The 54593-nt window shown below is 73.0% G+C and carries 56 protein-coding genes and 1 tRNA gene (1 of these 57 cut by a window edge); 18 read left to right on the top strand and 39 right to left on the bottom strand.

Annotated elements, in window-relative coordinates; all coding sequences use genetic code 11:
- Window positions 1–83: 83 nt before the first annotated feature.
- Window positions 84–2561 (top strand): glycogen/starch/alpha-glucan phosphorylase, encoded by a 2478-nt coding sequence (locus tag ACFQQJ_RS09880; protein WP_377106080.1) that lies wholly within the window; start codon window positions 84–86, stop codon window positions 2559–2561.
- Window positions 2562–2569: 8 nt separating this feature from the next.
- Here the strand turns inward: ACFQQJ_RS09880 and ACFQQJ_RS09875 are convergent, their stop codons facing one another.
- The 4 genes from ACFQQJ_RS09875 to ACFQQJ_RS09860 all read right to left on the bottom strand — a co-directional run bounded on the left by ACFQQJ_RS09875 (window position 2570) and on the right by ACFQQJ_RS09860 (window position 6790).
- Window positions 2570–3634: a PQQ-dependent sugar dehydrogenase gene (locus ACFQQJ_RS09875; protein ID WP_377106078.1), complete on the bottom strand. Its 1065-nt coding sequence runs from the start codon at window positions 3632–3634 to the stop codon at window positions 2570–2572.
- A gap of 62 nt (window positions 3635–3696) precedes the next feature.
- Window positions 3697–5016, bottom strand: coding sequence for an MFS transporter (locus tag ACFQQJ_RS09870; RefSeq protein ID WP_377106077.1), 1320 nt, complete (start codon window positions 5014–5016; stop codon window positions 3697–3699).
- A 55-nt stretch (window positions 5017–5071) separates the two neighbouring features.
- On the bottom strand, window positions 5072–6241 hold the full coding sequence (locus ACFQQJ_RS09865; protein ID WP_377106076.1) for a M23 family metallopeptidase: 1170 nt from the start codon (window positions 6239–6241) through the stop codon (window positions 5072–5074).
- Between the two features lie 126 nt (window positions 6242–6367).
- On the bottom strand, window positions 6368–6790 hold the full coding sequence (locus ACFQQJ_RS09860) for an OsmC family peroxiredoxin (RefSeq protein ID WP_377106075.1): 423 nt from the start codon (window positions 6788–6790) through the stop codon (window positions 6368–6370).
- A 111-nt stretch (window positions 6791–6901) separates the two neighbouring features.
- On the opposite strand from ACFQQJ_RS09860, the gene ACFQQJ_RS09855 reads away from it, so the two are divergent.
- Together ACFQQJ_RS09855 and ACFQQJ_RS09850 are read left to right on the top strand one after the other, a co-directional pair.
- Window positions 6902–7678 carry a phosphatase PAP2 family protein gene (locus tag ACFQQJ_RS09855; RefSeq protein ID WP_377106073.1) on the top strand — a complete coding sequence of 259 codons (777 nt, stop codon included), beginning with the start codon at window positions 6902–6904 and terminating at the stop codon, window positions 7676–7678.
- Window positions 7679–7703: 25 nt separating this feature from the next.
- Window positions 7704–7779 (top strand) — tRNA-Ala (locus ACFQQJ_RS09850).
- Between the two features lie 86 nt (window positions 7780–7865).
- On the opposite strand, the gene ACFQQJ_RS09845 is transcribed toward ACFQQJ_RS09850, so the two are convergent.
- Window positions 7866–8579 carry a TetR/AcrR family transcriptional regulator gene (locus ACFQQJ_RS09845; RefSeq protein WP_377106072.1) on the bottom strand — a complete coding sequence of 238 codons (714 nt, stop codon included), beginning with the start codon at window positions 8577–8579 and terminating at the stop codon, window positions 7866–7868.
- A gap of 117 nt (window positions 8580–8696) precedes the next feature.
- On the opposite strand from ACFQQJ_RS09845, the gene ACFQQJ_RS09840 reads away from it, so the two are divergent.
- Window positions 8697–9446, top strand: a complete 750-nt coding sequence (locus ACFQQJ_RS09840) for a DUF4386 domain-containing protein (RefSeq protein ID WP_377106070.1) — start codon at window positions 8697–8699, stop codon at window positions 9444–9446.
- 1 nt (window position 9447) lies between these two features.
- Complete coding sequence (locus tag ACFQQJ_RS09835; protein ID WP_377106068.1) at window positions 9448–9873, top strand: hypothetical protein; 426 nt, start codon at window positions 9448–9450, stop codon at window positions 9871–9873.
- Between the two features lie 28 nt (window positions 9874–9901).
- Here ACFQQJ_RS09835 and ACFQQJ_RS09830 read toward each other — a convergent pair whose 3' ends face one another.
- Together ACFQQJ_RS09830 and ACFQQJ_RS09825 are read right to left on the bottom strand one after the other, a co-directional pair.
- Window positions 9902–10138 carry an HIT family protein gene (locus ACFQQJ_RS09830; protein WP_377106325.1) on the bottom strand — a complete coding sequence of 79 codons (237 nt, stop codon included), beginning with the start codon at window positions 10136–10138 and terminating at the stop codon, window positions 9902–9904.
- Window positions 10139–10216: 78 nt separating this feature from the next.
- Window positions 10217–10990 (bottom strand): hypothetical protein, encoded by a 774-nt coding sequence (locus tag ACFQQJ_RS09825; protein ID WP_377106067.1) that lies wholly within the window; start codon window positions 10988–10990, stop codon window positions 10217–10219.
- Window positions 10991–11084: 94 nt separating this feature from the next.
- Here ACFQQJ_RS09825 and ACFQQJ_RS09820 point away from each other — a divergent pair, with 94 nt between their 5' ends.
- The 3 genes from ACFQQJ_RS09820 to ACFQQJ_RS09810 all read left to right on the top strand — a co-directional run bounded on the left by ACFQQJ_RS09820 (window position 11085) and on the right by ACFQQJ_RS09810 (window position 13095).
- Window positions 11085–11642 (top strand): TetR/AcrR family transcriptional regulator, encoded by a 558-nt coding sequence (locus ACFQQJ_RS09820; protein ID WP_377106066.1) that lies wholly within the window; start codon window positions 11085–11087, stop codon window positions 11640–11642.
- Between the two features lie 153 nt (window positions 11643–11795).
- The gene (locus ACFQQJ_RS09815; RefSeq protein ID WP_377106063.1) at window positions 11796–12254 is read left to right on the top strand and encodes a toxin-antitoxin system HicB family antitoxin; all 459 of its coding nucleotides are present in this window, start codon (window positions 11796–11798) and stop codon (window positions 12252–12254) included.
- A gap of 10 nt (window positions 12255–12264) precedes the next feature.
- Window positions 12265–13095 carry a DUF4097 domain-containing protein gene (locus tag ACFQQJ_RS09810; protein WP_377106062.1) on the top strand — a complete coding sequence of 277 codons (831 nt, stop codon included), beginning with the start codon at window positions 12265–12267 and terminating at the stop codon, window positions 13093–13095.
- A gap of 137 nt (window positions 13096–13232) precedes the next feature.
- Here ACFQQJ_RS09810 and ACFQQJ_RS09805 read toward each other — a convergent pair whose 3' ends face one another.
- From ACFQQJ_RS09805 to ACFQQJ_RS09780, 6 genes are all read right to left on the bottom strand, one after another.
- Window positions 13233–13901 carry a class I SAM-dependent methyltransferase gene (locus ACFQQJ_RS09805; RefSeq protein ID WP_377106061.1) on the bottom strand — a complete coding sequence of 223 codons (669 nt, stop codon included), beginning with the start codon at window positions 13899–13901 and terminating at the stop codon, window positions 13233–13235.
- A gap of 49 nt (window positions 13902–13950) precedes the next feature.
- Window positions 13951–14091 carry a hypothetical protein gene (locus ACFQQJ_RS09800; RefSeq protein ID WP_377106059.1) on the bottom strand — a complete coding sequence of 47 codons (141 nt, stop codon included), beginning with the start codon at window positions 14089–14091 and terminating at the stop codon, window positions 13951–13953.
- Between the two features lie 122 nt (window positions 14092–14213).
- Window positions 14214–15257 (bottom strand): alpha/beta fold hydrolase, encoded by a 1044-nt coding sequence (locus tag ACFQQJ_RS09795; protein WP_377106058.1) that lies wholly within the window; start codon window positions 15255–15257, stop codon window positions 14214–14216.
- The gene (locus ACFQQJ_RS09790; protein WP_377106057.1) at window positions 15254–17635 is read right to left on the bottom strand and encodes a GMC oxidoreductase; all 2382 of its coding nucleotides are present in this window, start codon (window positions 17633–17635) and stop codon (window positions 15254–15256) included. The genes ACFQQJ_RS09795 and ACFQQJ_RS09790 overlap by 4 nt, the downstream gene beginning before the upstream one ends.
- Window positions 17636–17755: 120 nt before the next feature.
- Window positions 17756–18397 carry a hypothetical protein gene (locus ACFQQJ_RS09785; protein WP_377106056.1) on the bottom strand — a complete coding sequence of 214 codons (642 nt, stop codon included), beginning with the start codon at window positions 18395–18397 and terminating at the stop codon, window positions 17756–17758.
- 49 nt (window positions 18398–18446) lie between these two features.
- Window positions 18447–18713, bottom strand: a complete 267-nt coding sequence (locus ACFQQJ_RS09780; protein WP_377106055.1) for a hypothetical protein — start codon at window positions 18711–18713, stop codon at window positions 18447–18449.
- A gap of 177 nt (window positions 18714–18890) precedes the next feature.
- On the opposite strand from ACFQQJ_RS09780, the gene ACFQQJ_RS09775 reads away from it, so the two are divergent.
- The 3 genes from ACFQQJ_RS09775 (at window position 18891) to panB (ending at window position 21341) form a co-directional block, all read left to right on the top strand.
- Window positions 18891–19577 carry a DUF2520 domain-containing protein gene (locus ACFQQJ_RS09775; RefSeq protein WP_377106054.1) on the top strand — a complete coding sequence of 229 codons (687 nt, stop codon included), beginning with the start codon at window positions 18891–18893 and terminating at the stop codon, window positions 19575–19577.
- Entirely contained in the window at window positions 19574–20404 is an 831-nt protein-coding gene (gene panC / locus ACFQQJ_RS09770) for a pantoate--beta-alanine ligase (RefSeq protein ID WP_377106053.1), read from the top strand. The genes ACFQQJ_RS09775 and panC overlap by 4 nt, the downstream gene beginning before the upstream one ends.
- A 67-nt stretch (window positions 20405–20471) precedes the next feature.
- Complete coding sequence (gene panB, locus ACFQQJ_RS09765; RefSeq protein ID WP_377106052.1) at window positions 20472–21341, top strand: 3-methyl-2-oxobutanoate hydroxymethyltransferase; 870 nt, start codon at window positions 20472–20474, stop codon at window positions 21339–21341.
- On the opposite strand, the gene ACFQQJ_RS09760 is transcribed toward panB, so the two are convergent.
- The 8 genes from ACFQQJ_RS09760 to ACFQQJ_RS09725 are packed head-to-tail and all read right to left on the bottom strand — an operon-like array spanning window position 21342 to window position 28337.
- Window positions 21342–22865, bottom strand: coding sequence for an FAD-dependent oxidoreductase (locus tag ACFQQJ_RS09760; RefSeq protein ID WP_377106050.1), 1524 nt, complete (start codon window positions 22863–22865; stop codon window positions 21342–21344). It abuts the gene before it with no gap.
- Entirely contained in the window at window positions 22862–23176 is a 315-nt protein-coding gene (locus tag ACFQQJ_RS09755) for a lycopene cyclase domain-containing protein (protein ID WP_377106049.1), read from the bottom strand. Before ACFQQJ_RS09755 ends, ACFQQJ_RS09760 begins: the two co-directional genes overlap by 4 nt.
- Window positions 23177–23518 (bottom strand): lycopene cyclase domain-containing protein, encoded by a 342-nt coding sequence (locus ACFQQJ_RS09750; protein ID WP_377106047.1) that lies wholly within the window; start codon window positions 23516–23518, stop codon window positions 23177–23179.
- A 3-nt stretch (window positions 23519–23521) separates the two neighbouring features.
- On the bottom strand, window positions 23522–24394 hold the full coding sequence (locus ACFQQJ_RS09745) for a phytoene/squalene synthase family protein (protein WP_377106045.1): 873 nt from the start codon (window positions 24392–24394) through the stop codon (window positions 23522–23524).
- Window positions 24391–25866 carry a phytoene desaturase family protein gene (gene crtI, locus ACFQQJ_RS09740; protein WP_377106043.1) on the bottom strand — a complete coding sequence of 492 codons (1476 nt, stop codon included), beginning with the start codon at window positions 25864–25866 and terminating at the stop codon, window positions 24391–24393. The genes ACFQQJ_RS09745 and crtI overlap by 4 nt, the downstream gene beginning before the upstream one ends.
- Window positions 25863–26984, bottom strand: a complete 1122-nt coding sequence (locus ACFQQJ_RS09735) for a polyprenyl synthetase family protein (protein ID WP_377106042.1) — start codon at window positions 26982–26984, stop codon at window positions 25863–25865. Before ACFQQJ_RS09735 ends, crtI begins: the two co-directional genes overlap by 4 nt.
- Window positions 26981–27532, bottom strand: a complete 552-nt coding sequence (idi, locus tag ACFQQJ_RS09730; protein WP_377106040.1) for an isopentenyl-diphosphate Delta-isomerase — start codon at window positions 27530–27532, stop codon at window positions 26981–26983. Before idi ends, ACFQQJ_RS09735 begins: the two co-directional genes overlap by 4 nt.
- A gap of 10 nt (window positions 27533–27542) precedes the next feature.
- Window positions 27543–28337: a tryptophan-rich sensory protein gene (locus ACFQQJ_RS09725; protein WP_377106038.1), complete on the bottom strand. Its 795-nt coding sequence runs from the start codon at window positions 28335–28337 to the stop codon at window positions 27543–27545.
- A 152-nt stretch (window positions 28338–28489) separates the two neighbouring features.
- Here ACFQQJ_RS09725 and ACFQQJ_RS09720 point away from each other — a divergent pair, with 152 nt between their 5' ends.
- Window positions 28490–29323 (top strand): MerR family transcriptional regulator, encoded by an 834-nt coding sequence (locus ACFQQJ_RS09720; RefSeq protein ID WP_377106037.1) that lies wholly within the window; start codon window positions 28490–28492, stop codon window positions 29321–29323.
- Between the two features lie 5 nt (window positions 29324–29328).
- Here ACFQQJ_RS09720 and ACFQQJ_RS09715 read toward each other — a convergent pair whose 3' ends face one another.
- Entirely contained in the window at window positions 29329–30738 is a 1410-nt protein-coding gene (locus ACFQQJ_RS09715) for a tryptophan-rich sensory protein (RefSeq protein ID WP_377106034.1), read from the bottom strand.
- A 1-nt stretch (window position 30739) separates the two neighbouring features.
- Window positions 30740–31465: a CPBP family intramembrane glutamic endopeptidase gene (locus tag ACFQQJ_RS09710; RefSeq protein WP_377106033.1), complete on the bottom strand. Its 726-nt coding sequence runs from the start codon at window positions 31463–31465 to the stop codon at window positions 30740–30742.
- A 228-nt stretch (window positions 31466–31693) separates the two neighbouring features.
- Here ACFQQJ_RS09710 and ACFQQJ_RS09705 point away from each other — a divergent pair, with 228 nt between their 5' ends.
- Both ACFQQJ_RS09705 and ACFQQJ_RS09700 read left to right on the top strand, forming a co-directional pair.
- Entirely contained in the window at window positions 31694–32746 is a 1053-nt protein-coding gene (locus ACFQQJ_RS09705) for a DNA topoisomerase IB (RefSeq protein WP_377106032.1), read from the top strand.
- Entirely contained in the window at window positions 32743–33642 is a 900-nt protein-coding gene (locus ACFQQJ_RS09700; RefSeq protein ID WP_377106031.1) for an SDR family oxidoreductase, read from the top strand. Before ACFQQJ_RS09705 ends, ACFQQJ_RS09700 begins: the two co-directional genes overlap by 4 nt.
- A gap of 40 nt (window positions 33643–33682) precedes the next feature.
- Here ACFQQJ_RS09700 and ACFQQJ_RS09695 read toward each other — a convergent pair whose 3' ends face one another.
- Window positions 33683–34258, bottom strand: a complete 576-nt coding sequence (locus ACFQQJ_RS09695; protein ID WP_377106030.1) for an NADPH-dependent FMN reductase — start codon at window positions 34256–34258, stop codon at window positions 33683–33685.
- Window positions 34259–34288: 30 nt separating this feature from the next.
- A complete protein-coding gene (locus tag ACFQQJ_RS09690; protein ID WP_377106029.1) occupies window positions 34289–35782 on the bottom strand; it encodes an FAD-dependent oxidoreductase in 1494 nt (497 codons plus the stop codon).
- 165 nt (window positions 35783–35947) lie between these two features.
- On the opposite strand from ACFQQJ_RS09690, the gene ACFQQJ_RS09685 reads away from it, so the two are divergent.
- Window positions 35948–39103, top strand: a complete 3156-nt coding sequence (locus tag ACFQQJ_RS09685) for an ATP-binding protein (protein ID WP_377106027.1) — start codon at window positions 35948–35950, stop codon at window positions 39101–39103.
- Window positions 39104–39132: 29 nt separating this feature from the next.
- Here ACFQQJ_RS09685 and ACFQQJ_RS09680 read toward each other — a convergent pair whose 3' ends face one another.
- On the bottom strand, window positions 39133–39294 hold the full coding sequence (locus ACFQQJ_RS09680; protein ID WP_377106025.1) for a YHS domain-containing protein: 162 nt from the start codon (window positions 39292–39294) through the stop codon (window positions 39133–39135).
- A gap of 328 nt (window positions 39295–39622) precedes the next feature.
- On the bottom strand, window positions 39623–40114 hold the full coding sequence (locus ACFQQJ_RS09675) for a bifunctional nuclease family protein (protein WP_377106023.1): 492 nt from the start codon (window positions 40112–40114) through the stop codon (window positions 39623–39625).
- Window positions 40115–40259: 145 nt separating this feature from the next.
- Here ACFQQJ_RS09675 and ACFQQJ_RS09670 point away from each other — a divergent pair, with 145 nt between their 5' ends.
- Both ACFQQJ_RS09670 and ACFQQJ_RS09665 read left to right on the top strand, forming a co-directional pair.
- Window positions 40260–41894 carry a DUF1800 family protein gene (locus ACFQQJ_RS09670; RefSeq protein WP_377106022.1) on the top strand — a complete coding sequence of 545 codons (1635 nt, stop codon included), beginning with the start codon at window positions 40260–40262 and terminating at the stop codon, window positions 41892–41894.
- An 11-nt stretch (window positions 41895–41905) separates the two neighbouring features.
- Window positions 41906–43342, top strand: coding sequence for a DUF1501 domain-containing protein (locus ACFQQJ_RS09665; protein WP_377106021.1), 1437 nt, complete (start codon window positions 41906–41908; stop codon window positions 43340–43342).
- Between the two features lie 12 nt (window positions 43343–43354).
- On the opposite strand, the gene ACFQQJ_RS09660 is transcribed toward ACFQQJ_RS09665, so the two are convergent.
- Window positions 43355–44428, bottom strand: a complete 1074-nt coding sequence (locus ACFQQJ_RS09660; RefSeq protein ID WP_377106020.1) for a DNA glycosylase AlkZ-like family protein — start codon at window positions 44426–44428, stop codon at window positions 43355–43357.
- A gap of 156 nt (window positions 44429–44584) precedes the next feature.
- Between ACFQQJ_RS09660 and ACFQQJ_RS09655 the strand changes: the two genes are divergently transcribed.
- Window positions 44585–45850, top strand: a complete 1266-nt coding sequence (locus ACFQQJ_RS09655) for a glycerophosphodiester phosphodiesterase (protein WP_377106018.1) — start codon at window positions 44585–44587, stop codon at window positions 45848–45850.
- A 2-nt stretch (window positions 45851–45852) separates the two neighbouring features.
- Here ACFQQJ_RS09655 and ACFQQJ_RS09650 read toward each other — a convergent pair whose 3' ends face one another.
- The 11 genes from ACFQQJ_RS09650 to ACFQQJ_RS09600 form a co-directional block, all read right to left on the bottom strand.
- Window positions 45853–46752, bottom strand: coding sequence for a hypothetical protein (locus ACFQQJ_RS09650; RefSeq protein ID WP_377106016.1), 900 nt, complete (start codon window positions 46750–46752; stop codon window positions 45853–45855).
- Window positions 46753–46807: 55 nt separating this feature from the next.
- Window positions 46808–47407, bottom strand: coding sequence for a DJ-1/PfpI family protein (locus ACFQQJ_RS09645; RefSeq protein ID WP_377106015.1), 600 nt, complete (start codon window positions 47405–47407; stop codon window positions 46808–46810).
- Window positions 47404–48018: a histidine phosphatase family protein gene (locus tag ACFQQJ_RS09640; RefSeq protein WP_377106014.1), complete on the bottom strand. Its 615-nt coding sequence runs from the start codon at window positions 48016–48018 to the stop codon at window positions 47404–47406. The genes ACFQQJ_RS09645 and ACFQQJ_RS09640 overlap by 4 nt, the downstream gene beginning before the upstream one ends.
- Window positions 48015–48395 (bottom strand): ribosome silencing factor, encoded by a 381-nt coding sequence (gene rsfS, locus ACFQQJ_RS09635; protein WP_377106013.1) that lies wholly within the window; start codon window positions 48393–48395, stop codon window positions 48015–48017. The genes ACFQQJ_RS09640 and rsfS overlap by 4 nt, the downstream gene beginning before the upstream one ends.
- Window positions 48392–49039, bottom strand: a complete 648-nt coding sequence (nadD, locus tag ACFQQJ_RS09630) for a nicotinate-nucleotide adenylyltransferase (RefSeq protein ID WP_377106012.1) — start codon at window positions 49037–49039, stop codon at window positions 48392–48394. Before nadD ends, rsfS begins: the two co-directional genes overlap by 4 nt.
- A complete protein-coding gene (locus ACFQQJ_RS09625; RefSeq protein ID WP_377106011.1) occupies window positions 49036–49167 on the bottom strand; it encodes a hypothetical protein in 132 nt (43 codons plus the stop codon). Before ACFQQJ_RS09625 ends, nadD begins: the two co-directional genes overlap by 4 nt.
- A gap of 61 nt (window positions 49168–49228) precedes the next feature.
- The gene (locus tag ACFQQJ_RS09620) at window positions 49229–50470 is read right to left on the bottom strand and encodes a glutamate-5-semialdehyde dehydrogenase (protein WP_377106010.1); all 1242 of its coding nucleotides are present in this window, start codon (window positions 50468–50470) and stop codon (window positions 49229–49231) included.
- A 5-nt stretch (window positions 50471–50475) separates the two neighbouring features.
- Complete coding sequence (locus tag ACFQQJ_RS09615) at window positions 50476–51156, bottom strand: SemiSWEET family sugar transporter (protein ID WP_377106009.1); 681 nt, start codon at window positions 51154–51156, stop codon at window positions 50476–50478.
- Window positions 51153–52301, bottom strand: a complete 1149-nt coding sequence (gene proB, locus ACFQQJ_RS09610) for a glutamate 5-kinase (protein ID WP_377106007.1) — start codon at window positions 52299–52301, stop codon at window positions 51153–51155. Before proB ends, ACFQQJ_RS09615 begins: the two co-directional genes overlap by 4 nt.
- Window positions 52294–53793: a GTPase ObgE gene (gene obgE, locus ACFQQJ_RS09605; RefSeq protein ID WP_377106324.1), complete on the bottom strand. Its 1500-nt coding sequence runs from the start codon at window positions 53791–53793 to the stop codon at window positions 52294–52296. Before obgE ends, proB begins: the two co-directional genes overlap by 8 nt.
- Before the next feature lie 103 nt (window positions 53794–53896).
- Window positions 53897–54593 carry the 3' portion of a hypothetical protein gene (locus ACFQQJ_RS09600; RefSeq protein WP_377106005.1) on the bottom strand. It continues 182 nt past the right edge of the window, so the window shows 697 of its 879 coding nt (coding positions 183–879); the start codon falls outside the window, past its right edge; its stop codon occupies window positions 53897–53899.

Genomic DNA, 54593 nt, shown 5'->3' with positions numbered 1-54593 from the left:
ACACCGCGCCGGTTTCCCCGGCCCCCGAGACGTCTGTCCCGACCGACGAAACGCCGACCACGGGTGTGCATCGCGTGGGGCCGGTGACGCCGCCGACCCACCCGCTGGCGCTGGCCCCGGTGAGCGCGCCGCCGCACTCGGTGGACGGCTTCGTCAAGGAGTTCCTCCGCGAACTGAACACCGGCCAGGGCGTCGCCCTGTCCCGCTCGACGGTCAACGACCAGTACCTCGCCCTCGCGCGCACCGTCCGCCACTACCTGATGGCGCGCTGGCTCGAGACGCTGCGCCACAACCGGCAGTCGAAGGCGAAGTACGTCGGCTACCTGTCCGCGGAGTACCTGCTCGGTCGCCAGCTCGGCAACGCCCTGATGGCCACCGACCTCAACGACGTCGCGGAGAAGGCGCTGGCCAGCTGCGGCCTCGACCTCGCCACCCTGCGCGCGCAGGAGGTCGAGCCGGGCCTCGGCAACGGCGGCCTGGGCCGCCTCGCCGCCTGCTTCATCGACTCGCTGGCGACGATGAGCGTCCCGTGCATCGGCTACGGCATCCGCTACGAGTACGGCATCTTCCGCCAGACCTTCGTCGACGGCCGGCAGGTGGAGCAGCCCGACACGTGGCTGGCCCTCGGCGCGCCGTGGGAGTTCCCGCACCCGGAGGCGGCCGTCGAGGTCGACTTCGGCGGCTACACCGAGACCTACGACGACAACGGCACGGAGCGCACCCGTTGGGTGCCGGCCTGGAACGTGCTGGGCATCCCCTACAACTACATGGTCCCCGGCTACCAGAACGGCCGGGTGAACACGCTGCGCCTGTGGAGCGCGCAGGCCACGAAGGCGTTCGACCTGTCGATATTCAACGCCGGCGACTACGCGGAGGCCGTCCGCGCACAGACCTTCGCCGAGAACATCACCAAGGTGCTCTACCCGGAGGACTCCACCCCGCAGGGCAAGGAGCTGCGGCTCCAGCAGCAGTACTTCTTCGTCGCCTGCTCGATCCGCGACTTCATCGAGCAGATGGTCGAGGAGGACTTCGACCTGCACAACCTGCCCGAGCGCATCCACTTCCAGCTGAACGACACCCACCCGGTGATCGCTGTGCCCGAGCTGATGCGCATCCTGGTGGACGAGAAGAAGTGGGAGTGGGACGAGGCCTGGGACGTCACCCGCCGCTGCTTCGCCTACACCTGCCACACCCTGCTGCCGGAGGCGCTGGAGACCTGGCCCACCGACCTGCTGGGACGCCTGCTGCCGCGGCACCTGGAGATCATCTTCCGGATCAACGACGAGTTCCTTGCCGAGGTCCGCGCGGCCTACCCGGAGGACGAGCTGCGCGCGCGCCGCATGTCGATCGTCGCCGACTACCCGGAGCGCTCGGTGCGGATGGCCTACCTCGCCACCGTCGCCGGCACCCGGGTCAACGGCGTGGCCGCGCTGCACTCCCAGCTGCTGGCCGAGAAGGTGCTGCCCGACTTCTCCAGCTTCTGGCCGGACAAGTTCACCAACGTCACCAACGGCGTGACGCCGCGGCGCTTCATCAAGATGGCCAACCCGTCGCTGTCGGAGCTGATCACCGACACCGTCGGCCCGGGCTGGGTGACCGACCTCGAGCGCCTCGCCGAGCTGGAGCCGTACGCAGAGGACGAGGACTTCCGCCGAGCGTTCCGCAGGACCAAGGACGTGAACAAGACCCGGCTGTACGCCCTGCTGCGCACCCGTGACGGCATCGACCTGCCCGAGGGCCACCTGCTGGACGTGATGGTGAAGCGGCTGCACGAGTACAAGCGCCAGACGCTGAAGCTCCTGCACGTGGTCACGCTGTACGACCGGATCATCTCCGGCCGGGTCGACCCCACCAGCGTCCTGCCGCGCACGGTCGTGTTCGGGGCGAAGGCCGCCCCGGGGTACCGGATGGCGAAGGAGATCATCTTCCTGGCCAACTCGGTGGCCGCCACGCTGAACGCCGACAAGCGCCTCAACGGCCGCCTCAGCGTCGCGTTCCCCGCGAACTACAACGTGACGCTGGCGGAGAAGCTGATCCCGGCCGCCGACCTGTCCGAGCAGATCTCGCTGGCCGGCATGGAGGCCTCCGGGACGGGCAACATGAAGTTCGCCCTCAACGGCGCCCTCACCGTCGGCACAGACGACGGCGCGAACGTCGAGATCCGCCAGCTGGTCGGCGACGAGAACTTCTTCCTGTTCGGCATGACCGAGCCGGAGGTGTCCGACCTGCAGGCCGCCGGCTACCACCCCACCGAGTACTACGAGTCGAACGCTGAGCTGAAGAGTGCCATCGACCTGATCTCCTCCGGCGCGTTCAGCGACGGCGACCGCAACGCCTTCGAGCAGGTCGTCTCGAACCTGCTCTACCAGGACCGGTTCATGGCGCTCGCGGACTACCAGAGCTACCTCGACGCCCAGGACCGCGTCGAGGCCGCATACGTGAACAAGGAGGCGTGGACGAAGTCGGCGATCCGCAACATCGCCCGCACCGGCTTCTTCTCCTCCGACCGGTCGATGCGCGACTACCTCAGCCGCATCTGGGGGGCGACGCCCGACCGCTGACCCCCGGGTCAGGGCAGCGGGACGGCGAGCAGCCGGTCGTCCCCGCTGCGCGGGTTGCCGCGCGCGGTGTTGTTGGTGAGCACGTACAGCTGCCCACCCACCACCTCGACCGCGCGGACGCGTCCCAGCCCGTCGAGCACCACCTGCGGCGTCGCCATGGCGTCGCCGTCGCGCTTGGTGCGCCACACGCGCTCGCCGCGCAGGGCTGCCAGGTAGACGGTGCCCTCCGGGGTCACCGCGATGCCGCTGGGCGAGGCCTCGGAGGTGCGCCAGACCAGAGCCGGGCTGACCAGCCCCTCCGCGGAGCTGCGGCCTTCCGCCTGCGGCCACCCGTAGTTGCCGCCGGGGCGGATCAGGTTCAGCTCGTCGAAGGTGTTCTGCCCGAACTCGCTGGCGTACAGGCGGCCCTCGGCGTCCCACCCGAGGCCCTGCACGTTGCGGTGCCCGTAGCTGTAGACGGCATTGCCGAACGGGTTGTCCGCCGGGATCGAGCCGTCCGCGCCGATCCGCAGGATCTTGCCCGCCAGCGACGATCGGTCCTGCGCGAGCCCGGGGCTGCCCGCGTCCCCGGTGCCCAGGTAGAGGGCGCCGTCCGGCCCGAACCGGAGGCGTCCGCCGTTGTGGTTGCCGGCCTTCGGGATGCCGGTGAGGATCGGGAGGGGCTCGAGCAGTTCGCCGCCGGTGTAGCGGAACCGGACCACCCGGTTGTCGTCTGCGGCGGTGAGGTAGAGGTAGAGCAGGCCGTCGTCGGCGAAGGACGGCGACAGCGCCAGTCCGAGCAGCCCGCCCTCGCCGCCGGGCACCACGCCCGGCACCTCCGTCCGCGCGCGGACGGCGCCGTCGGCGACACGGACCAGCGCAGCCTCGTCCCGCAGCGTCACCAGCACGCCGCCGTCGGGGAGCACGGCGACGTCCCACGGCACGTCGAGGTTCGTGGCGAGGACGGTCGGGCCGGTGGCCGGTGTCGACGCCGGCGGCACGCTCGTCGTGCCCGGTGCCGGCGATGGCGTTTCCGGCGCGGTGCACCCGGCGAGGACGGCGCAGGCGGCCAGGGCCGCGAGGGTTCGGCTCATCAACCGAGTCTAGGCAACCCGTCCGGGGGGCTCCCGGCGGGACGGGTGGCCGTGGGCCCGCCTCAGTCCAGCGAGAGGTTGCGGGCCTCGGGGAGCAGGAGCGCCGCCCCGGCCGCCAGCAGGAACGCGGTGCCGAACACGCCGAACACGAGCGCGAGACCGCCCCCGCCGAGCAGGAGCGGCACGCTGAGCGGCGCGATGATCGAGGCGATCCGGCCGAAGGCGGCCGCCGCGCCGGTGCCCGTCCCGCGGACGCCGGTGGGGTAGATCTCCGGCCCGATCGCGTACAGGGCACCCCAGGCGCCCAGGTTGAAGAACGACAGGGCGCAGCCGGCGACGATCACCCAGGTGGCGCTGTTCGCGAAGCCGAACGCCGCAGCCGAGACCGCCGAACCCGCCAGGAAGGCGGCCAGCGTCGGGCGCCGTCCCCACGCCTCGACGAGCCAGGCCGCGGCGGCGTAGCCGGGCAGCTGGGCCAGGGTGATGATCACCGTGTACTCGAACGACTTCACCAGGCCGAACCCCTGGCCGACGAGCAGGGTGGGCAGCCAGGTGAACGCGCCGTAGTAGGACAGGTTGATGAAGAACCACACGGCCCACAGGGCCGCCGTCCGCGAGCGCAGCGCGGGCGACCAGATCGACTGCCCGTCCGGCGTGGCCACCACGGCCACGTCGGGGCTCGCCACGGGCTCGACGCCCGCGGACCGCTCGAAACCGGCCACCGCGGCCTCGGCCTCGGCGAAGCGTCCCTTCCGTTCCAGGAAGCGGACGGACTCCGGCAGCCCCCAGCGGACGACGGCCGCGTAGGCGGTGGGGACGACGCCGATCGCCAGGGCCCACCGCCAGCCCTCGGGGACCTGCGGGATCACGAGATAGCCGATCAGTGCGGCCGCCAGCCAGCCGACCGCCCAGAACGCCTCGAGCCACACGACCATGCGGCCACGGATCGCCCGCGGCGCGAACTCGCTGACCAGGGTGGACGCGACCGGAAGCTCCGCACCCAGGCCGAGCCCGACCACGAAGCGCAGGGCGATGAGCACCCCGACGCTCGCAGCAAGGGCGGACGCGCCGGTGGCGACCCCGTACACCAGCAGCGTGAGGGCGAACACCTGGCGTCGTCCGAAGCGGTCGGCCAGCAGGCCGCCGAGGGTCGCGCCCAGCGCCATGCCGACGAAGCCGATCGAGGCGATCCACGACAGCGTCGTCCTGTCGAGGTTCCACTGCACGGCCAGCGCGGCCATCACGAACGAGATGAGTCCGACGTCCATGGCGTCCAGCGCCCACCCGACGCCGGATCCGACGAGGAGCTTCGCGTGCCGGCGGGTGAACGGCAGCCGGTCGAGCCGTTCCGCGCGGGTGGGTCGATCCGTCGTGTCCGTCACCGTTGCCCTCCTTCGGCCGTGCGCATCGTAGCGGCTCGGCCGGTGCCCGCCCTGCTCAGGGGGTCGGCGCGGGACCCGGGGTGCCGGTGCCGGAGGCGGTCACCGGGTCGCTGGCGACCATGGCCGGGGACGGCGACGGCGTCGGGCTGGTGTCGGTCGGCGAGGGCGTGGGCGTCGGATCCGGGGTGGTCGGGAGCGGCGAGGTGGGTGACGGCGTCGGAGTGAGGGGCGAAGGGCTCGGGCTGGTGGGCGTCGGGCTGACGGTGGTCGGGGTGGGCGTCGGCGTGGCCCGGCGGGTCGGCGTCGGGGTGGGGTCGATGGTCGGCCAGGCGGTCGTCGGCTCCGCGGTGTCCGGGGACGGGAGGCCGGACGGCATCGGGCTGCCGACGCGCCGGCTGAGACCCGCCTTGGACTGGTCGCCGGTGAGGAAGCGCATCGGGTCGACGTAGGCGCCGTCGAGGATCACCTCGAAGTGCAGGTGGCAGGCCGTGGAACGTCCGGTCGAGCCCACCCGGCCGACCGCCTGCCCCTGCTGCACGGCCTGGCCCGCCGTGACGTCGATGTGGCTGAGGTGGTTGTAGGTGGTCGAGAAGGTGTGCCCGCCACGGTCGGCGTGCCGCAGGATCACCCGGTTGCCGTAGCCGCCGGCCCAGCCGGCAGCGGCCACCGTGCCCGCCAGGGCGGCCTGGACCGTGTCACCGCAGGGCTGCCCGAGGTCGACGCCGTCGTGCCAGCGCTGCCGGTGGGTGAACGGGTCGGTGCGGTAGCCGAACCCGCTGGAGGGGGTGTGGTCGCTGACCGGCCAGCCGATCAGTCCACCGACCGTGGCGTCCGGGCTCGTCGAGGTGACGCCGCTCGGGTCGTCCAGCAGGTCGTCGCCCCGGATCAGGCCGCCCTGCAGCCCCGGCGTCCCCACGGGCACCGCGATCGACGGCGCCGCCACGAGCGGGGTGGACGGGAGGCCCGGCGCAGCGGCAGAGGGCACCGGGAGTACGACGTAGACCATGCCGCCCGCGACGACGGACAACACCGCGACCGCCAGCACCCGGAGGGCGGCCCGGAGCGCGAGCGAACTCGCGGCCGCGCGGCGTCCGGACGACGCCGGCAGCGACCGCCGCCCGGCGTGGTGGGTGGTGTGGCCCTGCCCGGTGCGAAGGGCATGCCGGGGAACGCTGCGGTAGGCACGTCTTGGCGGCACGAGCTTCCCCTCTCGCGACTTCTTCATGATCGCCCTGTCGTGCAGAGCTGGGAAGGGGCGCAGGAACACCTTGCGCAATTCTCAGATTCAGGCGGGCCCGGACAGTACTGACCGGTGGGACCTGTGCGGGTCCCACCGGTCAGGAGTGCGCGGTCAGACCAGGGCTGCGTCCAGCTCGATCGTCGTGCCGGTGAGCGCGGCGGAGACGGGGCAGCCGGTCTTGGCGCCCTGGGCGAAGGCGTCGAACTGCTCTGCGGTGAGCCCGGGAACCGAGGCACGGACGGTGAGGAGGATCCGGGTGATCCCCTCACCGGGAACGAAGGTCACGTCGGCGCGGGTGTCGACGGTGGCGGGCGGCGTGCCGTTGCCGGCCAGCGCGTGCGAGAGCGCCATCGAGTAGCAGGCCGAGTGCGCGGCGGCGATCAGCTCCTCCGGGCTCGTCCTGCCTTCGGTCTCGCCGGCGCGCGAGCGCCAGTCGACCTCGACGCTGCCGAGGGTCGAGTTGAGGAATTCGACCTCACCCTGCCCCTCCATGAGCGAGCCTTCCCAGTGTGCCTGCGCGGAGCGGACGGTCATCCTGCCTGCCTTTCGTCGAGTGGTCCCCGGAGTGGGTCTTCCCCAGCCCCAACGGAGCCCGGCCGGCGCCTATTCCTCAGCGGGTACCCACCGGTCACGTACGCTCGCAGGATGGGTGCGGGCGAGATCGAGAAACGCGGCGGCGGGGGCCCACCGGCGACGGAGGCCAGGTCGACGAGGGCGCTCGCCCTGACGGGCGTGGTCGGGGGCGGGGCCTTCGTCGCGCTGATGGTCGCCGCCGAACGCATCTACGACGCGGTGACCCAGGAGGACGGCGTTGCCGGGCTGGACCGGCCCGTGCTGGAGGCGGCCATCGCCCTGCGCACGCCGGTGTCGGAGGCGTGGGTGACCGCCTTCACGAACCTCGGCCGCACCGTGCCGATGGTGGTGATGGGCGTCGTCCTGACCACCGTCCTGTTCCTGCGCTACCGCCGCCGCACGATCTGGGTCCTGATGCTCGTGGCCTCCGCCGGCGGCGTCCTGTTCACACTGGTGGGAAAGACGCTGGTGGGACGCAACCGCCCCGACCCGGTGTTCGCCGTGCCGCCCTACGAGGACAGCTTCTCCTTCCCCTCCGGCCACACGCTCAACAGCACCGTGGTGGCCGGCATGCTCGCCTACCTGGTGGTGTGGCTCGCGGCGCGGACGTCGAGCCGCGTCCTCGCAGTGGCCGCGGCGACGGCCTGGGCCGTGGCAATGGGCCTGAGCCGGGTGTTCCTCGGCCACCACTGGCTCACCGACGTGATGTTCGCCTGGCTGCTCGGACTGGGCTGGCTGGCGTTGCTGATCACCGTCCACCGCGTGGTCCTCGACCGTCGGGGACGCGTCCGGCCCGCCCTGGACGCTCCCCCGGATGCCGATTTCCCTTCCCGCGCCGGTCTTGGCTAGAGTAGGGACCCGTCCGCAAGACGCTGGGGCTATGGCGCAGTTGGTAGCGCGCTTCCATGGCATGGAAGAGGCCACGGGTTCGAATCCCGTTAGCTCCACCACGTGTTTCTCTTGGCCAGAAGCACATTGCCCCTACCCCACCTGGCTCCGGGCCATGCAGCGCGGCAGATCCTGACCAGGCTTCGAGTCAGCTCAGGGTGCCTTGCTGCCGCGGCGTCCAGTGCTCGGCGTGGCGCGCGTCGATACCGTCCAGAAGGAGGTCGAGCGCGAACTCGAACTCGGCCTGGTCGTCACATCCGGGCGCCTGGCGCGAGTCGGGCTCCGGGTGCATCGCGGCTCGGGCGATCTCGGCGAGATTCGGAAAATGGGCGGGCAGTGCCGCGCGCTGGGCGTCGAACGTGGTGTCCGAGCGTGGCGTTGCGGCGAACAGCTCCTGGCTGAAGCCCCACATCCGGTTGCCGAGGGCGTGCATCACGTGATGGGTCAGGTCGACGGACAGCCCCCCTGCCAGGAACAGCCCGGTGAGGGCGTCGAGGTAACCGAGCATCGCCGGGGTCATCGCGCTCCGTGACTCCAGGGCGGCCCGCGACCAGGGATGCTGCAGAAGCGACGCCCGTGCGGCGAGGATGCGGCGCCGGACGTCCCGCTTCCATTCGCCGGTCTGGGGGGTCTGGGCGATCTCGCCGACGATGATCTCGACCATGCCGTCGAGCAGGTCGTCCTTGCTCGCCACGTGCTTGTACAACGCCATGGGCACGACGTCGAGCTCGTTCGCGAGGCCGCGCATGCTCAGGGACTCGATGCCGTTCACGTCTGCGTAGGAGATCGCCGACCGCAGCACCCGGTCCCGGCTCAGCGTTGCTCGACGCTTCCGGGTGGTGTGGTCGTCCAGGTTCTCCACGCCGCGCTCCCCACTCTCAAAGGTCCCGACCATTGACAGGTGTACAGAGTACACCTACGGTGGAGATGGAAGGTGTACGACGTACACCACAGATCGCTCGGACGGGAGAACCCGGCAATGTCGCTCGACAACTCACGCCTCGTCGCGCCGAAGGCGTTCGCAAGGATCACCGGCGCGCTCTACCTCGCCTTCATCGTGGCCTCGGTGGTGGCGGACGCACTGGGCCACATCGGCCTGGGTACCACCCAGCAGCTCGCCGACTCGCTCACGACGGCGCCCACGTCCTTCCGGCTGGGCCTGGTGGTCGCGTTCGCGTCCGCGCTGCTCTTCCTGCTGGCCGCCTGGGGCCTCTACGTCCTGCTGCGGCCGGTCAACAAGGACTTGGCGCTGCTCTTCCTCCTGCTCAACGCGGTGGGGGTCGCGCTCCAGTGCGCGAGCATGCTCGGCCTCGTCTGGGCGCTGCTCGCGAGCAACCCGGCCACCGCATCGACAGCGATCCCGCCCGCCCAGTCCCAGGCCCTCGTGCAGCTGGCCCTGGACCTGTACCGCACCGGCTTCGTCACCACCCAGCTGTTCTTCGGCGCCTGGCTGTTCCCGCTCGGCGTCCTCGTCATGAGGTCCCGAATCCTCCCCCGGATCCTCGGCGTGCTCCTCATCCTGGACGGAGTCGCCGAGTTCGTCTGGTTCCTCCAGGCCCTGCTCCTGCCGGCCTATCCGGCCATCAGGGTCCCCGGGACCGCGGTCAGTTTCGTCGCCGAAGTCGGCCTCGCGTCGTGGCTCCTCATCCGGGGAGTCGCCGTGGCCACACCCGCCGCAGAAACCCACCCCGAAGCGGTGGCCGCCGCCTCCGGCACGGGGGTGCGCTGACGTGAACACGACCCCGACCCCGCGGGTCGGCGTGCGGAGCACGATCCTGCTCGGCGCGGCCGGCGGCGCGGCGTTCTGGGTCGTGAACCTCGCGATCTCCCTGACCCCGCTCGGCGCCGAGTACCGGGCGGCCCTGTCTATCCCCTACCTCCCGATGCTGCTCGGGGCCCTCGCCGGCGGCCTCCTGATCGGCCTGCTCGTGGCCTACGCGCTGCAGCGCTTCTCCGATCGGATCCCGTCCGTGAGCCCGCTCCTGAAGGCCATCGCACTCAGCGGCGCCGCCGTCGTCGCGGCCGCCGTGCTCATGCCGGCCCCCGACCCACGCTCGGCACTCCTTGGCCTGCTGATCAACACCCTGCGCATCGTGGCGCTCGGCGCGACCATCGGCGTCCTGCATCCCCGACAGGCGGCACGCGGGCAGAACTGATCCGCCTGCCACCGCACGACGGTGGCGGTCAGCCGGCGGCGGCGAGGGCGTCCACGATCGCTTGGGCGTGGCGTTCGAGGAGGGCCGCGTCTGCCTGGGGTGGGTCAGGGGGAAGAGCCCACTCACCCGGGGTGTAGCGAGGGATCACGTGGAGGTGGAAGTGGAAGACCGTCTGCAGGGCGGCTTCACCGTCGCACACGAGGAGGTTGATTCCTTCGCGGCCCAGACGTGACCGGCGCAACGCGCGGGCCGGGGCACGACCCACCGACCACACGCGGGTGCCCACGACCCCACCGAGCCAGCAGGCGGACGAGCGCCAGGCACGCCACGCACGCGGCCACCATCAGGAGGTCTGCCGGACGGTTGTCGCGGCGAGGCGATGCCGGCAGCTGCGGCAGCGCGAGGCAGCGGAGCCCGCAGTGGTTGTTGAGCGTCCGCGGGCGAGGCGGACGGCCTGCGGTGCGAGCGCCACCAGGAGCGCGAGGGCGGCGGTCGCGTTGATGATCTCCATTCCGTCGGGCGCAGCGATCAGCAGAGAGCCTGCAAGCAGGGCGGCCCCCTGCCACGCCGGCCACTGTCGGGCCCGGATGAGACCGATCGCCTGCACGGCGACGCCCAGGGGCAGCAGCACCATTCCCCACACCAGGACCACCCAGCCCTGCTTGTCAAAGATGGCCGTGAGGCCGGGCATCATCGCGGCGAAGGTGGCGTCGTCGACGGCGTCCAGCGCGCTCATGGTGAGGCAGAGGGCGCCCTTGTCTGCGGCGAGCAGGCAGGCTCCGAGCACAGCCATCGCGCCTCCGACCAGGCCGGCCCACGCGCCGCGCCCGACCCGTAGCAGCGACCGCAGGTGCAGCGCGACGACAACGAGGAGGGCCGTGTTGAGGGTCACGAGGGCGTGTGCGAACTGCAGGACGGGGTTTCCGCGCGCCCGCAGGATCAGGTCGGCCGGCTCGAGCATCCGGATGCTGCCCAGCCCCGGGTGGGTCACGAACGCGAACAGGAAGATGCAGGGCATGGCGAGGAGCGCTGCGGCGGTGCCGAGCCGCCGGACCCGCTCGATAGGATCGGGATGGTTCAGTGTCCCTGGCATGGTGGGCAGGGCTGTGGCGGTCATGGTTCCTCCTGACGATGGGCTTGTGATTCCACGATCCGGCACCCTCGCCTCGTGCGCCACGACGAACCCGGTCAGTTCCGGACAGGAGCCGCGCATGTGTCCGACATCGGTGGATCCTCGGGCGATCCGCACCCGGTACCGGCTCCGGGGCGCCTTGCTGGACCTGCTCCGCACCCGCAGCTGGGACGAGGTGACGGTGTCGGAGGTCGTGGCTCACGCCCGCTGTTCACGCTCGACGTTCTACCTGCACTACGAGGACCTCGACGCCCTGCTGGCCGACGCCTTCCTGGGGGCTGCCGAGGTCGTACCGGCGACCGGGGAGGGCCACTGCCTCGGCTTCGTGCCCGGCCTGTTCGACCACCTCGCCCAGCATCGCGTCCTCGCAGAGCCGTATCTGCTCCTTGGTCGCGGCGGCCCCATGGTGGCGGCGTTCCGGCAGCAGATCGACACCCACATCCGGGGGCGACTGGAGGTGACTGCGCCCAACCTGACCGAACCGCACCGCGAGGAGCTCGCGGCCGCCCTGGGTGGCGCGGTGTGGGCCGCTCTGATGTGGTGGCTCGAGCACGGCCGGGACGTGCCGCCGGCCGACGCGGCCGCCACCCTCCTCGCGCTCCTCAGCCCCGGGCTCGGCCGGCTGACGCACGACTGACCACCCGCGGCGAGAGCCGTCCGAGCATGCGGGCGTCCCACCCCCGTGGGAGTTCGAGTCCCTCTCCATCACCGCCAACGGTCGCCACCTGCAGGTACCGGTCTGACGCCGCAAGACATTGCAATGACGTCAAAGTGATGTCATGCTGGAGTCATGCAACTCGCTCCCTACCTCGAAGCCGTCGCTCGCGACCTCGATCGCGCAACGGCACTCGCCGACCAGCAGACCCGGGAGTTGACCCAGCGCGTCGCTTCCGTGATCGAGCCCGGTCTTCGACTGGCGATGGTGCAACTGCTCAGTGATGCCGCTGCGCAGTTGACGGCCGAACTCGACGGCCCCGTGATCACCGTCCGCATGGAAGGCAGGGACCCCGACTGGCACATCGTCCGCAACGAGGCGACCCTCGCGGCCCACGACTCCGAACCCGGCGATGACGACAACTCCGCGCGGGTCACTGTCCGGCTTCCCGAGGCCGTCAAGAAGCGCGCCGAGTCCGCCGCCCAGATCGCCGGCCAGTCGCTCAACACGTGGATCGTCCAGGCACTGCGCCGCGCCACCACATCCGACACCACTTCCCACCGTTCGTCCCGCCGCATCTCCGGCTGGGCCTGAGGAGGACACCATGACCACGATGACCCGCAGCCACACCCTCGAGTACACCCTCGACGGGCTGCCCGAGCTGACCCTCAACAACCACCGCGGGGAGATCCACGTCCTGCACGACGGTGCACCCGGCGAGGTCCGCGTCACTCTCACCAGCAACCAGGCCGTGGACTTCGGCCTCGTCGAGTCCCGGGTCGACGGCACCCGCGTGACCGTCACCATCCCCCACCTGCCGGCCGAAGGGACGTCCGGCATCTCCTTCAACCTGGGCGCGCTCTCCTTCGCCCTCGGCGGGGGGCTCAGGGTGGACGCGGACGTGCACTGCCCGCCGGACGCCCCGCTCTCCCTCGAAACCAAGTACGGCGACATCGAGATTCAGGGACGCTCCGGCAGGACCGTGGCCAGGACCGGCGCGGGCAGCATCGTCGCGGAAGCGTGCGAGAGCGCGGTCCTGTCCACCGGCGCCGGCGACATCCGGCTGCCGCGTGTCGGTTCGGCCACCCTCAACACCGGCACCGGCGACATCTCCGTGGACGACGCGTCGGGCCGCCTCGAGATCCGCACGGGCACCGGCGACGTCCACGTCGGCTCGTCCAAGGGGCAACTGAGCATCGTCTCGGGCGCCGGGGACGTGCACGCCGTGGTCGGCGAGGGCAGCGCCGAAGTCCGTACCGGCATGGGCGACGTCACCGTACAGGTGCCGAGCACCGTCCCCGTCTGGCAGGACCTGACCACCGGCATGGGTGAGGTGCGCAGCCACGTGCCTTCTCACGGGGAGCCAGAGCCCGGCGAGCCCTTCGTGAAGGTCGCCGCCCGCTCGGGCGTGGGGGACGTGACGCTCACGGTGTAGGTCCGGCACGCGGCTGGGTCGGGAGCCTCGACCGTCCGAGTCGGCGCACAGCCAGCGCATGTGCGCCTCGCCGACGTGCGTGAACGTCGATCAGATCTGGCAGTTCGACGTCGTCTTGAGCCTCTGGATCCGACGGCTCACGTTCGAGCCCGGACCACCTCGACGGGAAGTCCCCACAGCGACACCGTGCGCACAGAGGTGATCTCCATGCCTGCTTCGCGCACGGCACGAGCGACGTAGATGGGTCGGCAATCCAGCAGGCGAGGGAACCGCGCATGGCCGTGCTCGTAGAGTCGTCGCATCGGCGGCTCGGGGCCCTCCTTGCTGAGCGATGCGACCACGAGCCGGCCACCCGGGCGAACGACCCGCTGACACTCGGCAAGCACGAGCGGTATCTGCGGGGTGTCGAAGAGTTCGAGGACGAAGCTCATGAAGGCGCCGTCGAAGGAGCCACTCGCCAGCGGCAGGCGCGACGCATCTCCCTGAACGAGCCAGGCACGCTGAGCAAGCCGCCGGCGGATCACCCGCCGGCGCGCGACGCGGCACATGCCGTCGGCGAGATCGACACCCACCGCTCGTCCGTCCTGCCCGACCGCCCGGGCGATGTCGACGAGCGCGTAGCCCGGTCCGCACCCGACCTCGATCAGCGACTCGCCGGGTGCGGCGCTCAGCGCATCGAGCCCGATACGCCGGACGGGCCGTTCCCAGACCCCCTCGATGAGTTCGTAGGAGCGGGATATCCGGTCATACCTGGCGCGGGTGCCTGTCGTCGTCCAGACGCGGGCAATCTCGGGCCTGCCGCTCACAGCCTCCACGCTACAGCGGCTGCCCGCGTGAGGGGCATGCGCGTCGGGCTCACTCTGAGCGGTCCTCGCGCGGCGGCGTGAGCGTCCTTCGGGCCGGCGTGCAACAGAGTCCCGGGAGCGGGTCGAGCACGGCGAGCGTGAGGACGCCGTAGTCGGTCACGCACCCGGCCCGGATGTTCGAGATCAGCATGTCACGGTCGGGCAGGGCCCCTGGGCGAGTTCTCCTCCCCGCCACTCACCACAGTGCTGCAGGGCGCGACGGCACCGCCGCCCGCGCGCCGAGGACCCGCCGGGAGGTGGCGGGCGTCCCGGTCACCGGTTGAGCTCGCCCAGGATCACCGGAAAGACGTCCTCGGCCGCCCGCCGGCCCAGGAACACGTCCAGATGCCCGTAGTCCGGCAGCAGGTGGAGCGTGTCGCCGGTGCGGTGGCGGGACAGGAACTCGAACGACCGGCGCTGGCTGTCGGGAAGGAAGCAGCGGTTGCGCAGCCCTGCGATGAGCGCGAACCGGGCGTCCGTGCGGGGAGGGCCCGAGGCGTACCGGGACGGAAGGCCCGGCCGCCGGGACACCGACACCAGCTCCCCGGCCTTGACGCACGCGGCCATCTGCGCGAAGAAGCTCATCGGCACCACCCCGAACTCCCCCCGCAGCCAGTCGTGGGTGTCCTCGTTCAGGTTCTCGTGCGACCACAGCGCCGGCCGGCCCGAGCCGTAGGTGAAGCTCACCATCCGGCAGACCGGATTGTCGCACTCGCGGTGCGTGGCCAGGACGGCGGCCCGCGCCACCCGCGAGAAGCCGGTCGTCGGGCCGTCCCCCCAGGCCGGGTTCAGGTAGGGGGTCAGCTGCTGCATCGCCGGGCGCAGCGACCGGATCTTGAACCGCGCGAACGCCGGGATGACCGGGTGCAGCGACACCGCGTTGCTGACGATGACGTCCACCTGCGGCAGCAGGCCGGCGACCGCGCTCATGCAGAACGACGTCGAGCCCTGGCAGTGCACCACTGCCCTGATCGACTCCGCGCCGGTCTGCTCGGCGATGTAGCCCACGGCGGCCGGGTGGTCGAACGCGGCCGCGTCGTCCAGGCTCCACGGCACGGGGTCCAGGTCGATGGACGCCCGCCAGTTGAACAGCCAGACGTCCCAGCCGTCGTCGACCAGCACGTCGACGATCGTCCGCTCCACCGGCGGCCGGAAGAGCTCGGCGCGCACCCCGGCGCCGTGGACCAGCAGCACCGGCCCCTTCGTCGGCGCCTCGGCACCCCGCACCCGGATGAGGGTGAGCGGGAGCCCGTCGCCGGCCCGCAGGACGTGCCGTTCGTCACGGGTGCGCCGCCGCTCGAGCACCGGCCCGCTCATCGCCGGTCCCCCCGCGGGGCGGACGGCGCGAGGTAGACGTCTCTCAGCGAGCGGCCGAAGAACGCCCCGAAGCTCGCCATCGAGGCCACCGCCCCACCGCCGCCGGAACGGAAGGTGGTGAGCTGCCGGGCGAAGTCCTGCGGCAGGATCCGCAGGACGCCGGCACCCGCGACCTCTCCCTCACCACCCGGCGCCACGTGCCCGGACAGGAGGGTCACGTACAGGGTCGAGGTGTCGCGCCAGACGTCCAGGCCGGGGTCGTCCCGCACCACCTTGTAGCCGTACAGCGTGACCGGCGCACCGGCGAGGTCGCGCAGCCACAGCCGGTAGCGCATCTGGCGGCTGCCGTCGGCCTCCTCGACGAACAGGTTGAACCACCCCCGCTCGACCGGCAGCTCCCCACCGAGGAGCTCGCAGCGGACGACGCCGGTCGCGGTGCCCTCGTGGTCGCCGCCGGCGACGAACCTGTCGATGTCGGGCGCCTCGATCGTCAGCTCGAACATGAAGCGGTGGCCGAGCACCCGTCCGCGCCGCCAGCCCTCGAGCGGGTCGGTCTCGCCCAGGCAGAGGTAGCCCTTCATCTGCTCGGTGAAGCGCACGCTCCGCCCCTCTTCCGGGGCCGGCCCGGCGGCGGGCTCCTCCCCCCGTTCGACGTCCGGCGACGGACGCGGCGGCCGGCCCGACTCCAGCACCCGCTCGACGGTCCGGTCGGCGAGCGCAGCGATGGTCAGCGCGGGGTTCGGCCCCACCGGTCCGGGCATCTGCGCCCCGTCGACGACGTAGAGCCCGGGGTGGCCGAACGCCTGGCCGTGGGCGTCCACGACCCCCTCCTGGACGTCCCTGCCCATCGGGACCCCCCCGAGCGGGTGGACGGTGACCACCCGGCGGGTCCACCACAGCGGGCTGTCGTGGTAGTCGGCGTGCAGGGCTCCGGCGATCCCGCGCATCGTCTCCCGCATCGAGCGGAAGTACGCCATGGACGTCGCCGAGGTCCAGCTGACGTCCAGTTCGCCGTCGCGGAGCACGATCCGGCCGTCGGGGGTGTCGCGTCCCATGCCCAGCAGGGGCAGCGCGCTGCTGCCCAGCCGGCCCTGGCCGACCAGGCGCGCGATCTCGGCGGAGATCGTCGACTCGTAGCGGGACCCGAACCGGTAGCGCAGCAGGTCGCGGGCGACGACGGCAGCCCGCTGCACGGACGAGCCGACGGCGGTCGTCTCGATCAACCAGTTCGCGAAGTCGGGGAAGCCCGCCTCCTGCACGTAGTAGCCCCGGCGCTCGCCCCCCTCGTCCAGGCCGTCGGGGACGCGCATCGCCGTCGTGATCACCGGGCCGTAGCTGCCGTCGATCAGCCGCATGCCGCCGGCCGGGCCCTCCGCCCGTGCCCCCATGCAGAAGGTGAGCAGGTCGCCGTTGCCGCTGAAACGCGTGCCGAGCGCGCGCCCCAGCGCCGGGAGGTTCAGCCGGTTGCGCAGCAGGAGCGCCGTCGTGCCGAACGTTCCCGCGGCGAGGAACAGCGACGCGCAGCGGATCCTCCGCTGGGTGCGGGACCGCTCCCCCGTCTCGTCGAGGTCGCTGCCGTACTGCACGTAGGAGACCTCGTAGCCGCCGCCGGCCAGCGGGAGGATCCCGACCGCCTCGCTGAGCGTGCGCAGGTCAGCCCCCGCACGGACGGCCGCGGACAGGTAGGTGTGGTCGAGGGTGTTCTTGGCGCCCTCGTTGCAGCCGATGTCGCACTCGCCGCACAGCCGGCAGGTCAGCCGGGTGAGGCCGTGCAGGTTGCCGTACGCGGGTTCGGGGATGACCTGCTTGGGCGCCGGCTCGCCGCCCGGCGGGGCGAAGCTGATCGCCAGCGGCGGATGGAAGGTCTCCAGGCCCAGGGCCTGGGCGGCCTCCCGCAGGGCCTTCGCCTTCGGCAGGTCAGGGTACGGGGACGGCACGGGCGTGAGCATGGCCTCGACGGCGTCGTAGTGCGGGTCGAGGTCGGACCGGCTGACCGGCCAGTTCTCGTAGCCCCCGCCGGGCAGGGGTGAGTCGTGGACGAACCAGCGTTCGTCCTTGCGCAGCAGGACATTGGCGTAGATGAGCGAGCCGCCCCCCAGCCCGCTGGAGACGATCGCCTCCAGCTTGCGGAACGAGCGGACGTCGAACAGTCCGAACAGCCCGTCCTTGGGTTCCCAGAACGCCCGGCTCATCTCGTAGGGGTTCCGCGCGAAACTGCCGGGCGGGTACGGCTGGCCCCGCTCCAGCAGGACCGTCGACCGGCCGGCCTGCGCCAGCCGGTACGCCGCCACCGAACCCCCGAAGCCCGAGCCCACCACGAGCGCGTCGCACGTCTCGACGCCCTGTGCACCGGAGCCGCTGCCCGACGACCGCAGCATGCCTCCACCTCCCCCGTGCAGCACACCTGGGGCGAGGATCCCGCCGCCCGGGTGGGGCAGCAAGGCGCACTAATGCCCAGCGGCAGCGGCCGCATCCGACGGGCGCTCCGGCCGGTGCGCTCAGCGCACCGGCATCCCGCACGCCCACCAGCGTCCCTCGACCCGGACGGGCGCCGTGCACGCGACGCCGCCGAGGTCGGCACCGGCCGGACTGGAGTCGGTGAGGAAGAAGCCACCCGCTCCGTTGGGGACGCCGACCCACACCGGGAGGAACACCCCGTCGCCGGAGGAGGACACGCTCCCCGTCGCGGAGAGGTGGGCGAGGTCGGCCGGCAGCGCCGTGCCGCCCGGCGCGGACGCGACCGGTGTGGCCGCGAGGTACTGCTCGAGCCGGGAGAACTCCTCGCTGTGGACCGAGTGGTAGAGGGTGGCCGACCACCACAGGCCCGCCGGCTTGAGCGTCAGCAGCGGCGCCATGAAGACCACGATCGTGGGAATGAGGATCCACCACCGGGGCACCAGCAGCAGGAGGGCGAAGACCGAGGCGAGCCCGGCCAGGAACATCGTGACCACGACGGCGACGATGTCGACCGGCCGTACGACGACCCTCGCCACGGCGAGGGGGAACAAGCCGCGCTCCAGCAGCGGCGGCAGCCAGGCGTGGACGGTCACGACCACCCACAGCACTGCGGACACGCCGAGCATGACGAACCCGGTCCGGCGCCCCCCGGGAACGGCCGGCGGGGTCTCGGCGGTGGTCACACCGGGAGTGTAGACAGCCCGGGCCCGCGTGCCGGCGGCGTCCGTGCGCTCAGGCCCCGCCACCGCGCTGCGCGGCCTGCCGGACGTCCTCGAGCCACTCGGCGTCGAAGACGAGGTCCAGCTTCTCCAGCCGCGCGATGTCGCCGGCCACCCGGTCGCGGAGCTTGCGCACGTCCGGACCGCCGCCGAGCTCGTTGAGCTCGCGCCAGACGCCGGACAGTTCCTCGATCAGGCCGCGGTGGGCTTCGAGCGCACGCACCCGCGCCTGCGCCGCCTGCTCGCGGAGTTCCTCGATACGGCCACTGGGTTGCTCCATGACCCCATGCTAGGGGTGGCCCGGCCCCCGCGCAGGCGCCCGGTGGGGACGGCCCGGGGCGGCAGCGACCCCGGAAGGCCGCCCCTCCCGGGGCCCGCGGGAGACCCAGCCCCTAGACTGGTGGACCGCGGCGCGACGGCGCCGACGCGGTCCGTCCGCGGGCGAACGTGGGAGAACATGCGGGATCTCGAGCGGGTGTCGATCGTGGGCGCGGGGCGCCTCGGCAGCGCCATCGCCGCGGCCCTGCGCGCGGACGGCGTGGTGGTCGAGGGCCCGCTGCGCCGCGGCGAGCTTCCCGGACCCGACGCGGGGGTCGTGCTGCTGTGCGTCCCCGACCGCGAGATCGCGGAGGCTGCGGCGGGGATCCCGGCCGGGCCGGTGATCGGCCACTGCTCCGGGGCCACCACGCTGGCCCCGCTGGGCTCGCGCCCGGCCTTCTCGCTGCACCCGCTGATGACCGTGCCCGCCGACGGGCACGCCGACTTCCGCGACGTGGCGTGCGCGATCGCCGGCCACCCCGTCGCCGCCCGCCTCGCCGCACGGCTGGGAATGCGACCGATCACGGTCGCCGACCCCGACCGCGCCGCGTACCACGCGGCGGCGTCCATGGCGTCGAACTTCCTGGTCGCGCTGGAGGAAGCGGCGACCCGTCTGGGCCGGACCGCCGGCCTCGACCGGGCCGATCTGGTCCCGCTGGTGCGCGCGACGGTGGAGAACTGGGCGCGCCTGGGCCCCGACGCCCTCACCGGGCCGGCGGCGCGCGGGGACCTCGCGACCCTCGAGCGGCACCGCGAGGCCATCCGGGACCGCGCGCCGGACCTGCTCGCGCTGTACGACGAGATGGTGGAGGTGGTCCGTCGATGAGGATCGTGCGGGACGTGGCGTCGGTGCGCGCGGCCGTCGCCGGCGCGGGACGGGTCGGCCTGGTGCCCACGATGGGCGCCTTCCACGAGGGGCACCTCTCGCTGGTGCGCGCGGCCCGGGCCGCGTGCGACCTCGTCGTGGTGTGGCTGTTCGTGAACCCCACGCAGTTCAACGAGGCCGCCGACCTCGCTGCCTACCCCAGGGACGAGGAGCGCGACGCCGCGCTGGCCGCGGCGTGCGGCGCGGACGTCCTGTTCGCCCCGACGGTCGAGGAGGTGTACCCCGCCGGTCACGCGACCACGGTGACGGTCGCCGGGATCGCGGACGTGCTGGAGGGGGCGCAGCGTCCCGGCCACTTCGCCGGGGTGGCCACCGTGGTGGCCAAGATGTTCAACATGGTCGGCCCCGACGTCGCCTTCTTCGGCGCGAAGGACGCCCAGCAGGTGGCGGTGGTCCGCCGCATGGTGGCCGACCTCGACCTGCCGGTGGAGATCGAGGTGCTGCCCACCGTCCGTGAGCCGGACGGGCTGGCGATGAGCAGCCGCAACGTCCGCCTCGGCCCGGACGACCGCCGCCGCGCGACCGCGCTGCACCGCGGGCTGTCCGCGGCCAGGGACGCCGTCGCCGCCGGCCTGCGCGACCCGGTGGCGGTCGCGGCCGTCGTCGAGCGGACTCTCGCCGGCGAGGGCCTCACCGCGGAGTACATCGCCGTGGTGGACCCCGGCTCCTTCGCGCCGGTGGCATCGGTCGACCTGCCCGCGCTGGTGGCGCTCGCCGTCCGCGTCGGCCCCGTCCGCCTCATCGACAACATGGTGGTCACCCCGTGACCACCCGCCTGCGCGGCGCCCCGCGCGCCGTCCCCGCCACCCGTGCGGCCGACCGACAGGAGTGACCATGTCCGGTGGACACCACGACCCCAGGCGCTCGCGCGTCACCCTCGCGTCCCTCGCCCGGCTCAAGGCCGAGGGACAGCCGGTGGTGATGGTCACGGCCTACGACCACCCCAGCGCCGTGATGGCCGAGGAGGCCGGCATCGACCTGGTGCTGGTCGGTGACTCCGCGGCCAACGTGGTGCTCGGCTACGACTCGACCGTCCAGGTCGGCGTCGACGAGCTGCTGGTGCTCACCCGCGCGGTGCGGCGCGGCCTGCGCTCGGCGCTGCTGGTGGCCGACCTCCCGTTCGGCTCGTACGAGGCCACCGACGCCGACGCGGTGCACGCCGCGCAGCGGTTCGTGAAGGAGGGCGGCGCCGACGCGGTGAAGCTCGAACGGGGCGGGCCCATGATCGCCCGCGCCCGCGCGATCGTGGAGGCCGGGATCCCGGTGGTCGGCCACATCGGCCTCACCCCCCAGGCCGCCACCTCACTCGGTGGCTACAAGGTGCAGGGACGCACCGCCGCGCAGGCCGAGCGGTTGCTCGCCGACGCCCTCGGGCTGCAGGAGGCCGGCTGCTTCGCCATCGTGCTCGAGGCCGTCCCGGCCGCGGTCACCGAGCTGATCGCGCCGCGCCTGGACTGCCTCACGATCGGGATCGGCGCCGGCGCGGGCACCGACGGCCAGGTGCTGGTGTGGCACGACCTGCTCGGCCTGGGCAGCGGACGCCTCCCGGGCTTCGTCCGCACGTTCGCCGACCTCCGGCCCCGCGTGCTCCAGGGGCTGGCCGACTACGCCGCCGCGGTGCGCGACCGCAGCTTCCCCGCAGAGGAGCACACCTACGCGATCAGCGCGGAAGAGCTGGACGCCCTCCGGGCACGACTGGCCTGACTAGCGGCCGGCGAGCAGGCCGGCCATCGGCGGCGACCACAGGTCGTGGCCGCGGGCCCCGAATCCGGACAGCAGCGTGTTGGCCGCCTGCCAGCCCGTGGTGGCCGCACGCTCCATCAGCGCGATCGGGAAGTCGCACCGGACGAGGTCACCGGCGAGCACCACCCGGCGGTCCGGCGTGGTGACCTCCGGACGGTCGCGCCAGGGCGAGGTGTCGACCAGCGGGCAGTCGTCGGCCACCAGCCACTCCTCCGCCACCACGGGAAGGGCGTCGATCTCGGGGTGCAGCCGGGACGCCTCGTGCCACAACCGCTCCCGCGTGGCGTCGGAGGTGTCGGCCAGTGCGTAGCCGTGCACCTCGAGCACCGTCCCTCCCGTGCCGCGGCTCCACCGCGCGGCACCGTCCTCGAAGGCGTCGAGGCGACTGAGGTTGTCCAGCGGCCCGTAGCCGCTCGTCCCAAGGAACGCCGACGCCCACGGCACCGGGCCGGCCAGCCAGCGTCGTCCGACCCCGAACGGCGGCGCGGTCCGCAGCGCGGCGATCCGGTCGCGCCAGGCGGCGTCGCCCAGCCAGCCGGCGTCGGCGACGAGGGCCTGGAGCGGGCGGGTGTCGACCGCGAGGACCACCGCGTCCGCCGCGAGGTCGCCGGAGGAGGTCGCGACCACCACCCCTTCGCCGCTCTCCCCGAGCCCGGTGGCCCGGACGCCGGTGCGCACGTCCACCCCGAGACCGGCCAGGTAGCGGCCCAGCGGGGCCCACAGGGCGGTGTCGTAGTCGTCGTCGGGCACGTCGAACAGCAGGCCCTCCGCCGAGCCGACGAAGTAGGTGTGGAACATCGCCACGAGCTCTCCGGCGGAGAACTCCCGCGGGTCGGCGAAGAAGCTGCGGGCGAACACCTCGAGCGCGAGGTGCCGCGCCGACTCCGGGAACCGCAGCCGGTCGAGGGCCTGGGCCGCGCTGACGCCGTCCAGGTCGGAGTAGGTCTGGGGGAACCGCACCTTCAGCAGGCCCATCGCCTCGCGGACGTCCACCCCGGCGAGGTCGCGCAGGTGGAAGGAGGGGCTGGTCGCGACGAAACCCACGAGGTTCCACGGCGGGGTCCGGGGAACCTTCGCGAAGGAGTCCACCACCGGCTCGCCGCCATCGGTGGGAGCCAGCTGGAGGGGGTAGTCCGCCACCGGCACCAGCCGGGAGAGGTCGGGGTCGGTCCGGCGCAACAGTGCCCGCAGGTTGTAGTACTGCCGGAAGAACGCGTGGAAGCCGCGGCTCATCGTGCCGGCGTGGCCCCCGGGCAGGTCGATCGGCCAGGAGCGCACCCGTCCACCGAGGGTCGGCTGCGCCTCGACCAGCACGACCTCGACACCGCGCTCGGCCAGGCCCGTGGCCGCGGCGAGGCCGGCGATGCCGCCGCCCACCACGACCACCCTGCGGGTGGTGCCGGCGACGGACGCGCGCTGCCACGCGGGCGCCGGTGCCGGGTGGCGGACGGCCCTGCCGTCCCGGCCCGGACGCCACGGCCTCACGAGCGCACCTCCCGTCGTCCGGCGACCTCCCAGGTGATGATCACCGCTGTGACCAGGGCGAACCCGAAGCCGAAGTCCTCGATCGGGATGTCGAAGGGGAAACGCAGGCCCAGGAAGTGCTCGGGGGCGTACAGCACGATGGGCGCGCTCAACTTGGTGAGCCATCCGTCCACCCACACCTGGAAGAAGAAGACGATCGCCATCGCCAGCCAGTACTGGGCGCTGCGGAAGATGCCCGTCCGCGCCCACAGCAACTCGATGGCGACCACCACCAGCACGGCGACGACGGTCGCGACGGTGTACTCCGGCATTCAGTCCCCCTCGGTGGCGCGGCCCGCGGGACGCCGGCGCCGCAGCACCGTCCCCACGGCCTCGTAGGTGAGCAGCCCGCAGATCGGGATCACCAGGAAGAACACGAACTCCTCCAGTGGCACCGCGCCCGGCAGCAGCCAGCCCACGGTGTGGTCGGGGCTGTAGCCCCAGTGGCCCCGGGCGATCGCGACGGCGTCCCAGACGTAGAAGACGACCAGCGATGGGGCGAGCGCGATCGCGAGGCGCACGGGACGCCGGTACACCCGCGCCCGCAGCCAGAACTCCAGGGGCAGCGTCAGCAGCAGGCACGCCGCCATCAGCAGCAGGTACTCCCCGGGCACGGCTCAGGCCACCTTCGCTGCGCCGGCGACCAGGCTCGTGGCCGCGGTCACGGCCTTGCGCCAGGTCGGCACCCTTGCCCGGCCGGAGAAGACGTCGTAGTCGCGCGCCTCGATGCGTTCAAGGATCCCGGAGTACAGGGTCAGCGCGGTGCCGACGCAGCGCGCCGAGGCCGGCGGCAGCATCGCCAGCCCGGTGCGCGCCTGGGCGTAGAGCTCCCGGTTCCGGGCGATCTCGAACGCCATCACCTCGCGCCAGGCCGGGTCGACACGGCGCCGCCAGGGGTCGGCACCGAAGCGCTCGAGGTCGTCGGCGGGCACGTAGACGCGCCCCCGGTCGAGGTCCTCCCCCACGTCGCGCAGGAAGTTCGTCAGCTGGAAGGCGAACCCCAGCGCGCGGGCCGGCGCGGTCGCCTCCGGCGTGAGCGGCTCCAGGACCGGCAGCATCATCTCCCCGATCACCGCCGCCGAGCCCTCCATGTAGCCCAGAAGGTCGTCCCACGTGCGGTAGCCGGTGACGGTGAGGTCCATCTCCATCGCGCCGAAGAACCGGTCGAAGCACTCCGTCGCGATGCTGGTCTCGTGGACGGTGTGGGCGATCGCGGCCAGCGTCGGGTCCGGCGGGTCGCCCGCCAGTGCCCGGCCGAACCCGGTCCGGAAGGCGGCCAGCGCCGAGGTCGTCGCCGCCACGTCCACCGTGGTGGCGCCGTCGGCGTCCACGATGTCGTCGGCCAGCCGGCACAGCGCGTACACGGCGTAGACGTGGCGGCGCTGCCGTGCCGGCAGCAGGGCCGCACCCCAGTAGTACGTCGTGCCGTAGGCGCGGGTCAGCCGGGCGCACTCCGCGTAGCCGGCCGACAGCTCGTCGCGTCCGCTCATCGGGCACCGCCGAGGTAGTCACGCACCCGCTCGGCCGCCAGCTCGCCGCTGATCAGCACCATCGGCACGCCGACGCCCGGGGTGGTGCCGGAGCCGGCGAAGAAGACCCCCGGGATCCGCGGCTCGACGTTGGCGGGCCGGAACGGGCCGGTCTGGGCGAAGGTGTGGGCGAGGCTGAACGGCGTCCCCATCGCCATGCCCTGTGCGCGCCAGTCCAGCGGCGTCACGAGGTGGTCGGTGACGATGTCGTCAGGGTAGCCGTTCGCCGCGAGGAAGCTGTGCAGGCGCTCGCGGGCCGGACCCCGCTCCGCCGTCCAGTCGATCCGCGCGCCCAGGTGCGGCACGGGCTCCAGCACGTAGAGCGTGCTGTGGCCCGGCGGGGCCATCCCGGGGGCGTCCAGGCTGGGGATCGTGACCAGGCGGGACGGGTCGCTCATCAGCTCCTTGCGCGTGATGAGCTGCTCGAAGGAGTACGCCCACGCGTCGGCGAAATGGATGTTGTGGTGCCCGACGCCCGGGGACGGAACGCCGCGGACGCCCACGTGCCACACCAGTGCGGACGGCGACCAGGACGCCCTCGCGAGCGCCCTCGGCGGGCTGAGCTGCGGCAGCAGCTCCTCGTACGCCGTGGGCAGGTCGAGGGTGATCACCACGGCGTCGGCGGCGATCCGCTCCCCGCCGGCGACCACTCCGGCGAACTTGCCGGTCGGGTCGGTCAGCACCCGGCTCACCGGGTGGTCGTAGAGCACCTGGGCGCCGGCACCGGTGAGGGCCGACCCCAGGGCCTTCGGCACCTGGTGCATGCCGCCCTCGGGGAAGTACACGCCGGAGATGCAGTCCATGTAGGTGATCACCGCGTAGATGGCGAGGGCGTCGGCCGGCGCGAGGCCGGCGTACATCGCCTGGAAAGTCAACAACCGCACCAGTCGCGAATCCCCGAACCTCCGCGAGACCGCCTTCTCGAGACTGCCGAACCCGCCCAGGCGCACCAGCTTCGCCGCGGCCGCGGGGCGGTTCACCAGGTCGATCACCGAGTCGAAATTGCGCTCGATGAAGTTCGGTACTTCAACGTCATACAGCTCCTGCAGCCAGTCGACGAAGCCGGGGAACGCCTGCGCGTCGCGTGCGAGGCCTCGCCGCCGGAGTTCGGCCACCTGGTCGGCCGGGTCGGAACGCACCAGGAGCTCCGAACCGTCGGAGTACACCGCCCGGTAGGCCGGGTCGAGCCGGATCAGCGGCACGTCGTCGGCCAGCTTCCGGCCGAGCCGGCCGAACGCCCGGTCGAGCAGGTGGGGCATCGTCAGCACGGTGGGACCGGTGTCGAACCGGAACCCGTCCGACTCCAGGACGCCCGCGCGGCCGCCCGGGTCGGACCCCCGTTCGACCACCACGACGTCGTGACCGTCCCCCACCAGCTGTGCGGCGGCAGCGAGGCCGGCGAGACCGGCCCCGACCACGACCACCCTGCTCACGTGTTCCGCCACGCCACGCGTCGGGCGAGCGCCTCCAGCCCCGCCGCGGCTTCGCGGTCGATGGACGGGTCGTCGAGGGCGACGAAGGCTGCGGCCACGGCGTCCCGGATCATCGCCTCCACGTCACCGATCACGCCGGAGCGCACGAACTCGTCCTGCAGCGACGCCACCAGCCCCGCGGACGCCCGGCCGGATGCCGCGCGCTTCAGCGCCCGCCGCCAGCGCGGCGAGAACCGCTCCTCCGCGAGAGCCATCAGCACGGTGGGCTTGCCGGCGACGATGTCGTCCCCCACGGGCTTGCCCGTCTGGAGCGAGTCGCCGATCACACCCAGGATGTCGTCGCGCAGGGCGAACGCCTCCCCCACCGCGATGCCGTAGCGCTCGAGGGCGGAGAGCGTCTGCGCCGAGGCGCCGGCCGCCACCGCGCCGAGCTGGAGCGGACGCCACACGGTGTAGGCCCCGGACTTCGCCCGGGCGACCTCGCGGGCGTGCGCGAGGTCGCGGCGGCCGTTGGCCGCGCCCACAAGGTCGCGCCCCTGGCCCATCATCAGTTCGACGGTGAGGGTGCGCCACAGCTCCTGCAGCTCACGGGGCAGCCGGGCGACCACCAGGCCGGCCTCGCTGTGGGCGAGGTCGCCGGCGAGGATCGCGATGTTCTCCCCGTAGCGCTGCGGGTCGCCGGCCCCGTGCAGGTCGGCGTGCTGGCGCCGGGCGCTGGCGTGGACGGAGGGACGCCCGCGCCGGGTCTCTGACCCGTCCATGACGTCGTCGTGGATCAGGGCGAACACGTGCAGCAGCTCGAGCGCCGTGCCGGCGAGCACCAGCTCGCCGTGCCCGTGGCCGGTGCGGTGTCCGCCGGCGGCCACCCAGCCCCAGTGCGCCATGCGCGGACGGAAGCGCTTGCCGCCGGAGTGGACCATGCCCTCCAGCAGGTCGAGCACGGAGTCGGTGTGCAGCACCCCGTCCCTGGGGACGACGGCGGCCGCGAGCTGTGTCCAGTTCGCCCGGAGGGCGTCGAGGACCCGGGCGATCTCGGCCTCGACCGCCGCCACGGTGGCGTCGTCGCCGCTGCGGTTGCTGTGCCCGGTGTGGTGACGGGCGGGGTTCACCAGGGTCATGCCGCACCCGCCTTGCTCAGGGCCTCATCGAGCAGCGGCACCTGGAGCGCGGCCCACGGGCTGATCATCGCGGGCGCGGCGTCGGCGACGCGCACCAGGTCGTCCCACTCCACCCAGGCGTGCTCGCACACCTCCGACGGGTCCGGACGCAGCACGCCCGCCAGGCGGCCGACCCACACCGGGCAGGCCTCGTTCTCGACGATTCCCGAGGCGTCGACAGCACGGTAGCCGAAGTCCGGGAGCACCAGCTCGAGCCCGTCGACCCCGGCACCCAGTTCCTGGGAGACCCGGCGGCGCACCGCGTCCTCTGCCGTCTCTCCCGGCCGGGGGTGCCCGCAGCAGGAGTTCGTCCACACGCCGGGCCAGGTGGCCTTCTCCAGCGCACGGCGGGTGAGCAGAATGCGTCCGCGCTCGTCGAAGAGGTAGCAGGAGAACGCCAGGTGGCGTGGCGTGCGGTCGGTGTGGACACTCCTCCGCGGCGCCTCCCCGACAGGGAGGTCACGCTCGTCGAGGAGCACCACGAGGTCGTCTGCAGGCTCGGCGATCATGCGGCGCCCCTCAGTGATGGACATGGACAGGAACAAGCTGACCGACCCGTCGCAGCCAGATCAACCCGGTCACGGTCAGCACTACTGCTGCGGCCACCGCGGCGGCCGCGCCCGCGAGCGGTGAGGCCGGTTCACCGGCCAGCCGTCCCACGGCGATCCAGGCGAGGCCCCAGCCCATCGCCAGCGCAACGCCCAGACGGGCGTCCAGTACCCGCGCCAGCAGCACACCGATGCCGGCTGCGACGGCGAGGACGCCGACCGCCCACAGCTCGGCGATCTCGAGCGGCGGGTTCACCCCGGAGGCGACCAGCGTCGCGGTGATGTTCGCCGCCGTCGCCACCGACACCCAGCCGAGGTAGAGACCGAAGGTGCCGTCGACGACGAGCTTCTCGACCGCTCCGGTGTTGCGCGGACGGCCCAGGCGCTGCATCAGGAGTCCGAGCACCACCGCGAGGGCGACGATCACGACCACGCTCAGCCACAGCTGGCCGACCTGGGTCACCAGCAGCCACACGCCGTTGAGGACCATCGACGCCGCGGCCAGCCAGCCGATGCGTCGTGCGCGCGGGGACGCGGTCTGTGACGGCAGCCACTGCCACACGACGTAGGCGATCAGGCCGGCGTAGATCACCGACCAGATCGAGAAGGCGCGGACGGCGGGCGCGAGCAGGGTCGCCGTGGCCGACAGGCTGCCGCCCGCCGACTCCTCCACGCGTGTCCCGATCACGCCGATCCCGAACAACGTGCCCACCACCATGAACACCGCACTGGCGGTGACCGCGACCTGGCGAATCCGATCTGACATCTCTCTTGCTCCTCCGCACGAACCTTTGACAATCGAGTGTCACATGCCGGAAAACCTTGGACAAGCTTTGCCTCACAACCTTAGACAAACTGCGTATCTCAGCCTCGATCATGTACAGGTTTGGGCGTTCCTGCCCCTACCATTGGCCTGTCATGCACACGATCAAGAAGGCCGCAGAGCTCACCGGGGTGCCCGAGCACACCCTCCGGGCCTGGGAGCGCCGCTACCAGCTGGTCGAGCCCTCGCGCACCGAATCCGGCTACCGCCTGTACGACGACGTGGCGATCGCGCGGATCCGGGCGATGCGCGACCTCGTGAGCGCGGGCTGGTCGCCGCGCGCCGCCGCGGAGGAGTCACAACGCCGGGAGCCGCCCACCTTGGCGGGCGCGGCGTCGCGCGCGGCACTGATCGCCGCTGCCGCCGACCTCGACGGCGACACCATCGCCCGCGTCCTCGACGAGGAGTTCGCCCGTGGCTCGTTCGAGACCGTCGTGGACGACTGGCTGATGCCCTCGCTGTCGCAACTGGGACGCGGTTGGGAGCGTGGCGAGGTCTCGGTGGCGGGCGAGCACCTGGCCAGCAGCATCGTGATGCGGCGCCTCGCCAACGCCTACGAAGCTGCCGGGCGCTCCGCGACCGGACCGACCGTCGTCGTCGGCGCCCCGCCGGGGGTCGACCACGAGCTCGGGCTGCTGGCCTTCGCCACGGCTGCCCGGCGCGCGGGCCTCGACACCGTCTACCTCGGCGCCCAGGTGCCGGCCGAGGCGTGGCGCGACGCGGCGTCCAAGGTGGGCGCTGCGCATGCCGTCAGCTCACTCCACCAGCGCAAGGACGTCGCCCGGCTCGCCCCGGTCTCCGATGCGCTCGCCGGCCTGCCCGGCCTCCAGCTCTGGGTGGGCGGACGCCACCAGGCGCTCGTCCCGCCGCCGTGGCGCCCGCTGGGGCACTCGATCGGCCGGGCGGCGGAGGTTCTCGCCCGCGGCTGAGCCGCTCAGCGCCGCGGGTTGCGGCGGGCCACAGCGGCGTTGAGGGCCGTGGCGAACGCGCACCACGCCGCGTAGGCGCCGAACGACGCGGCCTTGCCCCTGCCGGTGGGGGCGGCCCGCCGGGCGAGGTCTGCGGCGCTGGTGGCCAGCAGCCCCGCGACCACGGACGACGTGCGGGTCGCGTGGGCACGGAAGAAGAGGCCGCTCCAGGCGGCGTTCACCGCGAGGTTGGCGGCGTAGGCGCGGGTGAACCGCTCGGCCTCCTCCGGCCGGCCGTCCTCCTCCAGTTCGGTGATCGTCGCCGTGGCCGCGAGCGCGATGGTGGTGAACAGGGTCGTCCACACGATCGGGAACGCCGCGGGCGGCGGCTGCCACGCCGGCGTGCGCAGACTGCGGTACCAGCGCGACCCCGGGGCGGTGAACACCGAGCCGAGCACGGCGCAGCCGGCCGTCATGGCGCCGACCGCGGTCGCCGTCCGCCGCCAGCGGGTCGGGTCGATGCCGGCCGTCGCGCGACGCACCGCGTCCTCGAAACCCGTCCGTCCGCCCGGCGGCGGTCCGACGAGCACGAGCAGGTCGTCCTCAGCGGTGACCGCCTCGTGAATGAGACTGCCCACCAGCGGACGGGCGATCCCCGCCACCACCGGCGTCACCAGGCCCACCCACAGGCTCGCCAGCCCCGGGGTCAGCACGGGGACGGTGACGATCAGCCGGTGGCCCAGACCGGTCACCCTCGCGTAGCCCTCGATCATCTCCGCGTAGGTGAGGACGTCGGGGCCACCGATGTCGAAGGTGCGGTTCGGCTCGCCGGGCAGGACCGCTGCCGCGGCGAGGTAGTGCAGCACGTCGTCGATGGCGATCGGCTGGATCCGGTTCCGCAGCCACCGCGGGGCGACCATCGCCGGCAGCCGCTCGGTGAGGTGCCGCAGCATGTCGAAGCTGGCCGATCCCGCGCCCAGCACCACGCCCGCCTGCAGCACCACCGTCGGCACACCCGACGCCATCAGGATCCTGCCGACCTCGACCCGTGAACCCAGGTGGGCGGAGAGCTCGCCGGAGGGGTGGAGCCCCGACAGGTACACGACCCGGCGCACCCCGGCCCGCTTCGCCGCAGCGGCGAACACCTCGGCGAGGTGTCGGTCGCGGGTGACGAAGTCGCCCTTGCCGTCCATCGAGTGCAGCAGGTAGTACGCCACGTCCACCCCGGCGAGGGCACGGTCGAGGTCAGCCGGCGAACCGGCGTCCCCTTCCACGACCTCCACGCGGGACGCCCAGTCGTGGCGCCGCAGCCTGGCCGGGCTGCGGCTGATCACCCGGACGGGCAGGTCGCGGTCGAGCAGCGTGGGCACGAGGAGCCCGCCGATGTAGCCGGTCGCACCGGTGACCAGCACCAGCGGGGACGGGGAGGCGGTCATGTCAGCTCCAGACGTCGAGGGTGTAGGGCAGGAGGAAGAGCATCCCGAGGCTCCAGGTGAGGTGGGTGACGATCGGGCCGAGCACGCCGCCGGTCACCCGTCGCTGGAGGCCGACCACCGTGCCGAGCACCAGAGCGGCGAAGACCAGCAGCGGGATGAGGGTGGGCACGGTGCTCAGCCCGTAGACCAGCGTGGTGGCCAGGACCGCCCCGCGCCGCGGCAGGGCGTCGAACAGCGCGCCGCGGAAGTACAGCTCCTCGGCGATCCCGTTGACGGCGGTGATCACCGCGACCAGCGCCAGCGACCCGTACCGGGCGTGGTCGAGCAGCCCCTGCACGGGGTCCCGCAGCGCGGGGATGCCGGCCACCACGACCGCCCCGGCGAGGAAGACCCCGAGCAGCAGGAGGCCGAGCGCCAGGGACTGGACGACGGAACGGCTGGTCCGCGTCCCTGCCCTGGTGTGGGCGCGGCCCAGGTGCAGGGGCCCGGCGAGCACGGCACCGACGGCCCAGACGGCGGCCAGGCCGAGCGTCGCAGGGTAGAACAGCGGGTCGCCGGGCGGGATCCGCAGCGCCCAGCCCAGCGTGACCGCGCCGGCGACCAGGGTGGCACCGGCGACCCAGCGGCGCCGCAGCAGGAGGCCGGGCGCCTCCGTCCGGGCCTGGTCGACCGGGTCGAACAGGGACGCGCGCAGGAACGCCCTGAGCTCGGCGACGGGTCCGGCCATGCCTAGGCGCACCGCGCGTCGGTGGACGAACGGCGCCGCAGCCACGGCGGCGGCACCGGGCGGGCGACGAGGAACGCAGCCTCCCCAACGACCGTCGGCGCCTCCATGCATCCTCCCGCCGTCCCGGCCGTGATCGTACGGTCCGTGCACCAAGGGTTACCCGGAAACGCCGGACGCACAACCGGCGGGCGGGTGTGGCGCACCGGCCCTCGCGGGTACTCGGGCACCATGCCACGACTGCGCCGGGTGTCGCCGGCCTCGCCCGGCTGGAGCCGCCGCAGGAGCGGTCACGGGTTCCGGTACGCCGACGAGCGAGGGACGCCGCTGGATGCCGCGGCCGTGGAGCGCGTCCGGGGGCTCGCGATCCCGCCCGCCTGGCGCGACGTGTGGATCTGCCCGTTCCCGAACGGCCACCTCCAGGCGACAGGGACGGACGCCGCCGGCCGGCGCCAGTACCTGTACCACCCGGCCTGGCGGGAGGTGCGCGACCGGGCGAAGTTCGATCGGGTCGCCCGCGCGGCCCGGCGCCTGCCGGCGGTCCGCCGGCGGGTGGCTGCCGACCTCGCCCTGCCCGGCATGCCGCCCGAGCGGGCCGCGGCCCTCGCCGTCCGGCTGCTCGACCTCGGGGCCTTCCGGATCGGCAACGACTACTACGCCGACGCGAACGGCTCGTTCGGGCTCACCACCCTGGAGCGCACCCACGTGCGCCGCCAGGACGGCCGCCTCGTGTTCCGGTTCGTCGGCAAGTCCGGCGTCGCTCACCGGGTCGAGGTCGACGACCCCGAGGCGGTGGCCGCCCTCGTGGCCATGCGCCGGCGGCGCGGCGGCGTCCGCCTGCTGGGCCACCGGGTCGCGGGCGGTTGGGCCGACCTCTCCTCCGCCGCGGTGAACGCCTACCTCGCCTCGCTGTTCGACGGCGAGTTCACCGCCAAGGACTTCCGCACCTGGCACGCCACCGTGCTCGCCGCCGAGTCGCTCGCCCTCACCGCAGAGCACGGGCGGACGGCCGCCTCCCGCCGCCGCGCTGTGGCCCGGGCGTCCGCGGAGGTGGCGGCCTACCTGGGCAACACCCCGGCGATCGCGAAGGCGTCCTACATCGATCCGCGCGTGGTCGACCGCTTCGAGGCCGGTGAGACCATCGCGGTCGCCGCCCGACGGCGCTACCCCTCGCCGGCGCGCCGTCGCGCCGGCCTCGAGAGGGCCGTCCTCGCGCTGCTCGACGGGCCGGCCGGGGGCGGTGGTGGTTCCGCCGGGGGCACCGTGGGTAACCGGACGCCATGAGCGAACAGGACCAGACAGGCACGCCCCGGCCCGGCGAGGACGCGGGCTTCCCCGCCCAGGAGCAGCCGCCGCCCGGCCTCACCGGCCGGATGGAGCCCCGTCCCGACCACGGCGAGGCGAGCTACACCGGGACGGGGCTGCTCACCGGCCGCAAGGCGCTGGTGACCGGCGGCGACTCGGGGATCGGACGGGCCGTCGCGATCGCCTTCGCCAGGGAGGGCGCGGACGTCGCGATCAGCTACCTCCCCGAGGAGGAGCCCGACGCCACCGACACCTGCTCCTGGATCGAGAAGGCCGGACGCCGCGCCGTCCGCGTGCCCGGGGATCTCGTCGAGGCGGAGACGTGCCGCCAGGTCGTGGCCGGGGCGGTCGAGGCGCTCGGCGGCCTGGACATCGTCGTGAACAACGCCGGGATCCACTTCCCGCGCGAGAACGACGGCACCCTTGAGGGGCTGCGCCCCGAGCTCGTCGACCGGGTTCTCCGCACCAACATCGGTGCCACGCTGTGGGTGTCCCAGGCAGCCCTGCCCCACCTGCGCGAGGGTTCGACGATCATCAACACCAGCTCGATCCAGGCCTACGAGCCGTCCGGCCCGCTGCTGGACTACGCGGCCACGAAGGCGGCCATCAACAGCATCACCGCCAACCTTGCAGAACAGCTCGGCCCGCGCGGGATCCGCGTCAACGCGGTCGCTCCCGGCCCGATCTGGACCCCCCTCCAGCCGGCGACCAGGGAGGCGGGCACGATCGAGGACTTCGGCCGCGACACCCCGCTCGGACGGGCCGGCCAGCCGGCCGAACTGGCGCCGGCCTACGTGTTCCTGGCCTCCGAGCGGACGGCGGGCTACGTCTCCGGGACCATCCTGGGCGTCACCGGCGGCCGCGCCACGTTCTAGCCCAGGAGCCGGAGCCGCGACTGCGCGGTCGGCGCTCCCGTCAGCCGGACCGGCCGGGAGCGTTGACGGCGAGCACCCGGTCGACGAAGCCCGCGTACTCTCCCACCCAGTGCTCGAGGAAGCGCCGGGTGGCGTCGTCGCGCACGGTCCCGTCGTCGGCGTAGGCCTCGGGGCGGAAGGTGATGTAGGCCTCCGGCGAGGTGAGTTGCGGGGCGTCGAGGAAGCTGAGGACGTTGCGCATCGACGCCTGCATCAGGGCCGTGCCGATCGCCCCGGTCGACGCGCCGATGATGGCGGACGGCTTGCGGGCGAAGGAGTTGCGCCCCCGCGGGCGCGACCCCCAGTCGATGGCGTTCTTGAGAGCGCCGGGGATCGAGCGGTTGTACTCCGGGGAGACGAACAGGATGCCGTCGGCGGACTCCAGCTCCCGCTTGAACGCCGAGACCGTCGGCGGCAGGTCCTGCTCGAGGTCGGGGGTGAACAGGGGCAGGTCGCGGATGCCGATCTCGAAGAACTCGAGCGAGGCCGGCGCGAGGCCGATCAGGGCCTTCGCCAGTCGCCGGTTGATGGAGGTGCTCGACAGGGAGCCGATCAGGTAGCCGATGCGCCGGGCCATGGCGCTCCTTCCGCTGGACGGGAAGAACACCTACCCACTTTCGCCGCCGAGCACCTCCAGGTCGTCCACCGCCGGGCCCTCGAGGACCCGTCCGGACGCATCGAAGCGGGAGCCGTGCAAGGGGCAGTCCCACGAGCGCTCCTGGTCGTTCCAGGCCAGGACGCCGCCCAGGTGCGTGCACACCCCGGAGACCGTGCAGGTCACGCCGTCCACGCGTGAGCGGGCCGCGGGCCGGCCCCCCAGCCGGCCGACGACACCGCGGCCCTCGCCCGGGTCACCTTCCAGGGCGGTGGCCTCCCCGGCGATCCAGCCACGCGAGGCCGCGAGGGCGACCTCTGCGTTGGACCGCGTGCCCTCTGCCAGATCGGCGAGGGAGGCGTGGACGTCGTCGAGCACCCGGGCCCAGGCGTGCTCCGCCCCCGCCCAGCGTCCGGCGATGCGCAGCGCGGACGCCACCGCGTTCGTCATGCCCCACTTCGCGTAGCCGGTGGCGGCGACCACGCGTCCGTTGCTCAGCGGCAGCACGTCGGCCAACGGCAGCCTGCCCGCGGCACGGTAGTCCTGGGCCGACCAGGCGTGGGTCCGTACCGCGCTGGGGAAGATCCCCGTGGTCCACGCCTCCAGGTCGGCGACGAGCTCCCGGGTGGACCCGTGGCGCCCCACCGGGTGCCCGTTGCCCCCGACGATGAGGACCTCCCCGTCCGGGGACGGCGTGGTGCGCAGCGACCGCGTGGGCTCGTCGATCGACAGGTACATGCCCTGCGGCAGGTGGCCGTCCCCACGGAACGCCAGCGCGTACGAACGCTGCGCGGCGAGCCTCGCGAAGTGGCCCCCGCGATCGAGGATCGGCGTGCCGGTGGCGAGCACCACCCGGTCGGCGGACACCGTGCCGGCCGTGGTGGTCACCTCGCAGCCTCCCCGGACGGCGAGGTCGTGCACCCGGCAGCCGGTGTGCAGCACGACACCGGTTGCCAGCGCCTCGTCCAGCAGGGCGGCGAGCAGCAGCGTGGGGTGCAGCTGGAGCTGCGCCGGAAGGGCGATGGCGCCGGCGACGGGGTAGGGAAGGCCGGTCTCCGCCACCCAGTCGACCGGGAGCCCGGCGGCCTTCGCCGCGTCCACCTCCGCGTCCAGCCGCCGCACGCCCTCGTGGGTGTCGGCGTAGCTGAAGGCCGTCCGCACCTGGTGGGCGAGCGCGTGGTCGACCATGAACTCCCTGAGCCAGGCCTGGCCGGCGAGATTCGCGTGCACATAGGCCCCCAGCGCCTCCTCGCCGTGATGCCGGCGTACCTGGGACAGGTTCGCTCCCTGGAGCAGGCTGGCCTTCGCCGACGTGTTGCCGGTGGTCACCGCGCCGACCGATCGCGCCTCCAGCAGGCAGACCCGTTGCCCGGCACGGGCGAGCAGCAGGGCCGTGACGACACCGGTCAGCCCGGCGCCGACCACCACGGTGTCGTGGCGTTCGCCGGCGTCGATCGGGGTGCCCCGCTCCGGGACAGGGTGGGTGTCGAGCCAGTACGACGTCATGAGTCCTCCTCGCGGTCCTCACTCCCCCTTACCCGCTGGCGCCGTACTCCGCCACTGGCGCAGGCACCGGGGTACGCGGGTATCGTGACCGCACAACGCCTGTCCCGCGCCCGTGTGTGGGGAGCCCCCGCTCCGGGCGACCGTGCCTTCGATGGAGTGTGCCGAATGACCTTCGACGACCCCGGCGAGGACAGCCGGACGCCGCGCCGGCCGGCGGATCCGCCGTGGCTGGAGTGGATCGCCCGCCAGGGCGAGATGGGTGCGCGCGTCGCCGCCCACGACTGGGCGTCCACCTCTCTGGGGCCGATCACCGACTGGCCCCGGGCCACCCGGGACGCGGTGATGGTGACCCTCGGCTCGCTCTTCCCGATGAACGTGAGGCTCGGCCCGGAGCGACTGGCCGTCTACAACGACGCCTGCCGCGAGGTGTTCGGGCCGGACCGCTTCGCGCGCGCTCTCGGCCACCCGACGGTCGCCTTCTGGCCCGAGACGGCCCGCCAGATCGGCGCGTTGCTGGACACCGTGGAACGGACCGGGCAGCCCTTCTTCGCGACCGACCAGGTCGTACACCTCAACCGCACCGTCCCCGGCCAGGAGTCGTACTTCACCTTCTGCTACTCCCCCGTCATCGACGAGGACGCGCGTCCGCTGGGCGTGTTGGCGACCTTCGTGGAATCGACCGACAAGGTCCTCGCCGACCGTCGGCTGCGCACCCTCGAGCGCCTCGGCAGGGAGCTCCCCGACACGGCGACGGAGACCGAGATCGCCGAGCTCGCGATGCGGGTGCTCGCCGACAACGCCGCCGACCACCCGGCCGGGGTGCTGTGCCGGATCCCGGGCGACGACCGGCCGCCGCACGTCCTCGCCTCGTTCGGCGACCCACCGGACTGCACGGCCGCCGCCGACCTGCTGCGCGCGTGCGTCACCGAGGGCGGGCCCCAGCACGGGACCGAGGGCCCCAACGAAGGGGTGCACGCGTTCGGCGTCATCGACCCCGAGCAGGCCGCGCCGACCCACGTCCTGCTCGTCCGCCATCACCCGGCCCGTCCCTGGGACGCGGACCTGGAGGGCTACCTCGTCCTGGTGGCGGCCGCTCTGGGCAGCGCGATGCTCACCCAGGCGGAGCTGTGGGCCGAGCGACGGCGCGTGGCCAGGGCCGTCGCGCTCGACGCCGCCAAGTCGGAGTTCTTCTCCAGCGTGAGCCACGAGCTGACCACCCCGCTGACGCTGCTGGCGGCGCCGATCGAGCACATCCTCGAGCGCGAGCCGGACCTGCCGGCTGCCGTCCGCCACGACCTCGTGCTGATGCGCGCGAACGCCTCCCGCCTGGCCCGCATGGTCGAGGCCATGCTGGACTTCAGCCGCATCGAGGCGGGGCGGCTCGTCCCCACCCTCCAGCCCACGGACGTGGCGCTCGCCACCCGGGGGCTGTGCGCGGCGTTCGCCCCGGCCGTCGAGCGGGCGGGCCTGGACTTCTCCGCCGACGTGCCGGACCTGTCGCGGCCGGCGCAGGTCGACCCCGACTTCTTCGAGCGGATCGTGCTGAACCTGCTGTCGAACGCGGTCAAGTTCACCGACACGGGCAGCGTCACCGTCCGCCTGCGGGAGGAGGGCGACAGCTACCTCGTCGAGGTCGCCGACACCGGGTCGGGCATCGACCCGTCCGACCACGACCGCGTGTTCGCCCGGTTCGAGCGGCTCCGCCCGCCCAGCGGGGGCCGCGAGGTGCCCGGGGCCGGGATCGGGCTGGCGATGGTGCGCCACCTCACCGAGATCCTCGGTGGCAGCGTGGCCCTCGACTCCGAGCCGGGCAGGGGCAGCCGGTTCACCGTCCGGTTGCCGTTCCAGCCGGCCGTCCCCCAGGCCGGAGGACGCTCGGTCACCCCCCGCCGCGTCGGCTCCTTCCTCGCAGAGCTCGAGTCCTGGCACACCAGGACCGACAGTGCGGAGGATGGCCTGCCCCGCCTTCTGGTCGTGGAGGACGACCCGCAGCTCGCGCACTTCTTCGCCGACGCGCTCGCCGACTCCTACGTCGTCGACCTGGCCACCGACGGCGGGACGGCGCTCGAGGCGATCCGCGCCCGGCGCCCCGACATCGTGCTCACCGACCTCGTGATGCCCGGCATCGACGGTCTCGCGCTGGTCCGGCTGATCCGGGAGGACCCTGCGATCCGGGACCTGCCGGTCCTCGTGCTCTCCGCCCGATCGGGGGCGGATGCCGCCGCGATCGGGCTGGACGAGGGCGCCGACGACTACATCGCCAAGCCCTTCACGATGCTGAACCTGCGGGCCCGGCTCGCGGCCAACCTCGAACGGGCGCGCGAGCGTTCCACCGACGCCGCCTGGCGACGGGCGGTGATGGCGGCGATCAACGACGGGCTGCTGCTCTTCGACGCCGACGGCCTCGTGATCGAACTCAACGAGTCGTTCACCGACCTGCTCGGCTACGGCATGGACGACGGGCCCTTCCGCCCGCCCTACCCCTGGTGGCCGACGGCTGAGGAGGACGCGGAGGCGCTTGCCGCGATCACGACAGCGCACGAACGGGCGCGCCGGGGGGTCAGCCAGACCGTGGAGCTGCAGTTCCGCCGACGCGACCGCGAGCCGGTGTGGGTGCGCGCCACCGACGCCCAGGTGCGCCCGGTGGGCGCCATGGTCAGCGCAAACGTCAGCACGCTGCGGGACATCACCCGCGAGCGTGCGGCGAGAGACCGCCGCGTCGCCGGGGCGCAGGTCAGCGCCGACTTCGCGACGGTCGACGACCTGGACACCCTGCTCTCGGTCGCCCAGCACGGACTCGGTGTGCTCTTCAACGGTGGCAGCACCATCCAGCTGCGCCTCGACGAGCGGCAGGTCGTGCTGCACGGCCCGAACACCGTGACCGCGGAGGACCTCCCCGAGCAGGTGCGTGTCGGGCTGGGGGGCGAACCGAGCCCCGACACCGTGAGCCTGCGGCCCGGCATCCTGCTCGTCCCCCGCAGCAGCGCCACGGGTTGCCGCGCGTGGGTGCAGTTCCCCCGTCCGAGGCGGATCCCGCCCGACGAGATGATCGTGGCCGACCTGCTCGCGCAGGCCTTCGCGATCGCCGTCGACCGGGTGATCGAGGCCCAGCGCGCAGCGGACAGGGAGGCGAACCTCCAGGCTGCGATGGAAAGCCACCGCCTGATCGGCCAGGCCATCGGCATCCTCGTCGAGCGGCACCGGCTGGTGCCGGGCCAGGCGTTCGACCGCCTGCGCTCGGCCAGCCAGAACCGCAACCTCAAGCTGCGCGAGGTCGCCCGACGGGTGATCGAGACCGGGCTGGAGCCGGAGGAGGCCTGAGCGGGGCCGCAGCCCCGCGCGAGGTCACGTCAGCTGCCGGTGTTGCCCACGTAGCGGCCCGGGTCGGCGGCGAAGGCGTCCCGGCAGCCCTCGGAGCAGAAGAAGTAGGTCTGCGCGTCGTAGGTCGTGGACGGGGCGGTCTGCTGGTCGACGCTCATGCCGCACACCGGGCACTCGGTCTGGTTCTGCATGGGTCCCTCCTGGGGTGGTCGCTGCCCGACCGGTACCCGGCGACGCGCGGCCCGAAACGCCCGGGAAGGCGCCACCGACGTGCATGGCCCGCCTCCTGCGGCCCTGCCGGGGGCGCCCACGCGCACTACCCCATGCCGCGGGCGCCGCCACGGCAGTCAACGTCACCAGCCGGCTGCCCCCTCCGATACGTCGGCGTGGTGTCCGTGCCCCCGGGAGTTGGCGGACCCTCCGGGAGAGGCCGTCTCGACCCTATGCCAGGGGGTGCCGGCACGGTGAGACCCCGTCCGGGTGACCCTCGCCCCGGGCGTGGCCGACGACGGACGGCCGTCAGCCGCGGAAGTCGTCGGGCTCGACGTCGTCGAGGAACTCGTGGAAGGCGGCCAGCTGCGACTGCTCGTCGCCGGCGCCGTCCGCGTCCGGCATGCCGGCCTCGGCGAACACCGCCTCGGCGACGAATACCGGTGCCCCGGTGCGGACGGCGAGGGCGATCGAGTCCGACGGACGGGCGTCCACGACCTCGTGCCCGGACGGCGTGGCCAGGGTGATCTCCGCGAAGAACGTCCCGCCCTCCAGACGCGTGACCACCACCTTCTCGACGTCGGCGTCCAGCCGGTCCAGGAGCGTGGTCATCAGGTCGTACACCTGCGGACGCGACGGCGCCTCGCCCGCGACGGCCAGCATGATCGCCGTCGCCTCCGGCACCCCGATCCAGATCGGGAGGAGCCGCCGGGCGCCCTGCTCCGCCGACGCGGGCGCCAGCACCACCACGGGCTGGCCGCGGGAATCCACGGCGAGACTGGCGATCCTGACCTCGATCACAGCCACCACCTCCGTCCTCCCCATGCTAGGTCGCCCGCCCGGGCCGGACGATCCCCTGTTCCTTAACAATCGTCTCAGGATCCACTACGGTGAGCCGCGTCACGCGCAGCCTGTGCCCCTGTCCCCCCAGCCTCCAGGTGGTCCGATGTCGAACACGTCCCGCGCCGACGCGGCCGTCTCCCCTGCCGCACCGTCGCGACGCGCCGCCCTGGGGCTCGCGGCCGCCGGCGGCATCGCCCTCACCGCCGCGGGACGCGCTGCCGAGGCTTTCGCGGCACCACCCTCCCGACCGCTGGCACCGGTGCTGCCCGCCGTCGTCGGCGACCTCGCCTCCGGTCTCGACCTCACCTCCACTCCCGCGTGGCACCTGGCCCGCCGCGCGTGCCCCGCCCCCACGAAGGCCATCGCGGACGACATCGCCAAGCGGGGGCGCACGGCCTGGATCGACACCCAGCTGGCGTGGAAGCAGATCGACGACGCCAAAGCCGACGGCCTGGTCAGGAAGTACCTGAGCTACGCCACGATGACCGGCTCCCAGGTCAACAAGGCCAGCGGAGGGGAGCCGTGGCGCGCGGGCAAGGCGTTGAGCATCTCCCGGACGATCCGCCAGGTGTTCACCAGGCGCCACCTCTACGAGTCGATGGTCGACACCATGGCCGACCACCTGTACGTCTCCGCGGACGGCAAGGCCAGCGACCTCGTGGCGTGGTTCGACTGGGCCGTGCTGCGGAAGTACGCGCTCGGCAAGTACTCCAGCATGCTCACCGCTGCCATCCGGCACCCGGCCATGCTCGTCTACCTCGACAACCAGCTGAACTCGGCCGACAACCCCAACGAGAACCTCGGCCGCGAACTCTTGGAACTGCACACGGTGGGCATCGGGCACTACACCGAGGACGACGTCCGCGCCTCGGCGCTGATGCTCACCGGCCACGGCTACGACTGGCGCACGCGCACCTACGCCTACCACCCCCGCGAGCACCACGTCGGGGCCCTGACCATCATGGGGTTCAGCCACCCCAACGCCACCACCGACGACGGCCCCGCGGCGCTGAAGGCCTATCTGGGCTACCTCGCCCGCCACCGCGGGACGGCCGAGCACATCGCCCGCCGCCTGGCCGTCCGCTACGTCAGCGACAGCCCGTCCGACGAACTGGTGGCGATGCTGGCCGACGTCTACCAGGCCAGCGACACCTCCCTCGCGGCCGTCCTCCGCGCGTTGCTGCTCAGCGAGGAGTTCGCCGCGTCCGTCGGCGCGAAATGGAAGCGACCGCAGGAAACCATGGCCACGATGATCCGGCTGCGGCGCCCGTCGACCATCAAGACGAAGAAGAACGAGACCCAGCGCAAGAACCTGTGGAGCATCACCGGGACCGTCCAGTGGCTGCTCTACCTGGAGAACCACCAGCCGCGGATGTGGCCGGTGGTCGACGGCTACCCCGACCAGGCCGGCGACTGGCTGGGCACGCAGGCCCTGCTCAGCGGGTGGTACTCCGCCAACGCGCGCACGAACTGGGGCAAGGACGCCCAGTGGCCGTCCTCGTACTCGTCCTGGGCGAGCGCGCTCGGCCTCAAGAAGGGCGTCACCGCCGTCGACGCGGCCCGCCGGATCACCACCGACCTGACCGGCTACACCTGGAGCCCCGAGCACGTCGACGTCGTCGTGGCGAGGCTGAAAGGCGACGGGACGGGGGCGACGCTCAGTTCCGCCCAGCTGCGCGACAACCTCGGGGCTGCGCTCGACTTCGTGTTCTGCTCCCCCTACTTCCGGCTCCGCTGAGAGGACGCGCGATGACCACCGGGCTGGACGCGTCCCTGCGACGGGGCGAGGCGCTGCTGCACGAGGACCTGATCACGCCGCTGCACCACCACGACGAGGCGCACAACCGGCTCCTCGCCACCGTCGGCGGCGACACCCGTGTCGTGACGCCCGCGCAGGCCACCGACCTCGTCTCCACCCTGCGACCCACCCGGCGGATCGACGACCCCGGTGTCGAGCACACCCCCGACGGGCCACGCTTCGGTCGCCGCGGGCTGTTCCGCGGGTCGCTGATCGGCCTGGGCGGGCTCCTGGCCGCCTCCGCGGCGCCGCGCTACTCCTTCGCAGCCACGACCGGCGGCGACCTGCTGGTGTGCGTCTTCCTGCGCGGCGGCTTCGACGGGCTGGCGGCCCTCGGGATGCCCGGGGATCCCCGCTACGCGCAGCTGCGGGGGTCGGCGAAGGTCGTCGACGACTCGTTCACGCTCTCCCCGAAGTACGTGCTCAACCCCCGGTTCGCCGCGCTGAAGCCGCTGTGGCAGGCCAACCAGCTGGCCGTCGTCCTCGGGTCGGGCCACCCGGGCGTCACCCGGTCGCACTTCGAGGACCAGGACCTGTGCGAGCGTGCGGCCCGGGCGAACGTGCGCTCGGGCTGGCTCGGCCGGCACATCCAGTACTCCTCCCGTCCCTCGGGCACCTTCCGCGCGATCACCATGGGCGACCAGCGCGTCGTCCTGTCACTGACCACCACGGCCTACCAGTCGGTGGCGATGTCGAGCGTGGACTCGTTCGACCTGGAGACGGCCTGGAACGACCGCGACCGCCTGGTCACCGACCTCGGAAGGCTCTACGGCGACGCCGGCGGCGTCCTCGCCACGCAGGCACGGGCCACCCTCGACGCGGTGACCAGCCTCGACACCGTGCGGTCACGGGCCTACACGCCCGCCAACGGGGCGGCCTACCCCGACTCGACGTGGGGGGAGGGGCTGCGCGACATCGCCCGGCTCGCCAAGGCCGACCTCGGCCTCGAGGTCGCCTGCATCGACTACGGCGGCTGGGACATGCACCAGGGCATCGGCGCGACGTCCGACGCGGGCGGCCAGTTCTCGGCGAGGGCCACCGACTTCGCCCGCGGCCTCGCCGCCTTCGCCACCGACCTCGGCTCACGCTGGAACTCGGTCACCGTGGTCACGATGAGCGAGTTCGGGCGCCGCGTCGAGGTGAACGGCGACGGCGGCACCGACCACGGCCACGGGAACGTGGCGTTCTACCTCGGCGGGGGCATCAACGGCGGCGTGTACGGCGACATCGAGGGCCTGGCGGACGACCAGCTCACCGACGGCGACCTGCCGATCACCATCGACTACCGCCAGGCACTGTCGGAGATCCTGGCGAAGCGGCTGGGCAATGACAACATCGCCGACGTGTTCCCGGGGTTCAGCCCGGGAACCGCCCTGGGGATCGCCTGAGCGGGCGGCAGCTCAGCGGGCGACCTCCAGCCCCAGCCAGCCGGCCAGGGCGGCGATCTCCGCGTCCACGTCGTCGGCCACCGCAGGGCTGAACGGGACGTCCTGGTGCACGGCATGGACGACCAGCCGGCCGGCCCTGCGGTCGGCCGTGGCGTCCAGCTTCCCGACCAGCCGGTCGCCGTGCAGGATCGGCAGGGCGTAGTAGCCCCAGCGCCGGTCCGACGCCGGCTTGTACATCTCCAGCACGTACTCGAACCCGAACAGCGTCTCGGCGCGCCGCCGGTCGTGGATCAGCCGGTCGAACGGGGACAGCAGGGCCGTGCGACCGGTGAAGGGGCGGTCGAGCTGGTCGGGGTCGACGCGCCAGCTGCCCGGCACACCGACCACCTCCGCCGCGACGCCGGCCTCCCCCACCTGGTACGGCTCCCCGGGCACGAGCGGTCCGCCGACCCGCGCGATCCCGGACGCCCGCAGCCGCAGCTCCTCGCGCCGGCGCACGGCGTCCTCCTTCGGCGGCAGCGCGAGGCCGGACGGGTACACGCGCTCGGCGAGGTCGAAGACCCGCTGGCGACCCACCCGTCCGGCGATCGCCACCTCGCCGGTCAGCACCAGGCATTCCAGCAACTGGGTGACGTTCCGTTCGTGCGTCCAGCCGGTGGAGCGCCAGGGCACCACCGCGGTGTCGGGCAGGTCGCGGGACAGGGACGCCCCCTGCTCGCGCAGCCGGGAGAGGAGGTCGCGGCGGAAGCCGTCGTTGGCCTCGAGCCAGGACCGGGTGGCGGCGGAGGTGGGCCAGCCCTGGAGCGAGCCGAGGACGATCGCCAGCTGGCTGGTGGGGCGCAGGAAGGCGTCCAGCTCGAACAGCTCCCGGCCCGCCAGGGCCTCGGCCAGGTGCTCGGGCCGGTGCCGCGCACCGAGCCTGCTCCACGCGACCAGGTCGGCGCTGGGGGCGATCGCCGCGGTCGGGTCGAGTTGCAGGAGCGTGAGGCGCGTGACCGTCGCCAGCAGGTCGTCGGGCCGTGGATCGTCCAGCAGTTGCGCGCGCACGGCGATCCGGCGGGCCTCCTCGATCGGGATGCGGATCATCCGGGCAGCCTAGGGCCCACGCGGCCGCCCCGGGGAGGGTGGGAGCCTCCAGTGCCGGTCCAGGATCGCCTCCGCGCAGTCACCCCCGGGCTTCCGGCGGGCCGCGACGGCGCCCTAGGGTGGGGATCCCCCTGTGTTCGACGAAGGCTGCCCCCGATGATCGTCTGGTCCCGGTTCACCCGCCCGCTGGCCGCGCTGGTCGTGGCCGCCGCGCTCACCGTCCCCTCCTCCCCGGCGGCCACCGCCCGGACGACCGGCCCGGGCGGTGACCCGGTCACCAACGACGCGGGGGTGAGGTTCGGCATCCTCTCCCACCGCGGCGGGCGTCTGGAGTGGCCGGAGAACTCGGTGGAGGCGTACACCCACAGCGTTGCGGCGGGCTTCGACGCGATCGAGACCGACATCGTGTTCACCAGCGATGGCCGGGGCGTGATGAGCCATTACGACACGCTCACCGACCGGTGCACCCAGGCCGGCCGCGCGATCCACCAGATGACGCTGGCCCAGGTGGCCGAGGTTCGGTGCAAGGACCTGTCCGGACAGTTCACCGTGCCCATCCCCACCTTCGAACAGCTGGCGGAAGCGCTCGCGGCCGACGACGAGGTCGGGCTGACCCTCGACATCAAGACCTACACCGGGCAGTCGGCCGCCGGCCGGCGCAGCTGGGCGAAGAAGGCGATCGGACTCGTCAAGGAGCACGGGCTGCTCTCGCGCACCTCGGTGATCTCCTTCAAGTGGGACACCGTCCTGCCGACCATCCTCGCCGCTGCCCCGAAGATGTACGTGCTGGCCCTCGACTACGGAACCATGGACCTCGACCGGGTGCGGCTGGCGGCGAAGCTGGGCGCAGGCGGCTACGGGATCAAGATGAAGTACACCTCGGCCTACCTGGCCACCTACGTCAAGGCCAAGGGGATGGACTCGGTGCCGTGGGAAGTCGTCGGGACGGAGGCCCGCGCGTTCACCATCCACTACGGCGGCCTGCTCCAGCTCTTCAGCACCGACACCCCGACCACCAGCCGCCGCGAGCTGGTCGAGGGCGCGATCGACCTGAACCCGGTGCCCAACCCCACCACCACGACACTGGACGCCCCGGTGACGATCAGCGACACCACCTACCGGGCCGACCGGAAGCAGTACAAGGTCGTGGGCACGAAGGCGGTGCCGGACGCGGCCCTGGCGATGCTCCGTGACGTGACGGTCACGGTGACCGTCACCGGCGGCACGGGGACGGGTTCGCTGTACATCGGCGCATCGTCCTCGCCCACCTCGAGCTCGACGAGGGTCGCCCTCCCCGCCAGCGGAAAGACGGTGACCGTCCGGGCGCCTCTGGGCGATGGCCGGAAGCTCCGGCTGTGGACCACCCGCACGGTGAAGCTGACCGTGAAGGTCGTCGCCTACACCCGCGTGCGCTTCGCCTGACCTCACTCCTGCACGAGTGCGTGGTCGACCTCGTCGCCTCCCGTCTCCGGCATGAGTCCGAGCGTGCGGACCGGCGTCTGCGCGCCGTAGCCCCGTTCGTCGTAGACCCGGGCGAGGGAGCGCACCTCCGCGTCGGCGTAGGCGAGGACGAGCACCCCGTCCGCCACCCGGTAGGTCCCGCGGCGAACGCCCGCCGACGTCCACTCGCCGGGGCCGAGGGTGACCACGGCCCCGGTGCCGGACTCCACCGTGCCGTCGGTGCCGAACCGGTGCTGGAGGACGCCGACGCCGGTGGTGCAGCGCCAGGTCCCGACGAGCGCCGCCGGGTCGAAGCCGCCGAGCACCGGCTGCGCGTGGAGGACGCGCACGACCGCGCCGCCGTCGAGCACCGTGCGGGCCGGGTTCCCCAGGGCCCACAGCACCCGCCGCGCGTCCCCACCGGCCAGAACGGCCGCCAGCGCGGTGAGGTAGCCGTCCCCGCGCGCCAGGTCGCGCTGGAGGGTGACGAAGCGCCAGCCGCCGGCGGTCACCCCGGACGTCGTCGTCGCCCACGCGCTGGCCGGGCGCCACTGCGGCAGCAGGCCGGCCAGCACGGCGTCCGGGTCGTCCGCCGCGGGCGAGGACGCCTCGACCCCCACCACCGGCCCGTCGCCGCCGAGCGGCCAGTACACGTCCCCGGCCTCCCCCGCGAGGACGCCGTACCCGTCCGGGAGCCCCGTCGTCCCGCGCTCGCCCCCGAGTGCAACTCCCGCTACCGGAATTCCGGTAGCGGGAGTTGCACTCGGCAGCAGGAGCGGGTGGGGGACGCCATCCGGGGCCTCGGCGTCCGGGAGGCGGAGGCCGTCCGGGCGCGACGCGGCCAGGAGCAGGTCGGCGCACTGCGCCGCTGTCGGGACCACCATGGCTCCACGATCCTCCCGCGGGAGGGGCGCCGCCATGGCCGATGCTGCGTAGGGCTCAGGCGTCCGGGGGCATCGGGTAGTCGAGCTGCCGGGCGGTGCGTACGGCGAGCTCCCTCCCGGCCAGCACCTCGACCAGGTGGAGGCTGAGGTCGATGCCCGCGCTGATCCCCGCGGAGGTGAACACGCGTCCCTGCCGCACCCAGCGCCGCTGCCCCACCACCTCGAGTGCCGGGAACTGTGCGGCCAGGTCGTCGAGGTCCTCCCAGTGGGTGGTAGCCGGGCCACAGGTGAGGATCCCCGCGGCGGCCAGCACGAACGCGCCGGTGCACACCGACGCCGTCAGGCGGGTGGTGGCGTGCACACGGGCCAGCCAGTCCAGCACGGCCCGGTCCCCCCGCACCCCGTCCACCACGCCGCCGGGCACCACCAGGACGTCCACCACACCCGCGTCCGCGATGGTGGCGGACGGCAGCAGCTCCAGCCCCGCGCGCGCCCGGACCGGGCCGGGGCCGGCGGCCACCGCGACCACCTCGAACACCGGCTCGCCCGGCGCGGTGCGCGCGTGCACGCGCGCGGCGGTGGTGAACACCTCGAAGGGACCAGCGAAGTCGAGCGCCTCGACCCCGTCGTAGGCCAGGAGCGCGACCCGGGTCATGCCGGGCTCCCCTCGTTCCACGCCAGCAGTCGCCAGTAGTCGCCGGCGGGCCGCATCGTCGCCCAGTGGCAGTTGCGCAGGCCGCCGAACAGCCGTGCGTGGGAGTAGTCCAGGCCCATCAGCAGCAGGGCCCCGACGCGCAACGACAACCCGTGCCCCACGACCAGGAGGACATCACCCTCCTCGGCGGTCTCGACGTGGTCGAGCAGCGCCAGCGCGACCCGCCGGCCGGCCTCGGTGGCGCTCTCCCCTTCCGGAGAGCGACGGAAGTCCCGCCCCTCACGCAGGGCGGGCCAAAAGTCCGGCTCGAGCCGGCCGGCCTCCTCCATGCTCAGGCCCGCCCAGGACCCGACGTTGACCTCACGCAGCCGGGCATCGGTGGTGACGGCCAGCCCGCACCGACCGGCGACGATCCGGGCCGTCTCGTCGGCCCGGGACAGGTCGGAGGCGAACACGCGGGTCGGGGCGAGCCCGGCCAGTCGCTCCGCCGCAGCGGCGGCCTGACGGCGTCCCTCGTCGTTGAGCGGGACGTCGGCGTGGCCCTGGAAGCGCCCGCCGTCGTTCCAGTCGGTGACGCCGTGCCGGAGCAGGACGACAGTGGGTGCCGTCATGCCTGGGCCGGCGGCGGCTCCAGCGGGCCGAGGTCGAGGCGGGCGCAGTCCTTCCACAGCCGCTCCAGCCCGTACAGCGCGCGCTCCTCCGAGTGCTGCACGTGCACGACCGTGTCGAGGAAGTCCAGCAGCACCCAGCGGTTCTCGCGGTCCCCCTCGCGACGCACGGCCTTGATGCCCGCCTTGAGCAGGGCCTCCTCGACGGCGTCCACGACGGCCCCGACCTGCCGCTCGTTGCCCGCGGTGACGATCAGGAAGACGTCGGTGATCGCCAGGCGTTCGGAGACGTCGAACGCCACCGGGTCCTTGGCGAGCTTGGCGACGGCGGCCGTGGCCGCGATGCGCGCGATGTCGACTGCGTGTTCGGTAGCGGTCACCGGACTCCTCTGGGACGGTACAGGCCGCGCTTGGCGATGTACTGGACGATACCGTCGGGCACCAGGTACCAGATCGGCAGGCCCTGGGCGACGCGCTCGCGGCAGGCGGTGGACGAGATGGTCAAGGCGGGGACCTCGAGCAGGGTCACCTTGTCGTCGGGCAGGTGCGCGATGTCGTTCTCGCCCAGCGGCACGCCCGGTCGCGACACCCCGACGAAGTGCGCGAGGTCGAACAGCTCGTCCACGCCCTTCCAGGTGAGGATCTGGCTGAGCGCGTCCGCACCGGTGATGAAGAACAGCTCGAGGCCGGGGCCGCGCAGCTGCCGGATGTCGCGCAGGGTGTCGACGGTGTAGGTCGGCCCGGGACGCTCGATGTCGACGCGGCTCACCGAGAACCGCGGGTTGGAGGCGGTCGCGATGGTGGTCATCAGGTACCGGTCCTCGGCCTGCGAGACAGCGCGGTCGGCCTTCTGCCAGGGGTGACCGGTGGGCACGAAGACCACCTCGTCGAGGGCGAACCGGGCCTGGACCTCGCTCGCAGCCACGAGGTGCCCGTGGTGGATGGGGTCGAAGGTTCCGCCCATCACGCCCAGCCGCTGGTGGCGGGTGCCCCGCTGCTCCCAGGCGATGGGGGTCTCACTCATTTGGCGTGTGGCCTGCTCTTTCCCACCTGGCGGACGTAGCCGAGCCCGGCGAGCAGGACGACGAGGGCGCCCACGCCGATCACCACCGAGTTGGTCACGTCGACGACGACCTCGAGGACGGTATGCATGGCGCGGATCCTACACGCGGGCCGCTTCCCGGCGCGCCCCCCGCCCCGGCGCCCCGGACGGTCAGGCCCGGACCTGGCCGTCGCCGTCGACGACGTACTTGGTCGAGGTCATCTCCACCAGGCCCATCGGACCGCGGGCGTGCAACTTCTGGGTCGAGATCCCGATCTCCGCGCCGAACCCGAATTCGCCCCCGTCCACGAACCGCGAGGACGCGTTCACCAGCACCGCCGCGGCGTCCACCTCCGCGGTGAACACCTCCGCCGACCGGCGGTCGGAGGTGACGATGGTCTCGGAGTGCCCGGTGGTGTGGGCACGGATGTGGGCGATCGCGGCGTCCAGTCCCTCGACGACGTCGCAGGCCAGGTCGAGCGAGAGGTACTCGTCGTCGAATTCGTCCGGGCCGGCAGGGACGACGTCCGCGGAGTACGCCGCGACCGCCGGGGTGCCGTGCACGGTGACCCCCGCCGCGGCGAGCGCCGCCAGCGCCCTGGGCAGGAACGAGCCGGCGATGTCGGCGTGCACGAGCAGGGTCTCCAGCGCGTTGCAAACGCTGGGACGCTGCACCTTCGCGTTCAGCATGATCGCGATCGCCATGTCCTCGTCGGCGCTCGCGTCGACGAACAGGTGGCAGTTGCCGGTGCCCGTCTCGATGACCGGAACCTTGGAGCCGTCGACGACGGCGTTGATCAGGCCGGCGCCGCCGCGCGGGATCAGCACGTCGACCAGGCCACGGGCGGCCATCATCTCGCCGGTGACACCGCGGTCGCCCTCGACGAGCTGGACGGCGTCCTCCGGCAGCCCCGCAGCCGCCAGCCCGGCCCGCAGGGCCGCCATCACCGCACGGTTGGAGTTGATGGTGGACGAGGAGCCGCGCAGGAGCGCGGCGTTGCCGGCCTTGAGGCAGATGCCGGCGGCGTCGGCGGTCACGTTGGGCCGCGCCTCGTAGATGATGCCGACCACGCCGAGCGGCACCCGCACCTGGCGCACGCGGACGCCGTTGGGATTCGTCCAGCCGCGCACGACATCGCCCACCGGGTCGGGCAGGGCGGCCAGCGCCCGCAGGCCGGCCGCCATCGCGTCGAGCCGGGACGGGGTCAGCGTCAGCCGGTCGACCAGCGCGGCCGAGGTGCCCGCGGCACGTGCCGCGTCGACATCCAGGGCGTTCGCGGCGAGCACCGGGTCGGACGCGGCGGCCAGCGCATCGGCCATCGCGTGCAGGGCGGCGTCCTTGCGTGTCCGGGTGAGGACGGCCAGCGCACGGGCGGCCGTGCGCGCCCGCACGGCCTGGTCAACGAAGGTCATGCCGCTCAGGATACGGCGGTGGAACCCGCCGGATCGTCCGCGGCCAGTTCGGCCTCGGCGACGAGCTCGCCCACCGACGCCGTGGACGAGGGCCACAGTGCGCGCAGCCCGAGACGCCGCAGCGTGTACCAGACGAGGGTGAAGGTGACGATCACGGTGATCGCCACGGAGGAGATGATCGAGGACGGCTCGCTGATCCCGACCGCCCACGACAGCCACAGCAGCTGGTTCGCCAGGCCGAGCACGAGGAAGACCGGGGACAGGCCGGTGACGTCCCTGGCCCGGATCACCTCCACACACTGGCCGAGGTTCGCCAGCGCCGCCGGCACAAGGGAGAACATCCCGAACACGCCGCCGGTGGTGAGCAGGTCGATCGTGATCAGCAGCGCGGCACCCAGCAGGCTCGGCCACAGCACCCGGGCCAGCGGACGGCCGCGGTCGCGGCTCATCAGCACCAGCACCGGCACGGTGGTGGCGAGGGCGAGGAGGTTGGGCAGGCTCATGTTCGCCGCGCCGATCTTCACCCCGTGGACGAACCAGATCAGGTTCAGGGTGAGGATCGCCTGCCACGCGAGCAGCGACAGCCCGGCGGTGCTGCGCGTGCGCACCAGGCGGACGAGCTGCGGCAGGCCCAGGGACGTTCCGACGAGCGCGGCCAGCCACCCGAGGATCTCGACGCCGGTCAACTCTTCTTCTTCCTCGCCCGCACGATGAGGTCGTCGCGGTGGACCACCTCCCGGTCGAAGCCGGCCCCCCGTTCGGCCACCAGGTCGTGGGTGCTGCGGCCGATGATGCCCGGCAGGTCGGCGGAGTCGTATCCGACGAGCCCGCGCGCGACGACCGTACCGGCCTCGCTCACCAGCCGGACCGGGTCGCCGGCCCGGAAGGCGCCGCGCACCTCGATGATCCCGGCCGGGAGCAGGGACGCCTTGCGCTCGGTGACGGCCTTCACCGCGCCCGCGTCCAGCACCAGCTCCCCCTGGGAGACCGACGCGTAGGCCAGCCACATCAGCTTCCGCGCACGCCGCTTGCCGGTCGCCTCGAACAGCGTGCCGACCGGCTCGCCGGCCAGGGCTGCCGACACCCGGGACGCCGCGGCCAGCACCACGGGGATGCCGGAAGCGGTCGCGATCCGCGCGGCCTGGAGCTTGGTCGCCATGCCGCCGGTGCCGATCTCGGCACCGCGCCCGGAGGTGTCGACGGTGAGCTCCTCGATGTCCGGCACGACGGCGATCGGCCGCGCGTTCGGGCTGGACGGGTGCTCGGTGTACAGCGACTCCACGTCACTGAGCAGCACCAGGGCGTCCGCACCGACGAGGTGGGCGACCAGCGCTGCGAGCCGGTCGTTGTCGCCGAAGCGGATCTCGTGGGTGGCCACGGTGTCGTTCTCGTTGACGATCGGTACCACGCCGAGCTCGAGCAGCCGGGTGAACGTGCGCAGCGCGTTGCGGTAGTGGTCCTGGCGGGCCACGTCCTCGACGGTCAGCAGCACCTGGCCGACGGTGAGGTCGTAGCGGGCGAACAGTGAGCCGTACCGTCCCACCAGCAGGCTCTGCCCCACCGCAGCCGCGGCCTGCTTGCTGGCCAGGTCCCGCGGGCGGTGCTTGAGCCGCAGCGGGCCCATGCCGGTCGCCATGGCGCCGGAGGACACCAGCACCACGTCCTGGCCTCGCGCCCGCGCGGCCGCGAGGGCGTCCACCAGGGTCTCCAGCCGGGACATGTCGAGGGCGCCGGAGGCGTCGGTCAGCGAGGAGGAGCCGACCTTCACCACCAGCCGGCGAGCGGTGGTGATCTCGGTGCGCAGCGCGTCGCGGGCGAGGGCGCTACTCATCGTCGTCGTCCTCGAACCCCTCCGCTGCCAGGCGGGTGTAGTCCTGCGCCTCGCGTTCCGCAGCCTTGGCCGCGTGGTACTCCGCGTCGCGGACGCGGCGCCGCTGGGCCGCGGGCCGCTCTGTGGTGAGGCGCTGGTCCTCACCGCGCCGCGACAGGATCTCCGCGCCGATCTCGACCTGCGGCGCGAAGTCGAAGACGACCGGGTTCTCCGCCCCGATCGCGACCGCGTCGCCGGCCAGGGCGCCCATGGCGAGCAGTTCCTCCTCGACCCCCAGCCGCGCGAACCGGTCGGCGAGGTACCCGACGGCCTCTGCGTTGCCGAAGTCGGTCTGCCGCACCCAGCGTTCAGGCTTGTCGCCACGGACGCGCCAGACGAAGCCGCCCTCGCCGTCGCCCTGGCGGGTGATGGTGAACTCCGGTCCGGAGGAGACCGGCTCGGGGCGGATGACGATCCGCGGTGCGGGCGTGCGAGCGGTCTCCTTGCGCCGCTGGGCGACCAGTTCGGCCAGCGCGAAGGTGAGCGCCTGGAGCCCTGCGCCGGTCTTGGTCGAGACGGCGAACACCGGCAGCCCCCGTGCGGCGACGTCGTCGGTCACCAGGGCGGCGAGTTCCGCGGCATCGGGGATGTCCACCTTGTTCAGCACGACCATCCGCGGACGGTCCTCCAGCCCGCCGTGGGCGGTCAGCTCCGCCTCGATCACGTCGAGGTCGGTGAGCGGGTCGCGGCCGGGCTCGTAGGTCGCGCAGTCGACGACGTGGACGATCGCCTGGCAGCGCTCGATGTGGCGCAGGAAGTCGTGGCCGAGACCACGTCCCTCGCTGGCGCCCTCGATCAGGCCCGGCACGTCGGCGACGGTGAAGGTGGTGGCCCCGGCGACGACGACGCCGAGGTTCGGCACCAGGGTCGTGAACGGGTAGTCGGCGATCTTGGGACGCGCGCGAGAGATGGCGGCGATCAGCGACGACTTGCCGGCGCTGGGGAATCCGACGAGGCCGACATCGGCGACGACCTTGAGCTCCAGGGTGATCTGGCGGGACTCGCCCTCCTCACCCAGCAGCGCGAAGCCGGGCGCCTTGCGGGCCGCGGAAGCGAGCGCAGCGTTGCCCAGGCCCCCGCGTCCGCCCGCGGCGATCACGACCTCCGCGTCCGGGCCGACGAGGTCGGCCAGCACCGTACCGGTGTGGGCGTCGGAGACGACCGTGCCGTCGGGCACGGCAAGGACCACGTCCTCGCCGTTGGCGCCGTTGTTGAAGTCGCCGCGTCCGGGCTGCCCGTTGCTCGCCCGGCGCACCGACTGCCGGTGGAACTCCACCAGCGTGGTCAGGCCGGGGTCGACCCGCAGGATGATCGAGCCGCCGTTGCCGCCGTTGCCGCCGTCCGGGCCCCCCAGCGGCTTGAACTTCTCCCGCCGGATGGACGCGCAGCCGTGCCCGCCGTTGCCTGCGGCAACGGTCAGCACGGTCCGGTCGATGAAGGAGGGAATGGCCACGAGCGAGCTTTCGGTGCGACGGGCGGTCACCGTCCAGACGGACGGCACGCGGCGACCAGTCTATCGGCCCGCCCCGCGCGCGACCGAGCCGGGCCGCCCGGCCTCACCCCCGCGTCGCCGGCGGCGCCCACATCGAGGTGTCCGGACGGCCGGTACCCGGCGGCTCCGGGGGCTCGGGCGCCGGCCCGGGGGCGGGCGCCGGGGCCGCGGGCGGGTGCGACCAGTAGGTGGGGTCGACCGGTCCCCGGGGAGGCCGTGGTGCCTCCGCCGCCGGGTCCTGCGCCACCCGGGCCCAGGCCTCGTCCGGGACGGCTGCCGGTGGAGCGAACGCCTCAGCGGTGTCGACCGCCGCGTCATCGGGGACCGGATCGGCGTCGGCCGGCGCCAGCTCGGTCGCCGCCTCCGTCGCGCGGGCGCGCGCCGCCCTGCGCCACCGCAGTCCCACCAGGGTGACGAGCACGCCGACGAGCAGCCCGATCGCAGCGCCCACCGGCCCCCAGGGAACCTCCGGGCCGGCCTTGGCGAGAACGCGGACGTTCCCGGCGAACACGTCGGTCGCGTCTCCGGTGAACCGGACCGTGTTGCCCTCCACCGTGCCCCCGCTGGCTGCCAGCACCCGCCCGGGCAGCTCCAGGGTCACGTCGATGGCCCCGGGCTGGATGTCGCCGCCGACGTTCGCGGTGACGACGTAGTAGTCGTCCATGGCCACGACGTCAAGCACCAGCAGGTCCGCCGGGCTGATCGTCCCGGTGACCCGGCACTCCCAGCTTCCGCCGCTCGCCGCCCGCAGGTCGACGGTC

The organism is Propionicimonas sp. T2.31MG-18, from assembly GCF_964266745.1.
Lineage (GTDB): Bacteria > Actinomycetota > Actinomycetes > Propionibacteriales > Propionibacteriaceae > Propionicimonas.
Note: the sequence above shows the minus strand (reverse complement) of the source record. Positions and strands in the feature narration are given on the sequence as shown.

Excerpts from the sequence above, each read along its gene's own strand:
- ACFQQJ_RS09875 (WP_377106078.1), bottom strand. The coding sequence starts at position 3,634 with ATGAGCCGAACCCTCGCGGCCCTGGCCGCCTGCGCCGTCCTCGCCGGG.
- ACFQQJ_RS09865 (WP_377106076.1), bottom strand. The coding sequence starts at position 6,241 with ATGAAGAAGTCGCGAGAGGGGAAGCTCGTGCCGCCAAGACGTGCCTAC.
- ACFQQJ_RS09860 (WP_377106075.1), bottom strand. The coding sequence starts at position 6,790 with ATGACCGTCCGCTCCGCGCAGGCACACTGGGAAGGCTCGCTCATGGAG.
- ACFQQJ_RS09855 (WP_377106073.1), top strand. The coding sequence starts at position 6,902 with ATGGGTGCGGGCGAGATCGAGAAACGCGGCGGCGGGGGCCCACCGGCG.
- ACFQQJ_RS09840 (WP_377106070.1), top strand. The coding sequence starts at position 8,697 with ATGTCGCTCGACAACTCACGCCTCGTCGCGCCGAAGGCGTTCGCAAGG.
- ACFQQJ_RS09825 (WP_377106067.1), bottom strand. The coding sequence starts at position 10,990 with ATGACCGCCACAGCCCTGCCCACCATGCCAGGGACACTGAACCATCCC.
- ACFQQJ_RS09820 (WP_377106066.1), top strand. The coding sequence starts at position 11,085 with ATGTGTCCGACATCGGTGGATCCTCGGGCGATCCGCACCCGGTACCGG.
- ACFQQJ_RS09815 (WP_377106063.1), top strand. The coding sequence starts at position 11,796 with ATGCAACTCGCTCCCTACCTCGAAGCCGTCGCTCGCGACCTCGATCGC.
- ACFQQJ_RS09810 (WP_377106062.1), top strand. The coding sequence starts at position 12,265 with ATGACCACGATGACCCGCAGCCACACCCTCGAGTACACCCTCGACGGG.
- ACFQQJ_RS09800 (WP_377106059.1), bottom strand. The coding sequence starts at position 14,091 with ATGCTGATCTCGAACATCCGGGCCGGGTGCGTGACCGACTACGGCGTC.
- ACFQQJ_RS09795 (WP_377106058.1), bottom strand. The coding sequence starts at position 15,257 with ATGAGCGGGCCGGTGCTCGAGCGGCGGCGCACCCGTGACGAACGGCAC.
- ACFQQJ_RS09790 (WP_377106057.1), bottom strand. The coding sequence starts at position 17,635 with ATGCTGCGGTCGTCGGGCAGCGGCTCCGGTGCACAGGGCGTCGAGACG.
- ACFQQJ_RS09780 (WP_377106055.1), bottom strand. The coding sequence starts at position 18,713 with ATGGAGCAACCCAGTGGCCGTATCGAGGAACTCCGCGAGCAGGCGGCG.
- ACFQQJ_RS09775 (WP_377106054.1), top strand. The coding sequence starts at position 18,891 with ATGCGGGATCTCGAGCGGGTGTCGATCGTGGGCGCGGGGCGCCTCGGC.
- panC (WP_377106053.1), top strand. The coding sequence starts at position 19,574 with ATGAGGATCGTGCGGGACGTGGCGTCGGTGCGCGCGGCCGTCGCCGGC.
- panB (WP_377106052.1), top strand. The coding sequence starts at position 20,472 with ATGTCCGGTGGACACCACGACCCCAGGCGCTCGCGCGTCACCCTCGCG.
- ACFQQJ_RS09755 (WP_377106049.1), bottom strand. The coding sequence starts at position 23,176 with ATGCCGGAGTACACCGTCGCGACCGTCGTCGCCGTGCTGGTGGTGGTC.
- ACFQQJ_RS09745 (WP_377106045.1), bottom strand. The coding sequence starts at position 24,394 with ATGAGCGGACGCGACGAGCTGTCGGCCGGCTACGCGGAGTGCGCCCGG.
- ACFQQJ_RS09735 (WP_377106042.1), bottom strand. The coding sequence starts at position 26,984 with ATGACCCTGGTGAACCCCGCCCGTCACCACACCGGGCACAGCAACCGC.
- idi (WP_377106040.1), bottom strand. The coding sequence starts at position 27,532 with ATGATCGCCGAGCCTGCAGACGACCTCGTGGTGCTCCTCGACGAGCGT.
- ACFQQJ_RS09725 (WP_377106038.1), bottom strand. The coding sequence starts at position 28,337 with ATGTCAGATCGGATTCGCCAGGTCGCGGTCACCGCCAGTGCGGTGTTC.
- ACFQQJ_RS09720 (WP_377106037.1), top strand. The coding sequence starts at position 28,490 with ATGCACACGATCAAGAAGGCCGCAGAGCTCACCGGGGTGCCCGAGCAC.
- ACFQQJ_RS09715 (WP_377106034.1), bottom strand. The coding sequence starts at position 30,738 with ATGACCGCCTCCCCGTCCCCGCTGGTGCTGGTCACCGGTGCGACCGGC.
- ACFQQJ_RS09710 (WP_377106033.1), bottom strand. The coding sequence starts at position 31,465 with ATGGCCGGACCCGTCGCCGAGCTCAGGGCGTTCCTGCGCGCGTCCCTG.
- ACFQQJ_RS09705 (WP_377106032.1), top strand. The coding sequence starts at position 31,694 with ATGCCACGACTGCGCCGGGTGTCGCCGGCCTCGCCCGGCTGGAGCCGC.
- ACFQQJ_RS09700 (WP_377106031.1), top strand. The coding sequence starts at position 32,743 with ATGAGCGAACAGGACCAGACAGGCACGCCCCGGCCCGGCGAGGACGCG.
- ACFQQJ_RS09695 (WP_377106030.1), bottom strand. The coding sequence starts at position 34,258 with ATGGCCCGGCGCATCGGCTACCTGATCGGCTCCCTGTCGAGCACCTCC.
- ACFQQJ_RS09690 (WP_377106029.1), bottom strand. The coding sequence starts at position 35,782 with ATGACGTCGTACTGGCTCGACACCCACCCTGTCCCGGAGCGGGGCACC.
- ACFQQJ_RS09685 (WP_377106027.1), top strand. The coding sequence starts at position 35,948 with ATGACCTTCGACGACCCCGGCGAGGACAGCCGGACGCCGCGCCGGCCG.
- ACFQQJ_RS09680 (WP_377106025.1), bottom strand. The coding sequence starts at position 39,294 with ATGCAGAACCAGACCGAGTGCCCGGTGTGCGGCATGAGCGTCGACCAG.
- ACFQQJ_RS09670 (WP_377106022.1), top strand. The coding sequence starts at position 40,260 with ATGTCGAACACGTCCCGCGCCGACGCGGCCGTCTCCCCTGCCGCACCG.
- ACFQQJ_RS09665 (WP_377106021.1), top strand. The coding sequence starts at position 41,906 with ATGACCACCGGGCTGGACGCGTCCCTGCGACGGGGCGAGGCGCTGCTG.
- ACFQQJ_RS09660 (WP_377106020.1), bottom strand. The coding sequence starts at position 44,428 with ATGATCCGCATCCCGATCGAGGAGGCCCGCCGGATCGCCGTGCGCGCG.
- ACFQQJ_RS09655 (WP_377106018.1), top strand. The coding sequence starts at position 44,585 with ATGATCGTCTGGTCCCGGTTCACCCGCCCGCTGGCCGCGCTGGTCGTG.
- ACFQQJ_RS09650 (WP_377106016.1), bottom strand. The coding sequence starts at position 46,752 with ATGGTGGTCCCGACAGCGGCGCAGTGCGCCGACCTGCTCCTGGCCGCG.
- ACFQQJ_RS09645 (WP_377106015.1), bottom strand. The coding sequence starts at position 47,407 with ATGACCCGGGTCGCGCTCCTGGCCTACGACGGGGTCGAGGCGCTCGAC.
- ACFQQJ_RS09640 (WP_377106014.1), bottom strand. The coding sequence starts at position 48,018 with ATGACGGCACCCACTGTCGTCCTGCTCCGGCACGGCGTCACCGACTGG.
- nadD (WP_377106012.1), bottom strand. The coding sequence starts at position 49,039 with ATGAGTGAGACCCCCATCGCCTGGGAGCAGCGGGGCACCCGCCACCAG.
- ACFQQJ_RS09625 (WP_377106011.1), bottom strand. The coding sequence starts at position 49,167 with ATGCATACCGTCCTCGAGGTCGTCGTCGACGTGACCAACTCGGTGGTG.
- ACFQQJ_RS09620 (WP_377106010.1), bottom strand. The coding sequence starts at position 50,470 with ATGACCTTCGTTGACCAGGCCGTGCGGGCGCGCACGGCCGCCCGTGCG.
- proB (WP_377106007.1), bottom strand. The coding sequence starts at position 52,301 with ATGAGTAGCGCCCTCGCCCGCGACGCGCTGCGCACCGAGATCACCACC.